The sequence below is a fragment of the Aphanizomenon sp. CS-733/32 genome (assembly GCF_028330045.1).
Taxonomy (GTDB): domain Bacteria; phylum Cyanobacteriota; class Cyanobacteriia; order Cyanobacteriales; family Nostocaceae; genus Dolichospermum; species Dolichospermum gracile.
This window is the reverse complement of sequence record NZ_JAQMSE010000075.1, coordinates 1-57,671: the sequence shown is the minus strand read 5'-3', so window position 1 is coordinate 57,671 and position 57,671 is coordinate 1. Positions and strand designations below refer to the sequence as shown.

Genomic DNA, 57,671 nt, shown 5'->3' with positions numbered 1-57,671 from the left:
ATTAGGGGACATTTGAGTCCGGGAGGTGGTTTTGCGGCTGGAGTCGCTGGGGGAACAGCAATCGGACTAATAGCAATTACCTCATCATACCAATGGATGCAGGATATTTACCAACGTTGGCACGCGGCTATTTGGGAAAAGGTTTCCGTATTAGTTTTCATTGTTTTAGCAGTGATAACTTTGTCGGGAATAGAATTACCATACGGAGAGTTGGGAACATTATTTAGTGGTGGAATTCTCCCGATATTAAATATCCTAGTTGCTGTTAAAGTTGCATTAGGTTCTTGGGCTGTAATTTTGATTTTTATTCGTTATCGAGGTTTATTATGAAAAATGGGAGTTTGAGGAATTAGCGATCGCACTTAAGTAGGTGAACACAATAAAAAAAACCAAACTGTGTAAAAAAATGTAAAATCGCCTAAACCCTCTTCACTCTTGCCTTTTGCCTTGCCATAACGACAATTTTCAACGCCAACCTACTTAGGGACTTCCAAGAAATAAATTATCCTGATTAACGAACCACAGAGGCGCAGAGGACACAGAGGAATAAGGGTTTGAGAGATTTTTGCGTTAGGTGGTTGAGTATTTTTTTATTTGGAAGTCCCTTAGCTTGTGTTAACCTATCGCTTAACCTCACCTAGAAATCAATGCTAAAGTGCAATAATAGCTGGTACTTCTTCTTCAATTTCATAACCATTTGCTAATCTTTCTATCGCACCATCAATCAAATCTAAACCTTGTTGGACAGTTTCCATTAAACTTAATTTACCCCGTAAATCAGCCGCACCCATAAAGCCTTTAGCATACCAAGTCATGTGTTTACGAGCTTGACGGACCCCCCTATCTCCTTTGTATTCCCATAAAGCAAAAAGATGTTCTCTGGCACATTCTAAACGTTGAATTGGGTTAGGTGGTGGTAATAATTCTCCAGTTTTTAAGAAATGATCAACCTCACCAACTAAAAACGGATAACCTAAAGTTCCACGAGAACACATTACCCCATCTGCACCAGTTTGTTCTAAACATTTTACCGCAGCTTCCACAGAAAAAATATCCCCATTCCCAATTACAGGAATTGAGAGAATCTCTTTAACTTTTGCTATCCATTCCCACCGCGCATTACCATTATAACCTTGAGCGCGAGTGCGTCCATGCACAGTAATCATTTTTGCTCCCGCGTCTTCCATTCTTTTCGCAAAATCAAGAATAGTAATTTCCTGATCATTCCAACCAATGCGAGTTTTTACAGTTACAGGCACATCTACTGCTTTAACAACTTCCCGTACAATTGCTTCCGCAATTTCTGGTTGACGTAATAAGGAAGAACCACCACCATTTTTAGTAATTTTATTCACAGGACATCCCATATTAATATCAACAGTATCTGCACCTTCAGCAACTGCTTTTATGGCTGCTTCTGCTAAAAAATCGGGACGACAATCAAATAATTGAATGCTAATAGGTCTTTCTTGAGGATCTACCTCCATGATTTTTGGTAATTGGTTAACATAGTGTAAACCCGTTGCATTTACCATTTCCGTATACATCATGGAGTCTGGTGCATAACGACGCACCAAACGCCGAAACACCAAATCAGTTACCCCTGATAAGGGAGACTGTAAAACACGGCTTTTAACCTCAAATGAGCCGATTTTTAGAGGTGTGGAAAGTCTAGCTTGCAGTTCAGGAGAAAGGGAAATCATGGTGATCAATAAATATAATGGTTAATTGGGGAATCGAAGACTAACCAAGGGTAGTTAATTGCAGTGTGGGTTTTTAAACCAGTAAATCCTAATGGACATAAATAAGATGACTATAAAAAATACTGAACATAAAGACCGTCTTCTTGTCTCTTACCTCTTGTGTGGGGCTGGTTTTTTGGGAATAGGTGGTTTACATCGCTTATATAATGGTAAAACGGCTACTGGTTTATTATGGTTCTTTACCTGTGGGTTCTTTTACTTGGGACAAATCTATGATTTATTAATCATACCTAATATGGTGGACGAATATGAGCAGAAATTGCTACTAAAAGCAGGTTTATCACCTTTAGGCGTATCCATGAATGAACGGATATTTATTTCCCAAGTTCACAAACCGGCGGAGAAACCAATGATTGTTAAACTCATAGAAGCTGCAGAAGCTAAGGGTGGTGGTTTAACTGTAACTCAAGGTGTTAAGGCTACAGGAGTGAGTTTTGCAGAAGTCGAAGCTACACTCCAAGAAATGCTGAAATCAAATCATGTCAGAATTGGTAATGACCCCATTTCTGGAGTCGTAACTTATTATTTTGATGAATTGTAATCATCAAAAATAGCATCGTTAAGTAGTCGGACAAAATTAAATTCACTCGTTGAGAGAGGGAACAGGGAACAGGGAACAGGGAACAGGGAACAGGGAACAGGGAACAGTTGTAGGGTGCGTCAGATATCAATAATCTGTTTATTGGCAGGATTTATACAGTAGTAAAGCACTCTACCAATGTGCCAGTTGCGTAAGTCCTGTAGGATTGCAATGACTCATTTAAGTAGCCATCATGAACTGCGTACACCAGGAGGGATGAAAAACTTCTTATTCCCCTCCTCGCTTGCGGGGAGGGGTTAGGGGTGGGGTCTTATTTTCAAGTCAGGTAAGCGTTAAAACTTATCCTTATGGCAAGGCAAGAGGCAAGAGACTTTCAGAGGTTTTACTTTTTGTAACATCCCTCGGTTTTTTCAAGCCAACTTATTTAGATTATGAATGAGTTACTTTGTTTTTTGTGAATTTGCGGCAGATAAATTCATATCACACAAGTCAACCAACTTACAAATATCACAACTAGGAGAACGGGCTTTACAGACAGCCCGACCATGATAAATTAATCTAATTGACCAATTTTCCCAATCTGGTTGGGGTAATAACTTCATTAAATCCTTTTCAATTCCTACAGGTTCGGTATTTTTTGTCAATCCCAAGCGCTGACTTAAACGCTTTACGTGAGTGTCTACAGTTACTCCAGCATTAATACCATAAGCATGGGCTAAAACCACATTTGCAGTTTTTCGGGCTACTCCTGGAAGTTTTAATAAGTCTTCCATTTTGTTGGGAACAACAGAGTTAAAATCCTCAACAATCATTCGACAAGCACTTTGAATATTCTTGGCTTTATTACGATAAAAACCTGTCGAATGTACCAATTCTTCTAACTCTGTTAAATCTGCATGTGCTAAACTTTCCGCGTCAGGAAATTTGCCAAATAATCCTGGCGTGACTTTATTTACCCTTTCATCTGTACATTGAGCGGAAAGAATAGTTGCTACTAATAATTGTACAGGAGTGGCATAATCTAGGGAGCAAGTTGCATCTGGATAAAGATGCTGGATACGGGAAAGAATTTCTAAAGCCCGTTGTTTTTTGGTTAGTGATTTGCGAGTCAATCAATTTTCTCTTGTTAGTTGTCAGTTGTTAGTTGTCAGTTGTCAGTTGTCAGTTGTCAGTTGTCAGTTGTCAATAGTTTTTTGAATTTACTCATCTATTGGTTAACTGGCAACTAACGCTAGTGAATACAGCAGGGTGCGTAGTTAGGAGATACAAAATCTAAATTGAAACCTATACACAAAGCTAGTTTTACTTCTGATTCCTGACTCCTGACTCCTGCTTTGTATTTACTGAAACAATTTTTGTACCCATTCTAGCTGAGATGTTAATTGGGTTGTTTCTTTGACAATTAGGAAAATACCTAATCCTAAAAGTAACACTAAGCCAGTTTGCATCACACCTTCTTGAATTTTGTTAGGTAAAGGCTTACCAAATAATCCTTCAATGAGTAGAAAGGCTAATTGTCCACCATCTAAAGCGGGAAGAGGCAAAATATTAATAATTGCCAGGTTAATACTAATAATTGCCGCAAAAGAAAATAAATTGGTGCTATCACTAGCTGCTAATTGTGCGCCAATTTGGACGATTTTCACGGGTCCAGAAACTTGTGCTACTGTTTGCCCAAAATTAGTAATTAACTGCCCAAAACCTTGAAATGTTCCCACGACTAACTGTTGGAAGCGATTAGCAGCAACTTTGATAATCTCGACAACATCTTGAGGACGACGATAAATTGCTTTACCATTTGGACCTAATTCAATTCCTAGCACACCTTTACCATCAGCACCTTGTTTCGGTGTTAGTTTCAGGTTGGTTTGTTGGGTTTCATGTTGAATTTTCAGGTCAATTTCTTGATTAGGGTGGGTTTGGATTTCCTTGGTTAATAATGTGGTTGCATCTTTACCTAGTGGAATTTCTTGACCATTCACAGCGAGAATAATGTCTCCTTCCCGAATCCCTGCTTGATAAGCGACGGATTGTTCGTTTACAGGTTTGACAAGTACACCTGGTTGATACTGAAATTCTTGGGGTATACCAACGATGCCCAGTTGCAAAGCCAACATTAAATACGCAAAGATTAAATTGGCGATGACACCGGCACTAATGACTATAGCACGGTCTAAAACTGGGCGGTTACGCAGCAAATTCGGGTCATTGGGGGGAATTTCGCTATCTGGATCATCGTCGGGAAAGCCGACAAAGCCACCCAAGGGGAAGGCACGGATAGTGTATTCTGTTTCTGATCCTTGGTACTTCAAAAGAATCGGACCAAAACCCAAGGAGAAGCGGTTAGCATAAATGCCTTGAGAACGGGCGGCTATGAAATGTCCCAACTCATGTACTAAGATCAAAATAGCCAAGACTGCGATCGCTGCTAAAACTGACATAGAGCAAATTAATCAAAATATTCGGATATATATTCTTATTGTAGTTTGGGAATGGGCAGACAGACCCCATTTCCTGTATTAGTTTTGTCTGAGTTGGGCTATTTTGCCCAGAAATGCAGTTGTGTTACTTTTTTGATATAATCATTGGCCGCAAATATGATATAGTGTGATCCACTTGAATGGAGTATAAAAATTAGGTCAGAAGCCATATATCACGGTACTCTTATAGTTAAACATAGCTAACTCACTCTACAATTTTATAGGCGGGTAAATTATGATTCAGGCTTTACCTCAAACTAAATTAGTCAGCTTTGAAGAGTTTACAGAGTGGTATCCAAATACAGGAGTCCGCTATGAATTGCATGATGGAGTAATTGTAGAAATGACACCACCCGTAGGAGATCATGAAGAAATTGTGGGATTTTTAGCTACACAAATTACATTAGAGTTTAGTCGGCTAAAACTTCCTTATTTCATCCCCAAAACAGCTTTAATCAAATCAGTAAACAGCAAATCAGCATACTTACCAGACATAATACTGTTAAATCGGTCTAGTCTCGTCAATGAACCTTTGTGGAAAAAACAGTCTACTATTAGTGAATCTGCGTCTGTTCCTCTTGTGGTGGAAGTTGTCAGTACAAATTGGCGTGATGATTACCACAAAAAACTGGCTGACTATGAACAAATGGGGATTGTTGAATATTGGATTGTTGATTATGCTGCTTTAGGTGGTAGAGCATTTATTGGCAATCCCAAACAACCAACTATTTCTATTTATCACCTCATAGATGAAGAATATCAAGTTAGTCAGTTTAGAGATCATGACCTGATCATATCGCCAAGTTGGCCAGAGTTAAATTTAACTGCTAATCAAATTTTTAAAGCCGGTGTTTAAATGACAATTACAAAAAAGCAATTACCGAATTTCTGGAAATTTCCGAAAAATCCTAGCCTTTCCCAGGGATTAATGCAGATTGGGTTGGGTATGACTCTATTTTTCATCTTTTTAGCCTTTTTTGCTCCTGTTTTCCAAAGTTGGGGGTGGTTGCAAAACCCGAAGGAATTTCTGGCTAACCCTATTCATGAAGCGCCTTCGGTTAAACATTGGTTTGGTACAAGTCGTTTAGGCTATGATGTCTTTTCTCGCAGTGTGTTTGGTGTGCAAGCGGCGTTGCAAGTTGTGACTTTAGCAACATCTTTGAGTATGATTATTGGTGTGCCATTGGGAATGGTTAGCGGTTATTTGGGAGGAAAATTAGATAAAGCTCTGTTGTTTCTCATGGATAGTATTTATACACTGCCAGGATTGCTACTGTCAGTAACATTGGCTTTTGTCGTGGGGAGAGGTATCTTAAATGCTGCGATCGCTATTAGCATAGCCTACATTCCCCAATATTATCGCGTAGTTCGTAACCACACCGTTAGCGTCAAAACTGAAGTGTACATCGAAGCTGCACAAGCAATGGGTGCTTCTACCTGGGTTATCTTATCTCGGTATCTATTTTTCAATGTTATTCAAAGCGTCCCCGTCCTCTTTACTCTCAACGCCGCAGATGCCATCTTAGTCTTAGGTGGTTTAGGATTTTTAGGTTTAGGATTACCCGAAGAAGTACCGGAATGGGGATATGATTTAAAACAAGCTCTAGAAGCACTACCTACAGGCATTTGGTGGACTACCTTATTTCCTGGTTTAGCAATGACAACTTTAGTTGTAGGGTTATCACTACTTGGTGAAGGCTTAAATGAATTTGTCAATCCTCGTCTGAGAAGAGAAAATAGGCAATAGTCATTGGTCATTGGTCATTGGCAAAAAATAACTAATGACAACTAACAACTAACAACTGATAACTAACAACTGATAACTAACAACCTGAGAGAGTTTTGTGAACGATAATATTACTTTAATTGCGGCTGCTACAGGTGGATTCATGATTTCTGTAGCTTTATCTGGTATTTTAAAAGGCGCACCCATCACAGATTGGCAACAAGCACACAAAACTTCATACCCAATTGCAAATGTGCAAGTTATGAAAAAGGGTAATGGGTAATTGGGAAAAATAACAACTGATAACTGACAACTGACTAATGACAAAACAAGTAATTGGAATTGATTTAGGGGGGACTGCGATTAAGTTGGGACGATTTACAGCAGATGGTAATTGTTTACAATCTTTATCTGTGGATACTCCCCAACCGGCAACACCAGAGGCGGTATTATCTGCTATTGTAGATGCGATCGCCCAAATTGACCCTAATAATGAAAGTATCGCCATTGGTTTGGGTACTCCGGGTCCTGCTGATGCTACGGGACGCATTGCCAAAGTTGCCATTAATCTCATAGGATGGCATGATGTCCCCCTAGCAGATTGGTTAGAAGCCAAAACGGGTAAACCCACAATTTTGGCTAATGATGCTAACTGTGCCGGTTTAGGAGAAGCTTGGTTAGGCGCTGGCCGCAATTTCCCCAATTTGATTTTACTAACTTTGGGAACTGGCGTTGGTGGGGCAATTATTCTTGATGGTAAATTGTTTGTCGGACATCAAGGCGCAGCAGCAGAATTAGGTTTAATTACCTTAAACCCTGATGGATCAATGTGTAATAGTGGTAATCAAGGTTCATTGGAACAACACACTTCCATATCTGCTATCCGTCGCCGTACAGGCAAAGAACCAGCAGAACTAGGCGCACTTGCTCAAGCTGGAGATCCAGAAGCCTTGACTTTTTGGCAAGAATATGGTAGGGATTTGGGAATCGGTTTAACCAGTTTGTTATATGTGTTGACACCCCAAGCCATTATTATTGGTGGTGGTGTGAGTGCAAGTTTTGAGTTTTTCTTACCGTCATTAACAGCAGAAATCGAAAACCGAGTTTTACCAACATCTCGCGCAGGTTTGCAAATTCTCCCCACAGAATTAGGAAATGCAGCAGGAATGGTGGGCGCTGCTAAATTAGCATTGGGAATTGGGAATTGGGAATTGGGAAAACCTTTTCCTCTTGGCATTTCCTCTGGTACTAAATTTTAACCCAGTACGCCACAAAATTCCCTCGGAACCCACATTCCACACCCTCAACTGTCACAGACAAAAAAGCCACCAAAGTAGTACACAAAGTCAATAGATGCGAAGTTAAATCTTGATAGACCATTTGACCGATGGGTTTTCGGCAATAAACAAACCGGAGCCTATCTGTTGAAATTTTCCTGGTTCAAGATTGAAAGGCACATTCTTGTTAGGGGCAAATCATCACCTGATGACCCCAAATTAAGAGACTACTGGATTAAACGGCAGGCAGCTAAAACTAAATCCGAATTAATCAAAATTAGGCAGAAGATAGCCCAAAGGCAACAATATGTCTGTCCTGTATGCGGGGAATCTCTATTAAATCATGATCAATTAATAAGAAATAGAATAGAAGGAAAATTTGGGGAAGGAAAAAGAAAATATGGATTAAATTTAATCAAGCTTATAAGATTGGGATAACCACTCTGGTTTTTCTAACTTGAAGTTTTCTTGAAGCATTAACTCTGTAGTTTTTAAAGCCCCTTCTACCCAAGTTTGTTCACTAGCAGCATAGGCCTCACCACAAAGATAAACATTCTCATTTTGTTTTGGTCGTCGAAGTCTTTTAGCAACCTCCCAAGGTTTAATATGAGTTTTCCAAAAATGAAACCCTCCACCAAAAGGTTTAGCTGACCAATCTTTAAACACAGCAATATAAGGTTGAGGAATATGTTCTATTTGATGTAACTCTTTTAGCTGATCTTGAACGGCTAATACCATATTTTTTGTTGCCCATAGTCCATCCAAACCAGTTGAGTTGGAGAACGGATTTTTTGTCCCTAGATAGGGTTTCCCTTCAATCAATGGTTGCCAAAAACTCATCGCTTGATTAAACCCTCGATGATAACTAGCTAAAATAAATGAATTAAGATTATTTTGATGTTCAATTTTAGGGGAATTAGCTTTTACGGTTGCATAAAAAACTTCTCTAATGGGTAAATCTGTATCTGAACGACCATATTCTAATCCCAAGTCTTTCCACCAAGGTCTTTCGTAACCTAAAAATAGTTTGTAGGCAGGTTGTGCTATCACAGAATCAATATCTTGCTTGAGATCTTCTTCAAAAAAATCAGTTTTTTCACTTAAAACTTTCAAGGGATATTGCGGAATAGCTAGAATTAAGTGTTTCGTGTAAATGACATTTGTAGTGCCATTTATTTGATCAGTAAAAATTAATTTTATTAGTTTATTATTATCTTCGTTATAGTCTAGACAATTAAAAGTCTCTAATTGCTGATTTTTTTGGACTACTCCTCCTCGATCAATAAATTGTTCTGCTAATCGGAGGGTAAGAGATTGAAACCCCTCTAGTATTGTGCGGTATTCAGTTTTTTCACCATAAGTTATCATAAACCATTGGAGAGCTTCGGCAGCATTCCAATTAGTAAGACTTGCACAATAGCCGCCAGCATCTACTAAAAGGTTGTAAGCTTCAACACTCAAGCTTCTAAAAAGTAAATTCCAAATGCCTATATCATGAATAGATTCGCCATCTATTAGTAAAGATTTTTTTAGCTGATTCCACTGTTCTGAGGACATTTTTTTCGCATCAGGAACAAATTTTTCAATCGCTGTGGCTAACAATTCTGCTGGATTTTTTCCGAGTTCATCTTGATGGAGATTGTAAGGAATTTCTGAGGAAGAATAAAAGTCTTGATGTTTAAAGTGCTTTCCTCTTAAATACAGAAGATTTTTCCCAGAACTTGATTCAAATTTAACAGAAGTTAAATTCATCTTCTTGATTAAATTATTAATGATTAATTGATTGCTGCGATAACGCATTGCACCTAATTCGCTTATGCGATCAGGAATACCAGGTATAGCTACGGAGTATAAACGACCTCCTAGTCGCTCACTACTCTCAAATAAGCTGATCTTTAAATCATTCTTTTCATTCGCTAAACGCCAGGCTGAGTATATTCCTGAAATTCCACCACCAATAATTGCTACGTCTATTGTATTCGATTGAACTATCATAAATAAAACGGTTTTTGATAAAGGTTAAAGTCTGTTTTTGATATTTTTGATTACGCTAACATTACAGTATAAACTCTGACAAGAAACTTTTTTTATAACTTACTTTCTGGAAGTCATAAACAGTTAGTTATACCGCCATCGACAGGTAGATTAATACCATTTATATAAGCAGCAAGAGGAGATGCTACAAAGGCTATTGCCCAACCAATTTCTTCGGGTTGAGCAAATCTAACCACTGGAATAGGAGATGTTAAATATTGCATTACTTCTTCTTTAGTTTTGCCTGTCTTCTCAATTTCCTCTTGAATTCGATAAGATAATCGCCTTGTTTCTACAACTCCAGGTAGTATATTGTTAACGGTGATGCCATACCTGCCAAGTTCGTTAGCCATTGTTTTTGCCCAGTTGGAAATAGCCCCTCGCATTGTAGCAGAAATTCCTCTAGCTCCAACCGGTTCTTTTGCTTCATAAGAGGTAATATTAATAATTCTACCATAGGCAACTTTTTTCATTCCTGATACCACTGCTTGTGTCAACAAATGATTGCAAATTAAATGTTGGGCAAAAGCTGCTTGAAGATCTGATACTTTGGCTGTATTTGCTTCTCCTTTGGCAGGTCCACCCGTATTATTTATGAGGATGTGAATAGTTTTTTTGTCTGCTAAATAGCGATCAACTTGTGTTTTTAATTGTTCTGGTTGCAAAAAATCTGCTACGATGTAATCGTGTTTTTGTCCTAATTTATTATCTAGTTCGTTAGTCATTATTGCTAACTTTTCTTCATTGCGGGCAATGAGGGTAATATTAGCACCCAAATTAGCAAGAACTATTGCCGTTGCTTGACCTATTCCTGATGTGCTGCCACAAACAATTGCGTTTTTATGGGTAAGATCCAAAAATGGAGAAAGATCGCTCATGGTTGACTTATTTTCTATATTCAATCTCTATGGTATCATAGTAAATAGTCTGATCGCAAACCTAATTTAATTGTTATCGATCTATTTGGATTTAATCGAGGTATGTCCAAGGAATTTACATTTAATCGAATTACTATTATTGGTATAGCGGAACTTCCCGAACCAATTCTTGATCGCTTTCAAGAGCTATCCCAAGCAGAAATTATTATTTTTGAGAAGATTGAAGACACAAATGAAACGATTATTCATCAAACTGATTGTTTGCTCGTTAGCATTCGCATCAACATCAATTCTTCTTTTTTAACTGAGTCCAAGAAACTCAAATATGTCGGAGTTTATGGTTCAAGTTTGAATAATATTGATTTAGATATGGCGACTCAATTGGGAATTTTTGTGTCTAAAGTTGTTGGTTATTGTGATCGGGAAACGGCTGAATTTGTTATCTTAGTAGTTGGTGCTTTAGTTCGCGGTTTGTTAAGAAATGATTGGCCAGAGTTTCCCTATTCACTTCACGGTAAAACTCTCGGTATTGTGGGAATGGGAAATGTGGGAATTTCTCTTTCTCGGTTAGCAATTAGTATGGGAATACAGGTTTTATACTACAGCAAAAATCGCAAACCTACTCTGGAAAATCATCAGTTAAAGTACACAGACTTGCCACAACTTTTATCTCAAAGTGATATTATTTCTTTACACGTTCCTCCTCATGTTCGAGCCTTAACTACAGAGGATTTTTCTTATCTACGTCGTCAAGCTATTCTGGTTAATACCTGTATTGGTAGAGTTTTTGATGAGCAAGATTTAATCAAATGGCTATCCTGTTCTGATAATACTGTAATTTTTGATGCAATTGCGGCTCAAACCTACCCAGATGTTTTTTCTCAGAGTAACGCCATTCGCTGCCAGCAATCTGCTTATGCTACATTAGAATCAATTTCTACGAGGCAAGAAAAATTCATCCAAAATTTGTATGATTTTATTGAAAATGTTGTTTCTTCGCCGCAGTAAAATTTCAACATTCTCTATATTTTCAATACTTGCCTCATAAAAAAAGACTGATCACTTCTAAAGTAATCGATTATAGCCAAAACGATCTTGCCCTCGTAAAAGAACAGCTTTCCAGTTATCTAGCTTAAATTTTTTAATGCGATAAATGCTGATTTCCAGATTCTCTTCTAGCATTTCTTTAGTGAAAACTTTTGTATTTGTTTTCGCAATTCTACCGTTAACAGCCCATCTCCAATCATCTGAGACATTATCCACTGAACCGTGAATAACTCGCTCGGTGAAGATAAAAAATTGTCCGGCTTTCATTTCAATTAAATTGACTTTTTGTTCGTCAATGGGATAACAAAGTGTTCCTTGATAAGCCCCGTATCCCGTTGTTGTTTGGGCCGTACTCAGTTGGACGGGATATATTTCCCAATGACTCCCTGGAACTACTGTCATACATCCGTTGTACTTAGTCGCATCAGTTAGAGCAATCCAACAGGTTACTTGAAACAATTCTTCAGAATCTTCGGGATGGAGAATCGATCTTTTCTGGTCAAAAGATAACCAAGTTGATGCTTGATGCAATTCTGTTTTATTACTATGAGGAGGTTTTTGGAAGAATTGAGAGTACCATAAAATTAGATCGGGTCCCAAAAGTTGAGCGCATCGCTCAGTAATTTCTGGTCTTTTAAACAAATTCAAGAGGGTAGGATATTCCAGATGGCGATCATGTCCCTGTCGTTTGACCGACTCTAATTGTATTACTTTTGCTAAATCTGGATCAGTAGGATCATCAAATTCATAATCTCCTCTGCTATAAGAATAAATTTTAGATTCCTTATTATAAAGATTAACTAAATGTTCTTGTAATGCTTTAGCTTCATCTGGATCGATTAAATCGAAGGGACCGAGGTACCCATTATCGTAAAAGAATTTAAGATCCTTTTCGGTTAATTGCAACTCAGAATCAACTTTTATTTTGGGTTCATAAGAAACAGGTTTTTTCAGTTCGCTGTAGTAATCAAAATAAATTTTCTGACCTCCAGACTGGAAAGCTGTCCAAAACATTCGATTATTCCAATCAATTGGCAATTCATTTTTCAATTCTTTGGGTAACAGAACATGAAGAAACTTCAGTTTTGCAAGAACATAAAGAACAGTCAGCTTGCAACAAAACAAAATTTTAGATTGATTTCTCATTTTAGATTTCCTTCAGTTGAGATAAATAATAGTGATTTGATTGAGTATATTGCTGTCAAAAGAACAGAATATTATCAATTTATCATGATTTAATGGGCATTTTTTGGGCATTTTAGAGCAATTCATCACCGGAAATTCCTCCTCGTAATCCCCAGTTTTCAGCAGGTATTTCGTTAATAATAATTCTCGTATCCGTAGGGGAAAATCCAAATGTTTCTAAACCTTGACAGAGCTTTTGGTAAAGAAGTTTTTTAGATTCAAGAGATCGCCCTGGAAACATAGAAATTGTAATAAGAGCATACTTATCCGACGCATTAATGGGAGGATAAAAATTATTGCTATCGTACTCTATGACTCTAACTAAGCGATCGCTTTCTGGAATTTTGAGAACTTCAACCATGGTTGTATGTACAAATGTAACCATCTGTTGTTTGTCTTCGAGATTGATAGATTGACTTAATTCAATAAGGGTAACTGGCATAATAATTAATAACTTCTAATGGTTATTTTACCAAAGTTTGGGTCGATTAACAAAAGTTAAAACTTCTTCTATAGCAATCCTACCCCAATCTTGAGAAAATACGTAGATAAAAATCCTTGTTTTATAAGCACTTGAGCCTTATTGAACTCTCACGTATCATTTAGGATTGCTATATGAATTTGCGGGTTTTGAATTCACAACCATGCATAGATTCCTCCACTTAGGCATTCGCACTCCCATAACTTCAGACTTCCTCCATATCCCACTTTTTTAGTATTCCCAAAACCGAAGGATTGACCTTGATTTTTATCAATACTAGAATGGCAAGCCAACTATTCCAAATAATAAGTGTTAACGCGGTGGAGATAGCCGCCCCTAACCCTCCGTACTGGGGGATTAAAATTGCGTTTAATCCTAAGTTAGTAAGAGCACAAACGCCTGAAACAATGACTGAACTATTCTGATGACCAGTCATTGTCATTAAAGTTCCAACTGGACCAAGTAGGACGCTGATAACCTCTCCCACAACAAGAACCTTAAGAGTCCAATGGGCTGTTAAGAAATCTGGTCCAAAAGTGCTTAAAATGGGCTTGGCAAAAATTACTGTGGTCATGGCAATAATAACAGATGGGACACAAATCCAAATCATTACTTCGGAGATAACTTTTTGCAAATCTTCCCGATAGCCTTTTTTATAAAGAATGGCAAATGCAGGAGCCACAGCTAAGTTAAGAGTCTGTAAAACAGCACTTGTCCAAAATGCTATTTTACTCGCTACACTATAGTTACTAACAGCATCTGCTCCTATAAAAGATCCCACCATAATAATATCTGTTTGTGTTAATAGGATTAAGAAAGTTCGATCTAACAATAATGGGATCGCCGTTAGTAACCATTGACGGTGCTTATAAATGGGTTCTATTACACCAAGTTGATCGGTAAATTTTGACCATAAACACGACACTTGAAAGACCGCTACTAGTAGTAATGTAAAAATGGATGCTTGTATTACAGAAATGCTGCTCAATGCCTGGTTTTGGTTAAAAAGGACAAATCCTCCTCCTAGCAGTAGGATAGGCCACAGAACCTTTGAGGGAGTATAAGCCAGGGGAATATCATCTGCCCCGCGAGCCATATCTTCTTGAAGTTGTATTAATGCTTGTAGTGGTACTAGCCAGACCCCTACTATTAAGACAGAAGCGTACGTAAAGCTATGATGTTGATTAATCAAAAAAATTGCTCCTGTGGCTCCTAAACCAAACAGCAGACCTATCGCTACGGTAAATTGCCAACTACTCAAGAGCAAGCCCCATAATTCTCCCCATTCCTGATGAACACGGTATTCTGACAGCAGGCGCAACACGGCACGAGGTAATCCAAAACTAACAGGTATTGCTAAAACTAAGGACCAAGAAATGACATATTCATAGATTCCATATTCTTCTGTCCCCATCCACCTTACTAAGAAGAATTGTACAAGATATCCTAAAATAATCTCTACAATTTTCAATGTTATAATTACAATTGAATTCTTAGCTAAAGCATTGATTTTAACGTTGCTCTCTGTCTCACTGAGATGTATTTGAGTCACTCTTTGTCCCTCTTGAATTGGACGAAAAAATTAAACACTTATTCTACATATTTTCCCAATAGCGAATCGCAAAGTCTAAATCCTCAGAGATTCTATTTTTCATCTGTAAATCCAAGGGATTTGGTTTATTTTGAGACTTGAACCGAAGATACTGCTCTTTCTCCTCACTAATATGTTCTCGAAAGGTGGGCGATGCTTCTTCAAAACCTGCTATGTCAAACTGTCTATAAATTGTTTCCATATATTCCATCTCATTTCCTAGAAAATTCTCATACTTAATCTCAATTAAGTTCTCAGGAGGAATAGTATTTTTATCTTCCAAGAACTTACCCATTATCTTTTGATAAGACCACAAAATGTCCTCCGAAATTTCTGCTTCTGATATAGTTTGAAAACCATACAGAGGAAAATATTTTTTTCTCATATTTAGGTTAGAGGCATATACCTTAAAAGGATCTCGCATCAGATGAATAAACTTACTGTCAGGGAAAAGTTCCAACAAGGTTTTAATCCTGCCAGTATTGGGAGGATTCTTGAGAATCAATCTTTTTCTTTGTACACCTAAAGTTATCTTTTTGATTAACCTTTGATAGCTTTCTTTCCATTGATTCTTTATTCTGTTATCTGTATCTTCTAAGAACAGGGCTTGAGAGACAGCCTTCCTAAAGTTTCTCGGAAAATAGAATCCTACAGCATAAGTATAAGGAAATGAATTAGCCAAAGCCCATTCTTCTTCACCAGGATCATCAGCTTGTAAAATTACGGAATCAATTTCTTTCGCCAAGGGAAAAGTCGCACTAGCTCTCTGCTGAACAACTTTGTCACTAGCTAAATATATTTCTGAGCTTCCGGTATTAACCTGCGCCCTTGTGATATATCCTAAGTTTTTATCTTTCGCCATGAGCCGATTGAAGTAAGTCGTGCCACTTCGGAAGTATCCTAATATAAATATAGGAGGATTTTTAACCTCGCAATTATTTATTTTTTCTTCATACTTTAAGCTTTCTAGAACTCTGAGAGGAAGCGTTTTATAGCTTTCACTTGAGACATAAAAGGCTTTTTCAAAAAACTTCCTGTCTACTCCTTGATTTTCAATTAGCAATCGTACCCAGTTACTTAAAGAGATTCCCGCAATAGGCAAATCTTTATATTCTTTTTTTACGTTTGATCTCATTTTTATTCCACCTTTGAAGCACCCGCCATCGCGCATTCATGATCCTCCTCAGAACTTGCACCACTACACCCTACAGCACCAATAACATGGCCATTAACCCTTAAAGGGACTCCTCCTTTAGACGGTAAAAGGGGTTCTGATGCGATCGAGGGAACAGTACCCCAGAAAGCAGGAAATTTCTCCCGACTAATAGCCAGTTCATCGGTACCTTTTCGGAATGCTACGGCTGCGACAGCCTTAGCTTGGGCAAATTCTGGCGTGAGAAAAGAAAGGTTATTTCCACGCATACAGAGAACCAGTCTTCCTGATTCATCAACAATCGACACAGTAATAGATACACCTAATTCTTGCGCTTTAGCCAGTGCTGCGCTTGCCACAGTATTTGCGAGTTCTAGAGTTAAATCAATCATGATACAAATTTAATTTTCAATGGGTATACGTTGCGCTGAATATTTTGCAAAATATAACGCAGTTGCTGTTTTAAACAGTATATCTTGGGGTGTTTCCTCTTGGTATTTTGAGATTTGTTTTTCTCTCCATTGCGAATCATCGGCATCTGACAAGATTTCTGTGTGCAAACCATTTATGGTTAAATCTAGAATAATTGCCTTGATGCGATCGCTTAAACTCAAGAATAATGGATATTCTGGTTGAGAACTTCGTTTGACTAAAAAGAAATAGTCATAAAGGTTGCGTTGCTCTTTGGTAATTTCAGAAGCTGATAGAGCATCCTTGAATTCTTTTGATAAAGATCCACTGGAAGGGATTAGCCTTTTAGCAATGCCGTAATGATTTTTTTGACTCTCAATAAAAGCCTGTTTGAATGCCTTCTGAGATGTTTTTAACTCTTCAGGATAGTGGGATTTGATAATGTGATCAACGATACAGGGAATTAATTGATAATCTGATGACCATTTTCCACTAAAGCCTTTGTGAAAAAGAGCCATCCAAGGTCTAGTGTTGCTGCTATAAAAATCCACAGAGCAAGAACCCGCATATTCAAATAAAACATAACACCCTTGGAATAATTTACGACAGAGATTGAGTTTTTGCTCTATAATTCCTACCTCGTTGGTATTAACAATATCCATCAATTCAGAGGACAGAAAAAACCAAAATATGAACATTGCTTGATGACCCGTAATCCATCTAAACCAAAACCTCTCATTCGGTTCCGGGTTTTCCCAGTTCTCATAATTATTGTCTATGCTATAGAGAAAATCTTGAGAGAAATGACTATGAAAATGGTGATTAAAAACTTCTTTAGGGGATGATTTACAATCAGGTAAATTCAGGATCTTATTATTGTACGGATAATCGCTAAATTGCCAATTTTTACTGTTCATTTGAATTCCTTATTTGCTATTTATTGAGGGCTTATAAGTTATTTCAAATTCTAGCCCGTTAATGTCGTAACAGTAAAATGATGTCATACCGTCATCATCAATCACTAAATCCGTTGCAGGCTCATTTTTCCTAAACTCATAACGCCCTGATTGATAAATTTCACAGTAGCGTGAGCGTAAATCTTCTAATTCATTTAAGGTTAAAACTTCGATACAAAAATGTTGGTATTGTAGAACATTATTCGGAACAATACCATCATCATCTTTAATATCAAAGATATGTAATCTAAAATTACCAACCTGAAGTTCAACTAATTGAGTAATGGAAGGAAGTCTTTTTATTGTCAAGGGGGAGAACTTATTCAAAGCCCAGTTTTCCTGACAGTTAAAAAACTCCTTATACCATTTAACCGTATTTTCAATATCGTGAGTCTGAATGGCGACATGATCGAATTTAAGCATTATCTTTTAATAATCCTTATGATTACAAAATGACAGAAAATTGTTTACTATTTTTTCAATATTCTATAAACTTTTGGTTTTACCACCATCTACCGGAAAATTAATTCCATTAATATAAGAAGCCGCAGGAGAGGCAATAAATGCAACAGCCCAAGCAATTTCCTCTGGTTTTCCAAAGCGACCTAGAGGAATAATTTTTTCCATATCGTCCATGACTTTTTCTTCACTTTGTCCTGTCATTTCAATTCTGTCTTTTGCGATGGAAAACAATCGCTCTGTAGCAGTAGAACCAGGGAGTACATTATTAACTGTAATTCCATAACTGCCTAGCTCATTTGCCATGGTTTTTGCCCAACTAGAAACCGCTCCCCTAATGGTGTTGGAAACAATCATATCTGTTAAAGGTTGTTTTGCTGTGTAGGAAGTAATATTAATAATTCTTCCATAGCCAACTTCCTTCATTTTTGGGATGACGGTTTGACTCAAAAGATGGAAACAAATTAGGTGTTGATTAAAAGCAATTCTAAGGTCTTCTGCTGTTGCCTCTAAAGCCGGTTTAAGTGGCGGACCACCCGTATTATTAATAAGAATATCAACATTTTTCCTGTTAAGAAGATAGGCATCTACTTTTTCTTTTAAGCTGTCTGGATGAGAAAAATCTGCTACTATGTAGCCGTGATTTTGTTGAGCGCTTGTCTTTAATTCCTTGAGAGTGGCTAATAACTTTTGTTCATTCCGCGCAATTAGTGTAATACTGGCTCCCTGCTCGGCTAGAACAATTGCACAAGCTCTGCCAATTCCGGCTGTACTTCCACCGATCAGGGCGTGTCTTCCCTCACATCTTATATCCATTCGAAGAATCTCCTATTGTTTCAATCATTCACCATGGCATAATATAGCATAATGGGGATAAAATTAAAATTTTTGCATTTTTATGCAATATTAGTTAATGCATCCTTTGCTTGACATATTGAATTACTTTGGCAGCACTTTCATCAACTGACTCGCAATCAGTATAGCAAGTGATTTCTGGATTCAAAGGTGGCTCGTAAGGATCGGTGATGCCGGTGAAATTCTTAATTTCCCCAGTTCGCGCTTTGCGGTATAAACCTTTGACATCACGTTTTTCACAGGTTTCTAAAGACGCATTTACGTAGACTTCGACAAACTGACCAATGTTTTGTCGCATTTCTGCTCTAATATCTCGGTAAGGCGAAATTGCAGAGATTAAGACAATCACCCCATTTCTGGTAAGCAGATGTGCTACAAAGCCAATTCGTCTTACGTTCTCGTCACGTTCAGCTTTACTAAAGCCTAAATCCTTGCACAAAAACTGACGAACAATATCGCCATCTAATCTTTCAACTCGGTATCCTTCGCTTCTTAAGACCTGTTCAACTACTTGAGAAATGGTAGTTTTTCCTGCACCACTTAAGCCTGTAAACCAAACCGTTGTTCCAGACAAATTATTAACTTGATCCATATTTGTCGTCTTTACATCAAGAGGTTGTGACTGAATTTCCCTATTGATTCGGCTCATGATGTCTGTTCAATTGTCGATTCCCAGTTTTTCCAAAACTTAATATTCATTTTTTCACTCTTGATAAATCTTGTTGGTAAATTGAACGCTGGCATAGGCATGGTATGTACTATAAGCAATGATAATCAATAATACTAAAGCTAAAAAACGAGTTTCACTTACTTAAGTATAGATAAACAACTGACAACTGACAACTAAGAAACTTTTACAGGCTTAGGTGTAGCAGTTGCAGAATGGGATTGAGATATAGCAGCAGTCACAAATCCTTTAAATAAGGGATGAGGTGCATTAGGGCGAGATTGAAATTCTGGGTGGAATTGACAAGCGATAAAGAAAGGATGTTTGGAATATTCCACAATTTCCACTAGTCTACCATCTGGAGATGTCCCACTCACCAGATAACCAGAATCTACCAACTGATTTCGGTAGACATTGTTAAACTCGTAACGGTGACGGTGGCGTTCATAAATGACTTCTTCTTGATAAAGTTGGAAAGCAAGAGTATTCGGAAGTATCCGACAAGGATAAAGCCCCAAGCGCATTGTTCCGCCTAAATCTACTACATCTTGTTGTTCAGGTAGGAGGTTAATAACCGGATGCTCAGTGTATGGGTCAAATTCGGCACTATTGGCTTCAGATAAGCCTTCGACATTTCTGGCCCATTCAATCACAGAACACTGCATTCCTAAGCATAAACCTAAAAAGGGAATTTGGCGATCGCGTGCGTATTTAATCGCCGCAATTTTCCCGTCTATCCCCCGACTACCAAAACCGCCAGGAACGATAATACCATCAACACCTGATAGATAGTTTTCCGGTGGTTCATTTTCCAAAGCTTCTGAGTTTACCCACCGCAGACGCAAATCACCATGAGTTGCAATAGCCGCATGACGTAAAGACTCAACCACAGAAAGGTAGGCATCACCTAACCGCACATATTTACCAACAATGGCGATTTCGACGGTGTGTTGAGGATTATACATCCTGTCCACCATCGTTTCCCATTGTGTCATATTGGGTTGACGTTGTTCCATTTGCAGTAAGTTGAGAACTTGTTCGGCTAATCCTTCCCGTTCTAAAATTACTGGGACTTCATAGATACTACGGGCATCTGGACTGGTAATAACACATTCTACAGCGACATCACAAAATTCTGATAACTTTTGTTTCAATCCCACAGGAATGGGGCGATCGCTCCGACATACTAGAATATCCGGTTGAATACCAATGGATCTCAATTCTTTCACAGAATGTTGAGTAGGCTTGGTTTTCATCTCTCCCGCAGCAGCAATCCAAGGCAACAAAGTAACGTGCATATATAACACATTACGTTTTCCTACTTCCTTTCGCAGTTGGCGAATTGCTTCTAAAAATGGTAGGGATTCAATATCACCTACAGTCCCACCAATTTCCGTAATTACTGCGGAAGGATTAGTTTCTTTAGCAACTCTGAGGATTCTGTCTTTAATCTCATTGGTAATGTGCGGAATTACCTGAACAGTGCCGCCATTGTAGTCGCCTCGGCGTTCCTTGTTAATAACTGACTGATAAATCAAGCCAGTAGTAACACTGTTTAACCGAGACATAGAAGTATCAGTAAAGCGCTCGTAATGTCCCAAATCCAAATCTGTTTCTGCACCGTCTTGGGTGACAAAAACTTCCCCATGTTGAAAAGGACTCATCGTGCCTGGATCAACGTTAATATAGGGGTCGAGTTTAAGAATCGAAACCGAATAATCCCGGGATTTGAGCAAACGTCCTAGACTTGCTGCTACAATGCCCTTACCAATACTGGAAACAACGCCTCCAGTTACAAAGATAAACTTAGTCATAGTATTTTCAATTTCTAGCAACTCTTAATAGATTTTGTTCCCGCAGGAGAATTTGTGTAAACAATGTTGGAGGCTTGTATGCAGGATGAATTTTACCCGATTGAATTCTCTTATTTGAGACCAATGTATTGCCACTTTTGCATTCATATTTGATTCTATCTTCGCTATTGTGCCACAGTCTCTATCCTCAAATCTTCTGTGTTTGTCCATGAAAAAACTCTTAGGGTTAGTATTATTTAATTTCTTATTCACCTCCTCAGTTGCATTAGCACAAGAACCACTTTTAGTAGTTTTTCCCCCTACAAACTACCAAACCAGCACAGAAAAAATATTTTTTATCGGTACAGCACCCTCCCAGGGTCAGGTTTTAATTAATGGTAAGCTGATTAACCGTAGCAAAGCTGGGCATTTTTCCCCTAGTTTTCCCTTACAGTTAGGAGAAAATATATTTAAAGTCCGTTACCAAAATCAAGAACGAGAGATTAAGATCATCAGGGTGTCCACTCAACCTGAGTTACCCCAGGGTTTAGGCTTTGCTCAGGATTCCTTGACTCCTGCTGCTAATATTGCCAGATTACCAGGAGAATTAATTTGTTTTAGTGCAGTTGCACCACCTCAAGCTACTGTCTGGGTGAATCTGGTAAATCAAAATATTGCCCTTTTACCCCAACCTTCCGAGGCGCAATTACCTCCAAATTCAAGTGTTTTGACGGGGTTAAGTCAGCCTAATCTTTCTAGTCTTACCAAATACCAAGGTTGTACAACAGTCGCAAATGCTGCTGATTTAGGAAAACCTCAATTTAATTTACAACTGAATGATCAAAGAATAACTCAAACTGGTTTAGGCAAAATCGAAATTCTGTCCCCGACACAGTTACCAGTTGCAGAAATTGCATCAGAATCAGGCGTTACTCGCACCGGTCCAAGTACAGATTATTCTCGACTGACACCTTTAGCTCAAGGAACAAGAGCAACAGTTACAGGTACAGAAGGCGATTGGCTACGCTTAGACTATGGGGCTTGGATTAATAGTAAAGAAACCAAAATTCTCCCCGGTGCAGTTCCCCCACAAACAGTAATTCGGAGTGTGGGTTATCGGCAGTTAGCTGAAGCTACGGAGATTCGTTTCCCATTAGAAACTGCTGTGCCGGTGAGTGTGGAACAGGGCAATAATTCCTTTATTCTCACCCTTTATAATACCATTGCCCAAACGGACACAATTCGCCTAGATGATGACCCCCTAATTTATCGCCTAGATTGGCAACAGGTAAGCCCTACACAGGTAAAATATACTTTTAACCTCAAAAAGCTCCAACAGTGGGGCTATAAGCTGAGGTATGACAATACGACTTTGGTTTTAACTTTACGTCATCCACCCGATCTGAAAAATAGCAAACGTTTACCTTTGTCTGGCATCAAGATTGTACTTGATCCGGGACATGGTGGTAAAGAATCTGGTGCTAGTGGTCCAACGGGGTATTTAGAAAAAGATGTGAATTTGATAATTTCTCAATTGCTGCGAGATGAGTTGGTGAAGCGCGGTGCTAAGGTGGTGATGACGAGGGAGGATGATCGAGATGTGTCCCTGGGGGAACGTCAGGTAATTATTAATACAGAAGAACCTGCGATCGCTCTTTCTATTCATCATAACTCTTTACCAGATAATGGTGATGCGGAAAAAACCAAAGGCTTCGGTACTTTTTGGTATCATCCTCAATCACACAGCCTTGCAATATTTTTACAAAATTATGTAGTTAAAAAACTTGGTAAACCTGCCTATGGTGTGTTTTGGAATAATTTAGCCCTGACTCGTCCCCATACTGCACCGGCGGTATTATTAGAGTTGGGTTTTATGAGTAATCCTGATGAGTTTGAAGAGATAGTTAATCCCCAACAACAAAAGAAAATGGCTAATACTTTGGCTGACGGGGTGACAGAATGGTTTAAAGTAGTGAAAGAATAAGACCCCACTCCTAACCCCTCCCCGCAAGCGAGGAGGGGGACTGGATTAAAAGCTTTTTTTACTAACTGTCAAAATGTCGGCGAAAACGATTGTCAATGTTATTAGTTTTTTGCTGATTACAAGTTAAGCAGAGAGTTTGTAAATTACTAATATCGTTTTTTCCCCCACGAGATAAGGGGATAATATGATCAATACTGAGTTGAGTTTCTTGGGAGATTTTACCGCAGCTTTGACATTGATTTTTATCTCTTTGGAAAACGTAGGTTCTGACTTCTGGGGGTATAGGAATGCGTGGGGTTTTGTTCATAGATTGATATTTTGTCAGAATCAGGATGTCCAGGATTTGAGGATTTACAGGATGCGATTTGGTGTTTATATTTTGGGATTTTTTGATTTAATTATTTGAAAATAAAGGTTTTATGGCGTTGGTGAATGAAAGTATGAATTTATCTCACGCAGAGGCGCAAAGAGTAAGATCTTGAGAAATGGAATTTTTGATTTTCATATATTAATTCAGCAACGCCGATTTTATTTTTTACTATCTTCACTAATCATACTAATAAATATATCATCAATTATCAATCTTAAAATAAATTAACTTTTCAGAAAATCCTGATTCAGACAATTAATAATCCTGTAAATCCTTAAATCCTGGATATCCTGATTCAGACAATTAATTAAAATCGCATCTACACAAACAAAGTCCACCTGCGTGGACTAATTTATTTATGATGTAGCTTCATTTAGCTTACGTTCTATCTCCTGAAGGAGTGATTCTGGTTCTTTGATTTCTGGTTCGTCAGGACAAAATTCTAGAGAAACTTTCATTCTTAATTTTCCTTTTTGCCACTTTTTACCAGGTGTTAAAATCTGACAATCAACACCTTGATTTACCCAATTTTCAGGTTTTTTAACCGATGGTAAAACACGACTATTTATAGATTTTAGTTCATGATTTAAATGGTTTAAATTACCATTATCTAAGATTACTTTTGATAAAGCTACATCTAATTGACTAGCTTTTAAAATATAACCATCAAAATCAATAATAACATCACCTTGTTCAGAATCTAAAATTTGAAACTTATCTTCTATCTCTCCTCCTCTCTGCGCCTCTGCGTGAAAAAAATCTTAATTAGGTGAACACAGAAAAACCCTGCATTCACCCAACACATTATACCTCTTCCTCCCCAATTATCGGCAACAAATGTTCATACAACTGCATCGCTTGTAAACAGCTATTAATTCCCGCAACTGCTGTATTATACTCCTCAATTTTCCCCGCAACCTGACTCAACAAACGTTGATTATTAGCAATCTTTTCCTCAGCTTCTTGTTGCAAAGTCTTCTCTAAATAAGCCTTCGCATAAGGATATTGTTGTAATATCTCATTTGCTTGTTTTTCCCCCATTGGTAACAACTGAGTTTTGATAGTTTGGTTGATAGTTTGACGAAAAGATTGACGAATAGTATGGGAAACTTTCGGTTCAAAGTCTAACTTCAATAATTGTCTAATTGCAGGTTCAGCGTCAACAATACTTTCTGCATCATACCCTTGAGAAGTTTGTTCTAACACTTGTCGAAATTGATAGATAGAAAAAGTTCCTTCATTATAAAATCTGGGACTTTCTCTGACAAATCTATCGCATTCTACACTAGCAGCACTTACCAAAGCTTGAGTAATCAATTTTTCTATCTCTTTTACCTGTAATTCAATTCCCCCATCATTACCCAACAAACGATATAATTGACGGTAATATTCTGATTTTCTAATCTTTGTCATTAACTGTTGAAATAGATTAGCAATCACTTGTTGACAAGACTCTATTAAAATGTCTTCCAACTGATTAGATAAGTAATAAAAAGCCTCCACCAAAATAGCTAATAAAGGTGCGGTTGCATTGCGAGGATGACTCAAAGTTGCACGACGATAAGCTTCCGCAACGGAAAAGGTATCTAGTAATTCATCAAGACGACGAATCATCCGTGATTGTAATTGGCGAAAATCTGTTTCAAATTCTTCGCAGTTATTATTAATTAATCTGTTAACTTCATCATGAATATGCTGATGAAAATCTCTCCCAACTTGCTGGAGTTGCTGATTTAATTTTTGCAACTCATATTCTTTCATACTCTCGATTTCTCGCGGTTGACTATCTAAATCAATTTGCACACTTTGATAGTGGTTCTTGAGTTTGATACAAATATCTTCTAAATCATCTGCGAGGTTTTTGAATAATTGGGGACGTTTTTCTTCTGTGAGATAGCGAGTAATTGATGTCCGAAATTCTTCAATTCCACTATCTTGAATAAGTTGGTTAATTAATGGTGTTCCCTGTTCGCTTAAAATTCTCACATAGTTATCATTGGAAGTTTCGTAACCATGAAGAGAAATTCTAAATTGACTGGGAGAAAGTTTACCTGAAGCAACGCAGTAATTATTAAAAGCATAAACAAATTGCGGTGTTTCTTCTTTCCCGTCTAAACCTTTAACACTTTCTGCAAAAATCGAATCCAAACCAAATCTATCTAATCGTGTTGTTTGTTTAAGTTGACTTCCGTAAAATCCTAACAAACCACTAGTTTTATAAACCCTATTAGTATCTCGAAATTGACTGTTAATTAAATCTTCTAACCGTTGTCTGAGTTGGTTATTGTACCAAGTTTCATCAATGCGGTTAAAGATATAAAAAACTCTGTCTCTTATCCCTGCATTTTCCCGCATTTGTTCTAACAGTTCAGTTTCTTCCTTTGTCATATCCCCTGCTGACGCAGGTTTGAGAACACAAACTACTGCTGACGTATCTGAATGTTGAATTTTTTGATATGTTAATTGTGCATCTTGTTCGACTGGTGCATCAATTCCTGGTGTGTCTATAATCACGTTACCATCTTCCAAAAGCGGATGATAACAATAATATTCAATTCGTTTCAGAACTGCGCTATTACTACCTCTGCGTGCATATCCCGCAGCTTCTTTGAGGTTCGTAAAATTAAACTGTTCCATTGAGTATGTAGCATTATTAACCGTATTTATGCGATCGCGGTTTGCTACATATCCTTCTAACAATAAAATCAACGCTTTTGCTTGTTTTGCACGTTCTGATTTACTTTCTCCACCTTCTTTTTCAATAATTACTGTACAACCTTGATGTAATAAATCAATTACATCTTGTTTATGGATATTTTTTACAGTATTAAATCCTAATTGTTGACACAAAAACACCGCTTGTTCTTGAATTTCTGCTTCACTCAAAAAGGTTAAAACAACTCTTTATGAATCTACAGGTGCATATTCAATTTTACATTCTGTACCAGTCGCGTGTCCTTCTGCACTATACAACAATTCCCTCTCTAATAGGGCATTAATCAACATGGATTTACCCGCACTAAAAGCACCAGCAAACACAATTTCAAACTTAGGAGAAACTGCTTTATCCAAAGAAATTTGCACAGATGTAATATCTTGCGATCGCAAAGCTGATTCTTGCTGTAGAAGTTGGAGAATCGTCTCAACTTGTGCTTGCAATTGCTGACACTGAGGCATTAAATTGGACATAGAAAGTGGTTAAACAAGGTGCATAAGTATTGTAATACCAATTACCGCCATTTAGCTACATTATTCCCAATGCACCACGAGTCACACCTAATTGGTTTTGTAGCTTCAATTCTCTCCACAGTTGCGAACCGATGATTTCTCCTTCGAGTAATTTCTGGTAACTATGTATTGTTTTTTGCACTTGTTCCGGTGTCTCGCTGACAAATTCAATCCGTAAGTGCTGTAAACCCAATGAAATCAGCCGTTGTACGTATTCTGCTCCAGTTTGTGCTGTGGCGTTATATACTGTATTTCTACATCCTGCGTCAGCTTTGAGAATATGTTCACTACCTACCCTATCTCTGATTGTAACTGCTTGTGTTTCACAAGGTCTACCACAATTTGTATAATCTGTTCCTTCAGATAAAAAAGCGCAAAATACACAATGTTCCATGTGAAACATTGGTATATGTTGATGTATTGTCACTTCAAAATTTTCTGCTGGGTAACTGGTAATTAAAGCTTCAAGTTGGTTAACATTTAAGTCGTAAGATGCTGTTAATCGTTCTAAATTAAAGCGGGTTTTAAAATAATCTGCGGTTAAAGGATTAGCGATATTTAAAGAGAAGTCACCAACACATCTTTCTGTGGAAAAATATTCTAATTGGTCATAATTTCTAATTAAATAACCATCAGCTTGGGAATCTCGAACTTGTTTTAAAATCCAAGTTTCTCCAGGTTTGGTTATCCGGGGTGGTGCGACAAAAATACTAATTTCTTCCTGTTTTGATTCTCGTACTATTTTTACTGCTTCTTTATAGTTGCGAGGATCTTCAAATTCACAATATATAGTTTTGATATCTGCTGTTAATACTGCTTGTAATTGTGCGATGTTTCTGACTAAAACAATTAAAGAAGGGGACGCGGGAATTTCTGTAGATTTAGAACTAATTAAATCTTGCCATTTTCCCTGATGATTTAATTCCCAAAGTTTTGGTCTACTTCTTAATTCCTCTAATTTGCTAACTATTTCCCGACGCATTCTGTTTAACTCACTCACAGGTAACATAATATTCCCGTTGAGATTATTTATAAAAGTATCTAAATGGAAAGGTGTATTCCCTAACCTGCCAAATTGTTCTTTTAATCTTTCTATAGAGAGGGGTTTTGTATGTGCTTCAGCTATCAATATTTCTGATTCTACTTGTACTATATTCCAAAACTGATCACGGGATATAGCTATTAACTTTCCGCCAATTTCTCCATGTACTTCGATATTAATCGGTCTGGTAAATTGGGGATATTCTCCCGTATAACTTTGACGGATTTGTTTATCTAATTCTGGATCACTTGTCTTCCAAACTTTATCACCTATATGGATATTATGGAAATTTAAATCATTTCTGCCAAAAGTTAAGATGACATCTTGACCATTAGGAATAACTGCATATATTCTTCCCCCTTCTTCCTTCCTTTCTGGGTGTCCGCAATCAAAAACAATTCCATCTCCCGGTTTAACAGGTGCTGCTAACTTTATTGTTATTTCGGCATTTCTAATTCGGGTAACTTCTCCCAAATAAACACCCCGTTTTTTACCAAATCTGGCATGGACTAATTCTTGATTATTAATTCCCTCAAACCAACCTGTATATAGTCCGCGAGAAAATGCCATTTCTAACTTATATTGGTCTTTCTCTCGATTAGAAAACGTCTCTATATTTGTTTCTAATAGTTGATTTAAAGCTTGACGATAAACGCGAGTCACATTAGCAACATATTCCGGTGCTTTCAACCGTCCTTCAATTTTCAAAGAAGTTACTCCAGATTTTACTAACTCTGGTAAAACGTCCAAACTTGCTAAATCTTGAGGACTTAATAAATATTTTTTATCACCTAAATTTACAACTTCCCCATTAGCAATTAAATCATAAGGCATTCTACAAGCTTGAGCGCATTCTCCCCGATTTGCAGAACGTCCTCCTAGTGATTCACTGGTTAAACATTGTCCAGAATATGCGACGCACAAAGCACCGTGAACAAAAACTTCTAAAGGTAAGGAAGTATTTTTTTGAGATATTTGTTGTTGAATTTTATTAATTTCCGAAATCGAACATTCTCGCGCCAAAACTACCAATTGACAACCCAAAGACTTAGCAAATTCTACCCCCACTGCACTGGTAATAGTCATTTGGGTAGAAGCATGAATCGGAAAGTCAGGGGAAAGATGACGAATCAGCCGACAAATACCCACATCTTGCATGATCACAGCATCAACACCAGCGGAAATGATAGTTTTGAGGTATTGCTGTGCTTCCGTTAGTTCCTGGGGGAAAATCAAGGTATTCAGAGTGATATAACCTTTGACTCCCCGGAGGTGCAAAAATTCCATTAATTCAGGTAAATCTGCTTCTGTGAAATTCTCAGCCCGCATTCTCGCGTTAAACTTTTCTAAACCAAAGTAAATCGCATCCGCACCATTTTCTACTGCGGCTTGGGCGCATTCCCAGTTACCCGCAGGTGCTAGGAGTTCGGGGATTTTGAGAGTAGGGGTGGAGATGCTTGTCATTTTGGTTAAGTCAAGGTTATGTCAGCTTATAGATTGTACCTAAATTGAGGGGAAGTTGCCTATAAGCTAGAAGTTAAACCCACGCGGAAAGTAAAACCAGGACTATATATCCGATTCACTCGTTCATATTGTTCACCCAGAAGATTTTCTAAGTAAAAAGTTAATCCCAAATTTTTATTTACAGGAATCCGTCCACTCAAATCTAAATTAAAGAAAGACGGGACAAAATCTGTACTTTTTTCTCCTGCTGCTGCATTATTAAAAACAGAACGACGAGAACCACTATTATAAGTAGCATATAAATTACCTTGCCATCCATCCTTTTGATAACCAATTCCAGTTTGTAGCCAAGAATAGGGAATCAAACCTAATTGTAATCCCTTTTCTGTGCCTGTTTTGATTTGAGCATCTGTATAAGTATAGTTGATAAAAGTTGACCATGCACTGGCAATTTTTAATTGCAATGCTGCTTCTAAACCATTGGTATCTACTAACCCAATATTTTCCCATCTGCCATTAATTACCCCCAAACGATTATCTAAACTATTCCCAAAATAAGTAAATTGTCCTAACAAATTTGCCGACAATCTCACATCTATTCCCGCTGTCCAAGTAGAACCTGTTTCTGGTTTTAAATCAGGGTTAGAATTCCAATTATGAACTGTATCAAAAACATATAATTGATCTAACCCTGGATTGCGTTGCGCCCCTGCCCAACTTCCCCGCACTGCAATAGCTGGATTGACTGCATAACGTAACCCCACACTAGGATTAAAATAACTCCCAAATTGACTATCAAAGTTTTGTCTTACCCCTAAATCTGCTTGTACAGCATCGCTAAGTTGCCAAGTATTAACAGCAAATAAAGCCGTATTAAAGACACTTCTATCTTCCCTTTCATTTTTAGCAATTAGGGCAGGATTCGTACTCAAAACATCGCCAATTAAATCAGTATTTTTTAAATCTAAACCCCAGCGTAATTGATTATTAGGGGTAATTTTCCATTCATGATCTATCCTAGCTTTGAATTGTTGTGTATCTAAAATTCCGGTTCGGTAAAATCTCGCTCCCGTTGGTCCATAAGTGCTAAAATAGTCTCGGTTGTAACCCAAGGTAGTTGTTAAATTGGAATTTTCTCCCTTACCAAGTCGAGTTTTCCAAGATAAGCCAATATTCAAACCATCATGATCTAATCGGTCTCTTTGTAAAGGAAAACCGAAATAAATCAACCCCCGACGACTACTCAGGGTAGTTACATCTAAATTCAAGGAGTTTTTAGGATCTAAATCTACACCTATGCTACCAAAATAAGTGCTGGTAGCTGTATCTGCATTAAATAAATATCCTTGAGCATCACGATTTGCAGCACCAACAGGAACGTGGTAACGATTATCTATAAAGAACCTTTCAAAGCTAAAGTTGTATTTGACTTTATTCGTTGACCCACTATAAGTTACCTGTTGATTATTTAAGTTTAATGAGCCAAATTCAGCACTAGCATTTAGTTTTGGTTTGCCATAACCTTCTTTGGTAATGATATTGACAACTCCTCCAAAGGCTGAAGAACCATATAGAGAAGAAGCTGTACCGCTATATAATTCAACTCTTTCAATAGACTCTACTGGAATACTATTTAAATCAGTTGCACCATGATAGGTACTGATATTACTATTAATCGGTCTACCATTAATCAAAAATACAGATTGATTAATTGAAGCTCCTCGATAGTATGTACCTGTGTGAATATCTGCGCCATGTCCAACATCATTGATAGCAAAACCGGGCATTCTTTTTAAAACATCAGCAACACTAGTTGCACCTTGTTTTTGAATTTCTTCTTTTTCAATTACATAAGTAGGAGTAGATTCGGGGAGAACGTCTTTTTCCCCAATGGTTTCAATAGAAATATCTGCATCGTCTGTAGGCGTTAAATCTGCTTCTGGGGTAGGTTCTGGCTTAACTTCGGTTACTGTTGGTTGTTGGGTTAATAATTGAGCATTTGTGGTGGGTAATTCAATGTCTCTTAAATTAGAAATATTTGAATTGACTGCATTTTGATTATTTTCATTATCAGCAGCCACAGCAGGAAATGCCACCAATAAACTTAGTAAATAAACTGGTAGAAAAAAATTCTTATTCATATTTTTGGACTCACACCCGGTAATAACAATCACTAATTTCTATTTTCCCTATGAATAGAAATCGTGTCAACAGACAAGCTGTCATACTTGTATTTGGGGTGTATTGTCGTCTCAATTTTCTGACATCTCTTGTTATTAGGCTTGTTTTCTTAATTTTCCATTTCAAATGTTGTTTGAAAAGTCTAGCAGGAGGGCGGGGAAACCCCGCCCCTACACAATTTGCTAAATTTCAGCTACGGCTCGTTCAATTAAACGTCGTACTAAAGTCTGAGTTCCTGTGTGTTCGTAGTAATTTGTAGCCACATCTAGAAATGCTGCTAGATAGTCTAGTTTATCATCAGCAATTTGCGTGAAAGATTGCAAATTACCAATTACTTTTTGTGGGGTTAAATTATGGCTGTTCACAAGTCCACTCATCCAACCGCTAACTGATTGAAAACTGTTACCGATAAAGTCTAGTTTACCAGCATCGCCACTGCCAGGAATAGTGTTTTTGATGCTTTGGAAAGTCTGGTTTTGGTTTAAATCCTGGGGATTCATTTGACTAATTCCAGATAAGGCTTTGTTAATAAAATCAGGTCCAAGGGGTATTAAACCATCAACACAAACTAATGCCACCATGCGGATAAGTGACTCACTACCATACTCACCTAAAGAGCCAACAAAATCACCGATACTATCTCCAGGAATACCGTTAATTTGACAAAAAGCGACTACTTCAGCTACTAATTTCAGGGTTAAGTCAATGGTTTGAGCTTTGTCTGGTTTGGGGGTCAGAGAGTTTAAAAAACCGAGCAGGGGAATGTTTTCCCCAATTTTATTAGCTAAAGCTGCTGCACCCAAAGCCTTATCTGCACCATCAACGGTTTGATAAAGCCAGAGGGCGGTTTGATATCCTTGGGATTTATCGTTAAATAGATAAATTGCTCTTTCACCAATTTGTTGAATTAAGTCTTCGTCAGTTTCTCCGGTAACGGTTTTAATAGTATTCACAAAACCAACTGTATTTTGCCATTCCCCAGGAGCAACAAAATCTAAAGCGTTCAACATGGAAACAGTCAAGTTACTGGTTGGTAATTCGTCAACTAACTGCTGAATTGGTTTACTCACAAAATTCTCCTTATGTATGTTTTGTATTAACGTCGGTTGTTAGTTAGGGAAGGGATTAAACTATTTCAACGTTGCTAAACCATCAAGATTAAATTTTTCTATCCAAGCTGCGCGATCGCTCGCAGTAAATGATGGACTTTTAGAAATCACCTTCACTTGGTACTTATTCACCAACACAGAAGTTTGAGTATTACCAGCTTTTACTGCGGGATAACCACCTATTTTCTCGGTGCTATTGGCAAATTTAGCCGCTGCTCCCGGTATACTGCTAGTATCAGAAATAGCGAGTTGGGCAACTACTTTACCATCCTTTTTCAAGTTTGCCTCAGAAAAGCCCTTTTTCTCCTGGGTATAGACACGATCATAGCCATCTCCACCACTGGGGAAGAATTTATTTAATTTACTACCCTGAGTTGCATTTTTAACTACTGCCTGTCCACTTCTTTGCTTCGTACTTTCCTGTTGTACCTGATCAAAACGACTAGGTGCTTTTGTCGTGCAAGCTGTAGTCAGTAGTAGAATTGATAGCAGTACAGCAGCTAAAACTCTCCGCCCACGATTTATCACCATTTTTGGCTTCTCCTTGATACTTGAGCTTGTGAGGCAATTATCAACTATTTTGTCACTTACAAACTAGAAAATTTACTTTTAAATAATGATTGGAGGTAGTGATGATCACAAAGTATTTGCATATCTTTGTAGTACAAAACTACGCGAGACGTTGAGCTATCACCGCATAAAAAGGATCTCCACCTCCTACTCCCAACCACTGCAAGAAACTTGGTGCTATTGAGGTCGAACAAATCACTTCCGGGGTCGTGAATCCAGGAACAGAGGTGAAATAGCCCTTGACTAATTCTACTCTAAAAGCTTCCGAACCATCTCGCCAAGCTTGAATTGCCTTTTGAAAAAACATCCGGTTAGAAAAACTAATAATTGCTATCCCACCGGGTTTCAGAATCCGATGTATTTCCGAAAATATCGCCTCTGGGTATTGGATATATTGCACAGAAACACAGTTAATAACAGCATCAAAGTCTTGATCTGGAAATGGTAACTGGAGATTTGTATTGAGATTTTGGACAAAATAACGATTTAATCGCGTATTTCGGGCTAGTTCTTCAGCATTTAGTCCGTGTCCTTCTACATGAGCAAAATCTATCTCTGTAGGTAGATGGGACACCCAAGTACTCATTAAATCAAGAATACGCATATTTGCTTGAAGTCGCTGACGATATAAATCAGTTAATTGTTGAATAAAACCATCATCTACATGAGTGACAAAGCGAGGGTAATCATAGAATAACTGATCATCCGATTCATCTAACTTAATCCGTTGATTTGGTTGCAGTAGCATAAATGTCTTTTTTACCTGATCTAAAAATTTTGGCTAGTATTTTAATTGGTAAGTTATTTTTGATAACTTCACTTATTTTACATGAGAAAATACTATATTTTACAATTCATAAATGTTTTTTAAATCACCAGCAATCATCAATATTATCCAATTAATCCGGCTATTTTGGCAATTACCATATTGCAAGTTATTAATTTGGCTACTCCCTTTATTGTTATTTACTTCTGGGGAAACCAGTCTCATGGCCCATGATGAAACACTTTATGCTTTGAGAGCCAGACAAATGGTAGAAACAGGTGATTGGGTATCACCTTGGGGTCATCCTCATCATAAAACTCCTGGTTTTTATTGGTTAATTGCTATTTTTTATCAGATATTTGGTGTTAGTGATACAACCGCAAGAATACCGACAATGATTGCGGGAATTTTGAGCATATTTGTGATTTATCAAGTAGGAGAAATTCTCTTATCTCAAAAATTAGCATTTTGGGGAATTATTATTCTCAGTGTAGAATTTTTGTGGGTACAATATTGTCGGTTATCCACACCAGATTTACCAACCATATTCTTAGTGTTTATAGGAATTTTCTTTTTATTAAAATCTGACATAGATCCTCAAAAACGCTATTTATATGGTTTTGTCACCGGGGTGAGTTTTGGCTTAGGTTTTTTGATGAGAAGTTTGATGATTTTTCTGCCAATGATGGCACTATTACCTTATTTAATCATAGATCATCGTCGTCATCGTCATTTAAATAACCCCATGTTGTATTTAGGGTTCTTGGTCGGTTTAATTCCTACCTTAATTTGGCTTTATTTTAGCTGGTTACGTTATGGTAGTGATAGTATTGGAGCTTTATTGGGATTTGTCATAGAACTAGGTACTCATGAACAACATAGAAATGGCATTTTATTTTATGTATGGAATCTAGCTTTAAAATCTTTTCCTTGGTTCTTTTTTGGTTTATTAGGAATAACATTAGTAATTCGGCATTCAATTTCTAAATATCCATTAATATTAATCGGTTTTCCCGTTATCTTATTTACTGAATTAAGTATATTTTCCACTCGCTTATCTCATTATAGTCTTGGCATTTATCCATTTATCGCTTTTCTATCTGCGGTGGCTTTAGATTGGTTAGGAAAAATTTACCAAAAAGGATTTGATAATCAATATTCATCTCATCGAATAGTTTATTTACCAAGAAATATTAGTTACGCTTGGGGAATATTAGGCATAATTTTAGTTTTAGCCGGAATAAGTATTTTAGTTTGGGGTGAGGTAAATATTTACAAATATGCAATTCTGTTGATATGTTCTGGTTCGGGTAACTTAATTGTGCCGTTAATCTGGATAGGTAAGTTCTATTATCACCGTAAGTTTCTAACTTCTCATTATTGGCTAGGTAGCTTATTAATTAGCTGCTGGTTATCTGTAGCTACAGCAGGTAATTTAGGTTTATTAGGTGATTTCAACCCAGATTTTAGAATATTTTACAAACAAGAAACAATTAATCAGGTTTTGCAGAATCATCCGATTGACTTTGTTAAAAATAAAGGATTTAATGATAAAGAGTCTCTGTTAATTGACTTCTATACACCCAAATATGGTAAGAATGTAGATTCAGTTTCCCAGTTACCTATGTTGAGTTATGCTTGGATATATCAACCAGGTTTTGTCAAGTTACCAATACATTATCGGGTTATTGGTAGTTTTAAAGATTATCAATTAATTGAGGTTTTATCTAAAAAAATATAACTTGCCTTTTTATATCCATATATCCCTTTTAAGCAAAAGCTTAAATTGTGGCCTTGCGAAGTATATATGTGAAAATTCCCGATAAATATTAAAAGTATAATTTAGGTTTATGTTAAAATACAGAAATATTCTCAACTATTGCAATTTCACCATGAAAAAATCAATTTCCCCAATTGCTTTAATTTTTAGCTGTGTATCTTTGATAGCTTGTACTACCGCACTAAAGGATACACTGAAAGAAGAGGCATCTGCTGTTGTAACACAAAATCAAATGAAAACTGCTCTGGTAGTAGCAAGTGAACAACAAAATAAACAAGCATCTTATCTACAATCAGAAACACAAGAGAAGAAAGAACCTGTTGGTAAAAACCTAGACAACAATAAAAATACTAAAAAAGGTGCAAATCAACAACCAACGGAGGGAAAGGTTAAAAAAATAGTCAATGGTGACTTAATGTGTTATGTCACCTTAGTAGATAATAAAGGAATAGAACACAATGTTGGCGCGAGTTTTGAAATTTGTGACGAGAAGAAGTTTTTGAATAAAAAAGTCCGGGTTGTTTATCAAGTAAAATCAGTTAATGATTGTCAGAGTGCAGAACCCTGTGGTAAAACTCGCAAACAATCAATCATTACTAAAATGGAAGTTGTGAATGAAAGTTCAAAAAAGGTTACAAATCAACAACCAACGGAGGGAAAGGTTAAGAAAATAGTCAATGGTGACTTAATGTGTTATGTCACCTTAGTAGATAATAAAGGAATAGAACACAATATTGGCGCGAGTTTTGAAATTTGTGACGAGAAGAAGTTTTTGAATAAAAAAGTCCGGGTTGTTTATCAAGTAAAATCAGTTAATGATTGTCAGAGTATAGAACCCTGTGGTAAAACTCGCAAACAATCAATCATTACTAAAATGGAAGTTGTGAATGAAAGTTCAAAAAAAAAGATTCCTACACCTTGAGTAATGGTAAATGGAAGATTACTATTAGTAATAGCAACTCTTGGAATGGGGTTAATGGTACAGGAAATGTGAGTTATCAAGGATGTAGTGCTGATGGTAAATGCGTGAGTTTAACAGGTGGTAAAATAGTTTGTCGTCATGGTCTATGTCGTACAGTTTGGAAAGGTGGAAATTACACTTACATTTTAGAACAACCCATTACTGAAAATGGTAATGCTGATTCTACTTTGACAGTCAGAAAAGATAGAACTGAGGTTTTGAAAGTCACAGGGTTGAAATAGATAATCAAAAAAACACCCCTGTTTATTTTCACTTAATTATTCAATGTTAATTGATTATTAGGCGTTGCATAATAGCGGTATGAACTGTATTTTCTGATGAAATTAGCAACGCCAATTATTACTCTTCTGGGGTAAAATTCTGATCTAGAAAATTCAGAGCATGATTGCGAAGTTCAAAGTATTCTGTTGAGTTCCGCATGGCCATTCTATCTCTAGGATGTGCAAAAGGAACTGTTAAAATTTCTCCTATTTTTGCCGATGGTCCATTAGTCATCAAAATAATTCTGTCAGACATATAGATTGCTTCGTCAACATCATGGGTAATCATCATGACTGCTTGACGATGATGTTCCCAAATATCTAATACTTGACGTTGTAATTTACCACGAGTTAAGGCATCCAAAGCCCCAAAAGGTTCATCCATTAATAACATTTTAGGACGAATTGCTAAAGCTCTAGCAATACCCACTCTTTGTTTCATTCCTCCAGAAATTTCATCAGGATATTTATCTGCGGCTGCGGTTAAGTTTACCATTGCTAAATGTTCATTAACAATGCTAATTTTTTCGGCACGATTAGCATTTTTCAAAACTTCATCTACCGCTAAACGGATATTTTCGCGGACAGTTAACCAAGGTAATAATGAATAATTTTGAAATACCATCATTCTATCGGCTCCTGGTTTACGAATCTCTTTGCCATCTAAGCGAACTGAACCAGATGTAGCTTTTTCAAAACCGCCAATTATTTTTAATAATGTGGATTTACCACAACCAGAATGACCAATTACAGAAATATATTCATCTTCATTAATGGTCAAATTAACATGATCTAAAACTGTGAATTTTCCTTTGTCCTGGGTTGGATAGGATTTAACTAAATTTTCGATTTCTAAAAATCCGTTACGGGGCAAAGTTTCTGTAGTAGTATTATGTGGTAAAGTTGTATATTCCATAATTAATTACCTATTTTTTAAGAGAGAAAAAGCTGAGAGGGAGAATTAGCACGAATATCAAAACTATGAAGATATCCTACAGGATCACTAGGATCAAATCCTTTTTTATCTATAAATGCTTCAGGAGGTTCAACTTTATAATCATCTTTAGGACATTCAATTCCCATTTCTGCGGCTATCTCTCGATATAAATCGGTTCTCCAACCTTTTGCGGCTACTTCTTCAGCATTCTTAGGAATTTCTTTGATTTGTCCCCATCGTGCTGCTTGAGTCATTAACCAAATACTGCGAGAACGCCATAAAAATGTGGAATGTTCTGCAATTTTGTGGGGAATATTGTTAGGAAGGTCATAAAAAATTGTGGTATCATCTGCTGTAATCGTGCGGTCTTTGCCATCAAAACCACCGTAATTATAATTGCCAATAATTCCCGGTCCAGTAAACTTAGTAATAGGAACACCGGGCTTTTTAGGTTTCGCACCAGTAAATGATCTTTCTGTCAGTAATTCGGCTATTTCTTGGCGATTTTCAGGTTTGCTGCAATATTGACAAGCTTCAATCATTGCCTTTACCAAAGAACGGTAAGTTTTAGGATAATTAACAATAAAAGATTCCATTACACCCAGGAGTCTATCTGGATGTCCGTGCCAAATTTCCTTACCTTGGGCGAAGGTAAAACCGATACCTTCATTACCTGTAATTGCTCTAGTATTCCAAGGTTCGGCGACCATGTAAGCTTGCATTGCCCCAATTCTCATGTTTGTTACCATTTGCGGTGGGGGAACAATGATGACCCGAAATTCTTTAAGAGGATCAACACCCGCAGCAGCGGAAAGATAGCGAGCAAAGTATTCATAAATGGCAGAACTGAGGACTACAGCCCAGATTTTCTTTTCTGGGGGTTGTTTGTCAAAATAGCCGCGAAAGTCCTTGCCAAAGGCTTCTAAAGCCCCATCACCGTATTTTTGTTGATATTCGTACCAAGGACGGATGCCATAGTCCCACATATCCCTATTCATGGTCATGGCGTTACCATGTCGGTGGATTGTCATTGCTGCACATAAGGGGGCATGACGCGCACCTTCTGCACCTATTCTAGCGTTGGTAACAGCACCGGAGACGACGGGGGAAGCGTCGAGACGACCGAAAATTAAGCCGTCACGGGAGGTAGCCCAACTGGCTTCGCGGTTGAGTATAACATTTAAGCCATATTTGCGGAAAAATCCTTTTTTCCAAGCGATCGCAAATGGCGCACAATCATTAACAGGAACATAACCCACAGTAATGTCCGGTTTCTCTAAATCTTGGGATTTAACTACGGGTGTCACCGCTAAAGCTTCTTCTGTGAGTCCCTTAGCAAACCTATCTCCCGAAACAGCACAGGATGATAATATTATTCCCGCAGTTGTCGCCCCTATTCCTGCAATAAAATCTCTGCGATTTAAATGATTTTCACTCATAGTAATTGATAATTATATTTGAAAAATTTTTTTCATCCTCTCTGCGCCTCTGCGCCTGAAGCGTGTTAGCGAAGCGGGGCGAAGCCCGATAAAATCATCAACTTCCAGGACGGTGAGTAACTAACTCTTGAATTTTGCCCACACCGTAATCTAAAACCAACCCAGTTATACCAATTATAAACACAGCCAAAAAGACAGAACTGAGATTTAAACGACTCCATTCATCCCAAACAAAAAATCCTATTCCTATACCCCCAGTGAGCATTTCCACAGCGACAATGACCAACCAAGCAATGCCTAAACTAATTCTCAAACCTGTAAAAATATAAGGCAAACTAGCAGGTAAAATAATTTTAGTAATCTGTCGCCAACGAGGCATTTCTAAAACTTGTGCTACATCTAAGTAATCTTTGGGTACACTAGAAACCCCCAATGCTGTATTAATAATAGTTGGCCACAGCGAGGTAATAAAAATCACGAAAATAGCAGAAGGATCTGCTAAATTGAACAAAGATAAAGAAATCGGCAACCAAGCCAATGGTGATACAGGTTTAAAAATCTGAATAATGGGATTAAAAGCCAGCATTGCCGGTCTAGACATTCCGATCAAAAATCCCAAGGGAATGGCGACTAATGCCCCTAAACCGAATCCTAATATGACCCGCCGTAAACTTGCTAATAATAGCCAACCAATGCCTAAATCACCTGGACCTCTTTCATAAAATGGATGTAAGATATAGTCCCAATTAGCAATTAAAGCTTCTGGTGGTGTGGGCATTAATTCATGATTAGCTAGTGCTACCACCCACCACAACAAAATAATTCCTAAACAACCTAATGCGGGAAATAAGAAAGTATCTTGAAAAATTATAGGTTTGGCTTTTCTCCAAACAGTTTGTCCAGCAATTGCAAAAATGGCAGCTAAATTTAGTTGCAATATCATTTATTTCACCTCAGCAGAGTTAAGCTTGGGTACGCAAATATTAACTAGTACCAACCTTGGACACTGATGAGATCAGAACATAATTAAAATTCTGTCTCTTCAGTCTCCTCTCAATGCCTACGAAGTTAGCTGACGGGCTAGGGTTGAGAGATACCCTTTTTTGCTAAATTTTCGATTTTTTTGAGTTATTAATCTCAAATAATTCAATTCATCAAGACAAAAACACGCCCCACAATTTGGTTCCTCCGTTCCAGCAATGTTGATTGTTACTTGCTGGACTAGGCTGACTTACTCGCAATTAATGATAGCACAATAACATTGATATCTAGTAATAACATCAGTATTGATAAGAAAAATGGTTACTCAACTACTGATATTGTATTCACTTTAATTATCAATCTAATAAACCTCTTTTTTTCAATTTCGCTAAGGCATCTTCAGCCGCAGCTTTTTCGGCTTCTTTTTTACTCTTTCCTTTAGCTTCACCGTATTCTTTGCCGTCTACTAATACTTTAGCTCTAAATTCTGGCGCGTGAGAGGGTCCCCCTATTTGTTCTGTTAGATATTTGGGAGGATTTGTGTTACCTTGAGCCTGTACCCATTCTTGAAACCGATTTTTGGAATCTACATTAGAACGGATTTCAACAATGTGTTCTGAGGCAGAATCAAATAATGGTTGAACAATGGCGCGAAGTGGTTCAACATTACGATTATTATCTAAATAATAAGCTCCAATTACAGCCTCAAAGGTACTACTGAGTAAGTTAGGATTTTGAAAACCCCCATCTCTAATTGTCCCTTTTCCTAATCTCATTCTAAAGTCTAAACCTACTTCTATGGCAAATTTTGCTAGTTGTTTTTCTTCTACTAGTGCGGAACGCAGACGAGTTAATTCATCTTCTCCTTTTTGACTATGTTTCTTGTACAGATATTCGCCACTGAGGAAATTTAAAATGGCATCACCCAGAAATTCTAAGCGCTCGTTATGTTCCCCTTCTCCGGGGTTTTCGTTAACATAGGAACGATGGGTAAGTGCTTGACGCAAAAGTTTTTCGTTAGAAAATATCAGAAGTTTGTGTACATCAGATAGTTTTTCTTTAATACGAGCTTCTTCCGCTTTTTCTGGAGACAACATTTTCAAAATATCTTGCTTTTGCTGTTCAATAATATCTAGTTCAGATGCGGAAATTGCTTTCATAATTCTCGTCATACTATCAAGAGCGCGATAAGTATCATCTGTGGAAAACCTTGATTGATGCGCCCATTTATTTCTCACGTCAATTAACTCACTGACTAAAGCACGTTCAGCATTACTGAGTTTTTTCTTGAAAACATTATCCCACTGCTTGATAATTAATTTTAGTAGAGCTGAAACATCTTCTTGTAAAGTGTCTTCTAAATTTCGTCTAAGTGTTTGATCCTCAGATATACAAGATTTTGCAACTTCTAACCAACGATCACCATGCACTATTCGCATTTCTTTTTCTACATAGGAATATAATCCTTGAGATAGAGTAGCTAAAGCTCTATTAATTCGCTCGTGATTACTAATGGCCATTGAACTTTGAAATAAAATTATACAAATATATATAATTTTACTATTGTTAATAATATATTGTCTATATCAAAATTCGTAAAATCACCTAAGATTAATTAGCAGATTGTTTAAGTAAGTACAATATATCTTATTTTGTCTTGATTAAGTATATAGTAGTGAGTAAAGTACACATACAATAATATTAAGATGTGTGTTTTATTTATCTACAAAATACTAAGAAATAAATTTCAACTTAGATATAGTAAAATACAATAATATATAAAAAGACTAAATTTTAAACCAATGCCAGCTAAAGATATTTTTCATGATGCTGTGAGGAAAGGATTAGAAAAAGAGGGTTGGGTAATCACGGATGATCCTTTGAGGATTGAAGTTGGTGATGTGGAAATGTATATTGATCTTGGGGCTGAGGAAATTCTAGCTGCTGAAAGAACTGGAGAAAAAATAGCAGTGGAAATTAAGAGTTTCACTGGTACATCTAGTATTTCTCAATTTCATACAGCAGTTGGACAGTTTTTTAATTATCGTTTTGCATTAGAACAAAAAGAATCAGAAAGAGTTTTATATTTGGCTGTTCCTTTGGGTGTTTATCACGCTTTCTTTCAATTGCAATTTATCAAAACAGTTGTCGAACATTATCAACTTAAAATCATTGTTTATGATCCGATTCAGGAGGCAATTGTAGAATGGAAAAACTAAAGCAATATCAAAATTATGTTCAACAAGTTATCAGAGAGTATGCTCAAATAGGTTCAAAGAAAGATGAGATTGAGCAACAACTGATTTTTGATCCTGTTGGTAATCATTATCAGTTAATGTATGTTGGTTGGAAAAACAGACGCAGACAGCATGGCTGTGTTTTACATCTTGATATTAAAAACGACAAGATTTGGATACAACATGATGGAACGGAAATTGGTATAGCAGATGAATTGGTTAAATTAGGTGTACCAAAAGAAGATATTGTTTTAGCTTTTCATGAGCCTTTGATGAGACAATACACAGGTTTTGCAGTGGGTTAATTGCAATTTCAGATCCCCGACTTCTTAAAGAAGTCGGGGATCTAACTATCTAACTACTTAGTCCAAGCAGGATGAGACAATAAGGAAGACATGACTCGCACTCCACGTAGTTGATTAGAGAGGGGTAAATGACCTCTAGGAGCGCTTAAATTCCAGGTGAATCCGTTGGGGTATCTTGTCCAGTTGTTACCATCCTTCCAGCCAATTTTTGGCCACAGGTTGACCCAATTTTTACTTAAACCTAACCAAATTTCGCGCTGTACGGAAAAGCCAAATTTGCCTTCTGAGTGAACTACCCAGAGTTGATTGATGGTGCGTAAGTCTTGAATGGGGAAATTTTCTACTTCTGTAAAGTACAGCCATTTTCTCTGTACTGCTTGGGGACCTGCGGCTTCACACATCTTTTGAATTGTCAAAAGATCCGCTGCTTGGAAGTCTTGATTGGCAAGTAACTTTTGCAAAGAATTGTAACTGATCCCACAGTCCGATTTTAGAGGTACAATTCCTTCAGGAAAGTTAGTTTGTAGAAATTCTTGATCTGCCGGTGCATTAGTATTATAGATGACTTGGTAGACTTTACCATCAATCCAAGTTGCTGGGGTATCACGACGTTTCAGCAAAAATTCCTTCAACACATCTAACCCATCATTACCCAAGTCAGCTAACTGCGGGATGATTTGTTGTTGGACTTTTTCGGACCCAGCGATTAACTTTTGGCGGAGGGAGTCGAGATCATTTGTAGTGCCTGATACAATCATTGGGTCTGTCATGCTGTTACTCGTGTTAGCGTGAGCGTGAATAAACTATCTATTGCTATCGGTCATTCTACAAAATGAAGGACGAATAGCGAAAAGTAGTTTACAGAGATCTTGGGTGAATCTGGAAAGCCTTTGAGTGCTTATCTAAAAAAGTCACTCTCGGTGGCTGATGCGAAATCCTAACTAACAATACTTTATCAGCTAAGGGGTCAGAGAATCCAGGGGTTACGGTAATTATGACTTCTAACTCCTGCGGGCGGGGAAACCCCATTGGGCGGGGAAACCCCATTGGGCGGGGAAACCCCATTGGGCGGGGAAACCCCGCCCCTACTCGGTGAATTTCTTCTATTTGGAATGTGTGAATTATGTACGAAAAGATTACTCCTCCCACCACTGGTGCGAAAATTACCTTCAAAAATGGTGAACCGGTTGTTCCTGAAAACCCGATTATTCCTTTTATTCGCGGTGATGGTACGGGGATAGATATTTGGCCGGCGACGGAAAAGGTGCTGGATGCAGCGATCGCTAAGGCATACAAAGGTAAAAGAAAAATTAGCTGGTTTCGGGTTTATGCTGGTGATGAAGCCTGTGATCTATACGGAACATACCAGTATTTGCCCCAGGATACATTGACGGCGATTAAAGAATATGGCATAGCCATTAAGGGTCCTTTGACTACTCCTGTTGGTGGGGGGATTCGGTCTTTAAATGTGGCATTACGCCAAATTTTTGATCTTTATACGTGTGTGCGTCCTTGCCGATATTACGCTGGAACACCTTCTCCCCACAAAACTCCTGAAAAATTGGATGTGATTGTTTATCGGGAAAATACGGAAGATATTTATTTGGGGATTGAGTGGAAGCAAGGTAGTTCCATTGGCGATCGCCTGATAAAATTCTTGAATGAGGAATTGATACCCGCCACCCCAGAACATGGTAAAAAGCAAATTCCTCTAGATGCTGGTATCGGTATTAAACCTATCAGCAAAACCGGTTCTCAGCGTTTGGTGAGACGTGCAATTAAACACGCTTTGTTATTGCCCAAAAATAAGCAACAAGTCACCTTGGTGCATAAAGGCAATATCATGAAATACACAGAAGGCGCTTTCCGGGATTGGGGTTATGAATTAGCAACCAGCGAATTTCGTCAAGAGTGCGTGACAGAACGGGAATCTTGGATTTTGGGTAATAAGGAAAAAAATCCCCATATTTCTTCAGAAGAAAATGCCCATGAAATTGATCCTGGTTTTGATTCTTTGACTCCAGAGAAAAAAGCGCAAATTGTCAAGGAAGTGGAAATGGTTCTGAATACAATTTGGGACAGTCACGGAAATGGTAAATGGAAAGAGAAAATCATGGTCAATGATCGCATTGCTGATAGTATCTTCCAACAAATTCAAACTCGACCAGATGAGTATTCTATTCTGGCGACAATGAACCTGAACGGTGATTATTTATCCGATGCTGCTGCTGCTATTGTTGGCGGTTTAGGTATGGGTCCAGGGGCAAATATTGGCGATTCCTGTGCGATTTTTGAAGCTACTCATGGGACAGCACCAAAACACGCGGGCTTAGACAGAATTAACCCCGGTTCGGTGATTCTTTCCGGTGTGATGATGCTGGAATATATGGGTTGGCAAGAAGCCGCAGATTTAATTAAAAAAGGCTTAGGTGATGCGATCGCTAATGGTCAAGTTACTTATGACTTAGCGCGGTTAATGGAACCACCTGTACAACCATTAAAGTGTTCTGAATTTGCTGAGGCGATTATCAAACATTTCGGTTAATTTCCGGTATTTAGATCCCCGATTTCTTAAATAAGTCGGGGATATTGTAATTTGATTGGGATATAAGTTATTTGTATGGTATTTTTGGAAGAAAGAACTTTCTCAATTATTAGGGTCTATTCTCATTATTATTGAGAATTTTATCAATAATTTAACGATTTTTGGTGATTTCAGCCAGGGGGCTTGACAGTGTTCCGAGTTTTGGGTACGATGATGTTATGTCTAGAAATCTGTCTGCGCATATATAGCGGGTTGAAAATTCTTTAAATCAGGATTAAAGGTCAATACCTTGTCCATTTTCTGCTTTGTTGGGTTGCGCTGTCGCTTAACCCAACGCATTTGTTGGATTTCATGCTATTGCTTCGCGAACGTTTACGTTCCACAACCCAACCTTGTATCTTAGAGGTATTGCTACAAATACCTGCTTTCCCATCTCGGGAATGCCCACATGATTTTCTCACCATTTCTTGTATTAGTGCGGTTTGTTACAAAATTATCACAGTGAGGAATACCTCACCTCTTTGATGGGCATACACACCAGAAAATAATTTGCAAGCTCTGTTAACAATCTGTTATGTTTATTCACATAAGGTTACAAAAGTAAAAAACGAGGTTCTCGAATGGCTATTTTAATTTCTCTATTGGTTGTTGGCTGGGTAGCAGTTTCCGTTATCGGTTCTCTCGCTTACTTCATGGGTGAACAAAGCAAACCCATTCACGAACGTAACTGGGCTTCTGACAAATTTGCAGCTTTGGCTAAATCTATTACTGGAGTAGATATAGACTATACCCAACGCACACCCGCCTATGCTATTGATGCCTACAACAGCCGTAATTTACCCCAATAGTATTTAGTAGCAATTTGACAAGATGTATATAAAAATAACCCCCAGTCACAATTATGGGGGTTTTGCTTTTTTTAGATCCGGTAAATGAAGTCCGAAATTTAAACCAAAAAAATGGCTACTGCTACGCTATCAAGTGTCACACTGGTTTTACTTCTTCGTTCTTCTTCCTTCTTTCTCACTCCTGACTCCTGACTCCTGACTCCTGCTGTAATTAAAATGCTGGACGATAAACGCGATAATTGATATTGGGGAAAATATTATCCATTGATTCGACTTTTTCCAGCCAACCACTATCAACTTTACCCACTTTCACATCTTCATATAGTTTATTAAACCGCATTAAATGTGACCTTGTTCTTCTCACTGCATAGGGAACCATTGTTCCTGTCCGCATAATAAACGCCCAGTCAGAAGATTGTGCTAGTAACAATTCTCGCGCGGCTTGGTTAAGTGCTTTTTCCTGTAACTCATCTTCCGCTTCAATTTGAGAAATTTCAATCATCCGTTCCGCAGCTTTGTGTAAGTGTGGGTAAACCCAAGCATTGGTATCATTCAACCAATATTCATGGAAACCCTTAAAGCCCCAACTCGACTGAGCCGGACGACATACCTGCTGATTCGGATTAGCTCGTAGATAATCGGCTAAATGGGTCATTTCATAAGTTTTTTGGTCATACCATGACTTCCGAAACAGGTAATCAATGAACCAAGGACCTTCATACCACCAATGACCAAACAACTCCGCATCATAGGGAGAAACAATAATTGGTGACCGACCCATCATATTGTGTAAATGCCCAGTTTGCTGCTCACGATTATACATGAAGTTGGCAGCATGTTCTGCCGCTTTTTCCCTTGCCCAGTAAGGATCATATAGAGCTTTATCCGCAAGACCTAAGCCACGTCCAGTAATTTTATGATATTTAATGCCAGTATTTTTACGCTGACCATTAGGCATGATATAGGGCTTAATATATTCATATTCAGCTTCCCAACCCAGGTCTTTATAAAATTCCCGATATTCGGCTGCACCAGGATAACCTACCTCAGAAGACCATACTTGCTGAGAAGATTCATGATCTCGACCAAAAGCCGCTACACCAGGTTCTGTAAAAATTGGGGCATAACTACCGAAACGAGGACGGGGACGAGCGTATAAAATACCATGACCATCAGTGAGGAAATAACGTAAACCAGCATCCGCCAGCATTCTTTCCACGCCTTCATAATAGGCACATTCTGGCAACCAAATCCCTCTAGGGGGTTGTCCAAAAGTTTCTTCGTAATGTTCACAAGCTACCTGAATTTGCGCCCACACAGCTTGGGGATACATTTTCATTAATGGTAAGTAGCCGTGAGTAGCACCGCAGGTAATAATTTCTAAGTTATTACTATCTTGGAACTGTTTAAATGCTGTAACTAAATCACCGTCATAATGTTCCCATAACTCCCGCGCTTCATTAAACTCAGTTGCATAATGTTCTGCTAAATATCGAATATGACCATTATGGACATTGCGTTCGGATTCTAGTTCTATAAGCTCTTCCAATTGAGCTAAGTGAGCATCATAGCGTTCCTGCAACAAAGGATCACGAAGCATAGAAATCAAAGGCGGAGTCATACTCATGGTGAGTTTAAAATCAACTCCGTCTCGTTTTAATCCCTCAAATACTTTTAATAAAGGAATGTAAGTTTCAGTAATTGCTTCATATAGCCATTCTTCTTCTAGCACATAGTCACTTCCGGGGTGACGAACGAAGGGCAGATGTGCATGAAGTACAAGCGCGACGTAGCCTATAGCCATAATATTTTTCTGTGTGGTATTTGCAGGTTACAGACAAAAAAGTCTGTGTGGGGAAATTAAGAATATTTTAAGACTATATGGATCATTTTATTAGAAGTCAGGAGTTCAGGAGTTCCGAGTTTCTCCTTCAGAGACGCTACGCGAACGGAGTTCGGAGAAAGAAGGAGTCAGGAGGAAGAAAGAAGATAGAAATTTCTCCTGTAACCTGTCACCTGTAACCTGTCACCTGTCACCTGTCACCTGTCACCTTCTTCCTCACTATCTTGATACAAATTCTGCAAGTCCTGTAATTGAGTTTTACGGGAAATTCGGCGGTATTTTTTACTTTCCAGCTTGGGTTCGTACTGACTTTGACCTTTACCTTTAGATATTAATTTCAGACTTGATTCGGGGTCGGCTTGTTGGTTAAGATGGGTTTGATGAGCGATCGCATCATCCAAAAATTCTAAATAATGCTGATATCGTTCCCAGTCGCCACTCACAGCACAGTCTGGTTCATCTTTATGGATACAATCACTAAAGCGACAATGAGCCGCAGCTAGGCGAACTCTTGCTTCTGGGAAATAGTGAATTAATTCTTCGGGACTACAATCTAAATCTGGTTGATTAAAACCGGGAGTATCTGCTAATAATCCACCTTTAGGCAGTTCAAATAATTCTACATGACGGGTAGTATGGCGACCGCGGGCTAATTTACCGGAAACTTCCCCCACTCGCAGGTTGATATCAGGAATCAAACTATTAATCAAGCTGGATTTCCCCACACCAGAAGGTCCAGCAATCACAGTAATTTTATCCTGCAAATATTCAGCTATTTGGTCAATATTAATGCTATTTTGAACGCTAATAAATAAAGGTTGATAACCCCAAGCAAATAAGCGATCGCTTATTTGCTGTTTTTCTGCTGGAGAAACTAAATCAGATTTATTCAAACATAACAGCACATCAACCCCTGTAGACTCAGCCTTAATTAAAAATCTACTCAATTGAATAGGTTCTAACGGCGGGTCAGCCACTGCAAAAACCAGGAGAATTTGATTGACATTAGCGATCGCTGGGCGATTTAATTGACTATGACGCGGTAAAACCTCACCCACAGCCCCCCGTCCCCCAGCCCAATCGGGTTCTTCAACAACTACGCGATCGCCCACCATCACCTGCTGACCAATCTTTTTTAAGCGCGTCCTTCTTGTGCAGAGGAGAATAGTGGAAGAAGGTGACAGGTAACAGGGAACAGGTGACAGCGAAGAAGGTGACAGGTAACAGGGAACAGGTGACAGCGAAGAAGGGGAAGAAGAACGTTCTACTATTATTTCTGAACTCCTGACTTCTTCTACTTCATCCATCTGTACTCGATAAAAATTCGCCTGTACAGCTAACACCGTACCCAATAACTGTTTAGTAGAAATATTTTCCCCTGTCATGCCACAGCAACCGGACGACGGATAACCAGGGAAAAATAGCCAGTACAATCTGTAATTTGTTCCACTTGATAACCAGCCATTGTTAGACTATCAGGAACTTGTTCTATCGGTTCACCCGGATCTAACCAGACTTCCAACAAATCGCCAGGAGGCATCTTTTCCAGAAATAGTTTTGTCCGCACAAAATTAATCGGGCAAGGAGTACCACGTAAATCGAGTTGAGCGTCAGGGGTGAATACAGAAGACCCACTCATGATTTAAATAAGCCTCCTAAGAATCCTTCTAAACCACCCTTACCAGTTCTGTCTCCCTTAATTTTAGCCAGTTTCTCCAGTAGTTCTCGCTCCTCTGGGATGATTTTCGTAGGAATATCAATTAACACCGTCAACAGATGATCACCGCGACTCACAGGATTACCCAGACGGGGAACACCACGATTTTCTAATTTCATGATTGTATTCGGTTGAGTTCCAGCGGGAATAATTAATTCCACCAGTCCATCTACCGTATTTACCTCTAACCGACAACCTAAAATCGCTTGCAAGTAGCTAATTTTAATTTCCGAGTTAATATTAATGCCCTCACGATGAAATTCTTCATCTTCATTGACAAACAAATAAACGTATAAATCACCTGGAGGACCGTTCCGTTGACCCGCATCTCCCTCCTGGGAAATCCGTAGTCTTGTGCCATTGTCCACACCAGCAGGAACATTAATTTTCAGTTTCTTTGTTACCTGATTTGCGCCCTTACCATCACAAGCATCACATTTATCTTCCACCACCGTTCCTGTGCCATCACAGGTGGGACAAGTTGATACTTGGGTAAAGCTACCAAAAGGAGTTCTCGTTACCCGTCTAACTTGACCGGAACCGCTACAGGTGCTACAAGTCCGGGGACGAGTTCCTGATTTAGCCCCAGAACCACTACAAACTTCACAGGTTTCTAAATGGGAAATCCGAATTTCCTTTTCTCCACCAAATACCGCTTCCCGAAAATCTAATTTCAGGTCTAAGCGCAGATCATCGCCTCGGACTGGTCCACTGCGCCGTCTCTGTTGGGGTTGTCCACCTGGACCGCCGGCAAAGCCGCTGAAAATGCTTTCAAAGATATCGGCAAAACCACCCATGTCACCCATATCTTGGAAACCAGCCCCAGCCCCAGCAGCACCAGAAACACCTGCTTCACCAAAGCGGTCGTAACGAGCGCGAACTTCTGGCTCGGATAGCACTTCGTAAGCGCGGTTAATTTCCTTAAATCGTTCCTCAGCCCCAGATTCTTTATTTACATCTGGGTGATACTTTCGGGCTAGGCGGCGATAAGCCTGTTTAATCTCTTCTTTGTCGGCGTCACGAGAGACACCCAGGGTTTCATAATAGTCTCGGGCCATATAGCAAGGTTAAAATTTAGAAGGGAGCAGAAGTACAGAAGATACTAGCCAATAGGTTCAAGGTAACACTTTAACAAGAATACAGACATTTAGGAGTGCAAATAGCGTGGATTAGCGTTAGTCATGCTCTTTTTTAATTTTTGTGAATAATTATTATTTTTTGGCGTTATTGTCCACAACAATGATTTTAGCCTATACCTGCGGTGTTTGCTTAAGCGTCTGGAAAAAAAAGAGTAAATCTATCCATATTAATCCTAGACCTGGTTTTTGTCTGGGACTTTTCTGCTGTTCATAAGCACAACTTGTATCAAGTCATAGCATTTATTGCTGATGATACTTTTGATTAACTTTTTATTATTGTGCTATTGAAGTGTGGAAAAACCCACCCATTGATTATAGGTACTAACCGTCCTCTTAAATGTGGAAAACCCAACCTATACTTTTGGTTATGTATATGGTATTACTCTATGGCTCTGTTGAGCAGATATTTAGCAGGTTGACAAATTTCTTGACAAAAGACATGAAATCTGCTAATAATTGTAATTTGTGGAAACTTTACCCTTTAATATAATCTCTTGGCTAACGTCATTGTCATAGGTGCCCAGTGGGGCGATGAAGGAAAAGGTAAAATAACTGACTTACTCAGCCGCTCCGCAGACGTGGTGGTACGTTATCAAGGGGGAGTTAACGCTGGGCATACAATCGTAGTCCAAGGTCAGACGTTTAAGCTGCACTTAATCCCCTCTGGTATTTTGTATCCAAAAACTGAATGTATCATTGGCTGTGGCACAGTCATAGATCCACAGGTTTTGATCAAAGAACTCGAACAACTAGAACAATTAAATATTTCTACGGCTAATCTGCTGATATCTCAGACGGCTCATGTCACCATGCCCTATCATCGCATGATTGACAAGGCATCCGAGGAAGTTCGGGGAAATCATAAAATCGGCACAACAGGTAGAGGCATTGGTCCGACCTACGCGGATAAATCAGAACGTACAGGCATCAGGATGTTAGACCTGATGGACACCGATGGCCTGCGTGAGCAGTTGGAACGGACGATAAACTATAAAAATACCATTTTAGAAAAGCTGTACAATCTACCGCCCTTGAATCCACAAGCAGTGATTGAGGAGTATTTAGGTTATGCAGAACGCTTGCGTCCTTTTGTCGTTGATACATCGTTGAAAATCTACGATGCAGTTTTACGGCGACGAAATATTTTGTTTGAAGGCGCACAAGGGACATTACTTGACCTGGATCATGGAACTTATCCCTACGTCACATCCTCCAACCCAGTCGCTGGGGGGGCTTGCGTTGGTAGTGGATTAGGTCCGACAATGATAGATCGGGTAATTGGTGTATCCAAAGCGTATACTACAAGAGTGGGAGAAGGTCCATTCCCCACAGAACTAAATGGCGAAATTGGGAACTTGCTAGGCGATCGCGGTGCAGAATTTGGCACAACTACAGGGCGTAAACGTCGCTGTGGTTGGTTTGATGCGGTTATCGGGCGTTATGCAGTCCGTATTAATGGGATGGATTGTATGGCGCTTACCAAACTAGATGTTCTCGATGAACTAGAGGAAATCAATGTTTGTGTGGCTTATGAAATTGATGGTGAACGCTGCGAAGACTTCCCCACCAGCGCTCGTCAGTTCGCTCGTTGTCGTCCCATCTACAAAACTGTACCGGGGTGGCAAGTTTCAACAAGTCACTGTCGTACCCTGGAAGAGTTACCACAAAAAGCACTGGACTATCTGAAATTCTTAGCAGAATTAATGAAAGTGCCGATCGCAATTGTTTCCTTGGGAGCAAGTCGTGATCAAACTATTATTGTTGAAGACCCTATTCACGGTCCCAAACGCGCACTGTTACAACCCAACGGTACACCTGTTTAGTCATTGGTCATTGGTCATTGGTCATTGGTCATTGGTCATTGGTCATTGGTCATTGGTTAGTAGCAAAATAACTGACAACAGACAACAGACAACGAATAACTAACAATCAACAAATTAACAAATTATATGGCGATCGCACTCGAATCTAAACCCCGTCCCGAAGGTAGCAAACCCAGAGCTTTGCGCCGTTCAGGCTTAATTCCCGCCAACTTGTATGGTCACAAAGGAATTGAATCAATTGCTCTAGTTCTTGACGCTAAAGTTGTAGAACGCTTGCTCAAGCAAGTTACCCCCAACAAAACCGAAATAGAACTCAGCATTCCTGAATTAGAGTGGACTGGTACAACCGTAATCCGCGAACTTCAGATCCACCCAGCCAAAGGCACACCTTATCACCTAAGTTTTTTTGCTGGCGCTAAAGGCTAAAATTCAGGTAATACAGCAGGAGTCAGATTGTGTACCTCCTAGGGACGCAACCTGCTGTAACAAAGAAGGGAACCAGGGTTAGCCCTGGTTTTTTTGTGGAAAAATTATTTATAGTAGGGAACGGGGAACAGGGAACAACCTGAGTTTACCAATTACCAATTACCAATAAAAATGACAGAAACCAATCTCCCGAATTTAATCTTACAAATGTTACAACCAGGATTTTATCCTCATCCCGTAACAGAACCAATTCAACTAATTCAAACTCATATTTCCTATGTCCTCCTCACCGGGGATTATGCTTACAAACTCAAAAAACCAGCCAACTTTGGTTTTTTAGACTTTTCCACTTTAGAAAAACGACACCATTTTTGTCAAAAAGAACTGCGACTAAATCAAAGAGGTGCAGCTGAATTATATTTAGAAGTTCTCCCCGTAACCTTAGTAGGTGAACAATACCATTTAGGTGGCACAGGAGAAGCCGTAGAATATGCAGTAAAGATGCGTCAATTTCCCCAAGAAACCCTATTTAGTGAACTTTTTGCCAGTGGAAACTTGCCAGAAAGTCACTTAGAAGAATTGGGACGAGTTGTAGCTGAATATCATGCAAACACCGAAACAAACGATTATATTCGCAGTTTTGGAGAAGTCTCCCAAGTCCGATTAGCAATTGATGAGAATTATCAACAAGCCAAAAAATATATTAGTGGTCCTCAAACCAAAGAACAATTTGAAGAAACAAAACAATATACAGACAACTTCTTTCTCCAACATCCAGAACTATTTAAAAGCAGAATTGACAATAACTATATTCGTGAATGTCACGGCGATTTGCACCTCAGAAATATTGCTCTTTGGCATGACAAAATTATGCTATTTGATTGTATAGAATTCAATGAGCCTTTCCGCTTTGTGGATGTCATGTATGACGTAGCATTTACAGTCATGGATATTGAAGCCAGAGGACGGAAAGACTTAGGAAATGCCTTTTTAAATACCTACGTAGAGCAAACTGGAGACTGGGAAGGTTTACAGGTATTACCTTTATACTTAAGCCGTCAAGCCTATGTGCGAGCTAAGGTAAGTTCTTTCTTATTAGATGATCCTAACATCCCGGCTGGGGTCAAAGAAGAATCTGTAAAAACCGCATCTGCATATTATCGTCAAGCCTGGGAATATACTAAACCCCAACAGGGAAAACTGATTTTAATGTCGGGTTTATCTGGTGCTGGTAAAAGTACCACAGCTAAATATTTGGCGCGGAAACTCAACGCAGTTCATCTCCGTTCTGATGCTGTGCGTAAGCATTTAGCGGGAATTCCCCTCTTAGAAAAAGGTGGGGATGAAATCTACACACCAGAAATGACCCAAAAAACCTATAGCCGATTATTAGCATTAGGAATTATCCTGGCTAATCAAGGTTGGTCTGTGATTTTAGATGCCAAATATGATCGCCAGGATTTACGGGAAGCAGCTATTTCTCAAGCTACACAGCATCAATTACCTGTACATATTATCAACTGTACCGCACCGTTAGAAGTTGTCACAGAACGACTCCTGAACCGTACTGGTGATATTGCTGATGCAACCGCTGATTTATTAGCATCCCAAATCAAGCAATCTCAACCATTTACAAATCTCGAACAACCTTATATAACAGTTGTGGATACAACTCAACCGCTAGACACGCAATTATCAAAACTGATTTAATTTTTGTCTAGTTAACTTAGGGTTTAGCATTGCGCTTTACCCTAACAAAATTACAGTTTTCTCGTTTTCTCCTGACTCCTGGGCGGGGAAACCCCGCCCCTACTCCTGATTCCTAATATTATGGCACCAAAAAATAATCTACTAGGCAATATTTTCTCTTCCTCACCTAACTTTCTTTCTCAACTGTTATTTGGATTATTTTTATTTATTATCTCCAGAATTGCTAATGCTTCAGTTCCTCTCAGTCTATTCATAGCCATTATGGGTGGTGTCACCTTGGGGTGGTTCACATCTGTTAATGATAGTAATTCTGAACCTGCTACTGTCGCCTCTAATGATGGCATTGATGCTGGATTAAAATATTGGTTGTTTTTTATGATGGGCTGCCTTTTCCTCGGTTATTCAGCCCCTATGAGTATTATATTCGGTGCGATCGCTGGAGTTGGTGGAGGTTGGATTATTGGTTGGTGGAGAAGTGAGGAGGCCTTACAAACACAATTATCAGAGGAGATTGTGGAAGAAATAAATCCAGAACAGCCGAGTGAAAGAAGTGCAAAAAGACGCAAAAGAAAACCTACTCGGCGCTTCCGTCGGGACTCTGCAACTTTCAATTTTCGCTTTTGGGAAAAGTAATTAACAATTGATAATTAGGATTATAAAATTAAATTGTCTGATAGCGAAGCGTGGCGTTAGCCATTTCAGACAAAAAAATATTATACAATAATTTCACCGTCTTGCGATTTGTCCAGTAATCTGTGGTGTAGATTGACAAAAATAAATCTTCAATGACAACGCGACACAAAAAATGATAAGGTTAAGACCTTTAAAATACCTTATCGTTTATCAGTATGTCAGTCTCTATCACTATCTCTCAACTAGTTGAAGTTCTTATAGCTGAACCTGTGAATGTATCTGTATCTAGTTTAGCTCAGTTGGCTATTGGGATACAAACAGATACCCGCATTTTGCAACCAGGGGAAGTGTTTTTGGCTTTGCGAGGAGAAAAGTTTGACGGACATGATTTTGTACCCACAGCGATCGCTCAAGGAGCTATAGTTGCAATAGTTGATCGTCATTACGAAAATGCCGGTTTTCCGGTTTTGCGGGTTAAAGATACTTTAAAGGCATATCAACAAATTGCTAAATGGTGGCGCGAAAGCTTTGCTATTCCTGTCATTGGCATCACAGGTTCAGTCGGGAAAACCACAACTAAAGAATTAATTGCCGCAGTTTTAGCCACAAAAGGCAAAGTTCATAAAACCTACGGGAATTTTAATAATGAAATAGGTGTTCCCAGAACCCTGTTAGAAATGGGTAGAGAAAATGACTTTGCTGTGATCGAAATGGCGATGCGAGGCAGGGGACAAATTGCCGAATTGACAGAAATTGCTAAACCGACAATTGGGGTAATTACTAATGTAGGCACGGCGCATATTGAGTTACTTGGTTCAGAACAAGCCATTGCAGAAGCTAAATGTGAATTATTAGCAACCATGCCCAATGATAGTATTGCTATTCTTAATTATGATAATCCATTATTAATGGAAACGGCAGCGAGGTTCTGGCAGGGTAAAGTTATCAGTTATGGTTTTTCCGGTGGCGATATTCAAGGAATATTAACTGATAATCAAACTGTAGAAGTTGCCGGAAAGAATCTACCTTTACCTTTACCCGGTCGTCATAATGCTACTAATTTTTTAGCAGCTTTAGCAGTAGCCAAGGTATTAAAAATTGATTGGCAATTATTACAATCTGGTATTAAGGTAAATATGCCGACAGGTAGAAGTCAACGCTTCACTTTAGCTAATGATGTGGTGATTTTAGATGAAACCTATAATGCCGCCCCAGAAGCCATGTTAGCAGCTTTGCAGTTGTTAGCAGACACACCCGGAAAGCGAAAAATTGCGGTTTTAGGGGCAATGAAAGAACTAGGAGAAAGATCCCCAGAACTTCATCGAAAAGTTGGAGAAATGGTCAAAAATTTGCATCTGGATAGTTTATTGGTATTAGTTGATGGTCAAGATGCGGAAATTATTGCTAATAGTGCTGATAATATATCTTGCGAATGTTTCACAAATCATGCTGATTTGGTAACAAGATTAAAAACATTTATGCAAACAGGCGATCGCCTATTATTCAAAGCCGCCCATTCGGTGGGATTAGATCGAGTTGTTAACCAATTACGGGCAGAAATCACCAATTAAAAAGAGTTGAAAATTGTATTTTCAATATGTTGTCTATTTGCTATAGTTTAGACAAAACGAACTTAATTAAGTCGGCATTTTCTCGGAAATATAATCCATAGAAAACCACACTCTTTTGTAGAGATGTTGCATGGGACATCTCTAAGTAGGTTGGCGTTGAAAATTGTCGTTATAGCAAGGCAAGAGGTAACAGTAAAGAAGTTTCCAGCGATTTTACGGTAACTGTTCACAGTTTGATTTTATTGTGTTCACCTACTTACTATAGGACTCCTATTTGATTTTTGATAGCTTGCGTGGCGTAGCCATACAAGACTCAGTAGGTATCGGTTCTGTCTTTCTTCCAGTTAAGAGGATGTTTGAAAAGTTTCCGGCGATTAGAAATCGCTACTACACAAACAAAGTCCACCTGCGTGGACTAACGAAAAATCAAGGCTTTTGAACCCACGAAGGTGGGTTTCGTCTGTGTAGCTGCGACTTCTAGTCG

The 57,671-nt window shown here is 38.4% G+C and carries 51 protein-coding genes, 2 pseudogenes and 1 riboswitch (1 of these 54 running past the window's edge); of the genes and pseudogenes, 20 read left to right on the top strand and 33 right to left on the bottom strand.

Translation table 11 applies throughout. The features are described 5' to 3' along the window. Nucleotides 1-330, top strand: the end of a protein-coding gene (locus PN471_RS06135; protein WP_271776085.1) for a Na(+)/H(+) antiporter subunit B. The gene continues 333 nt to the left of window position 1, outside the view; only the last 330 of its 663 coding nucleotides appear in the window; its start codon lies beyond the left edge, outside the window; the stop codon is at nucleotides 328-330. Nucleotides 331-650: 320 nt separating this feature from the next. On the opposite strand, the gene dusB is transcribed toward PN471_RS06135, so the two are convergent. Beyond that, nucleotides 651-1,703, bottom strand: a complete 1,053-nt coding sequence (dusB, locus tag PN471_RS06130; RefSeq protein WP_027401549.1) for a tRNA dihydrouridine synthase DusB — start codon at nucleotides 1,701-1,703, stop codon at nucleotides 651-653. A gap of 106 nt (nucleotides 1,704-1,809) precedes the next feature. Here dusB and PN471_RS06125 point away from each other — a divergent pair, with 106 nt between their 5' ends. Then, on the top strand, nucleotides 1,810-2,304 hold the full coding sequence (locus PN471_RS06125; protein ID WP_271776084.1) for a TM2 domain-containing protein: 495 nt from the start codon (nucleotides 1,810-1,812) through the stop codon (nucleotides 2,302-2,304). 440 nt (nucleotides 2,305-2,744) lie between these two features. On the opposite strand, the gene nth is transcribed toward PN471_RS06125, so the two are convergent. Then, a complete protein-coding gene (gene nth / locus PN471_RS06120; RefSeq protein WP_271776083.1) occupies nucleotides 2,745-3,416 on the bottom strand; it encodes an endonuclease III in 672 nt (223 codons plus the stop codon). A 228-nt stretch (nucleotides 3,417-3,644) separates the two neighbouring features. Further along, entirely contained in the window at nucleotides 3,645-4,745 is a 1,101-nt protein-coding gene (gene rseP / locus PN471_RS06115) for an RIP metalloprotease RseP (protein ID WP_271776082.1), read from the bottom strand. A 274-nt stretch (nucleotides 4,746-5,019) separates the two neighbouring features. Here rseP and PN471_RS06110 point away from each other — a divergent pair, with 274 nt between their 5' ends. The 4 genes from PN471_RS06110 (at nucleotide 5,020) to PN471_RS06095 (ending at nucleotide 7,769) form a co-directional block, all read left to right on the top strand. Continuing rightward, a complete protein-coding gene (locus tag PN471_RS06110; RefSeq protein WP_271776081.1) occupies nucleotides 5,020-5,640 on the top strand; it encodes a Uma2 family endonuclease in 621 nt (206 codons plus the stop codon). After that, nucleotides 5,641-6,531 carry an ABC transporter permease gene (locus tag PN471_RS06105; protein WP_193895515.1) on the top strand — a complete coding sequence of 297 codons (891 nt, stop codon included), beginning with the start codon at nucleotides 5,641-5,643 and terminating at the stop codon, nucleotides 6,529-6,531. Between the two features lie 97 nt (nucleotides 6,532-6,628). Then, complete coding sequence (locus tag PN471_RS06100) at nucleotides 6,629-6,793, top strand: hypothetical protein (RefSeq protein WP_168465168.1); 165 nt, start codon at nucleotides 6,629-6,631, stop codon at nucleotides 6,791-6,793. A 37-nt stretch (nucleotides 6,794-6,830) separates the two neighbouring features. Then, a complete protein-coding gene (locus PN471_RS06095; protein WP_271776080.1) occupies nucleotides 6,831-7,769 on the top strand; it encodes an ROK family protein in 939 nt (312 codons plus the stop codon). Nucleotides 7,770-8,198: 429 nt separating this feature from the next. Here the strand turns inward: PN471_RS06095 and PN471_RS06090 are convergent, their stop codons facing one another. Next, a complete protein-coding gene (locus PN471_RS06090) occupies nucleotides 8,199-9,782 on the bottom strand; it encodes a flavin monoamine oxidase family protein (protein ID WP_271776079.1) in 1,584 nt (527 codons plus the stop codon). Between the two features lie 113 nt (nucleotides 9,783-9,895). Further along, on the bottom strand, nucleotides 9,896-10,699 hold the full coding sequence (locus PN471_RS06085; RefSeq protein ID WP_271776078.1) for an SDR family oxidoreductase: 804 nt from the start codon (nucleotides 10,697-10,699) through the stop codon (nucleotides 9,896-9,898). A gap of 102 nt (nucleotides 10,700-10,801) precedes the next feature. On the opposite strand from PN471_RS06085, the gene PN471_RS06080 reads away from it, so the two are divergent. Then, entirely contained in the window at nucleotides 10,802-11,707 is a 906-nt protein-coding gene (locus PN471_RS06080) for a 2-hydroxyacid dehydrogenase (RefSeq protein ID WP_271776077.1), read from the top strand. A 57-nt stretch (nucleotides 11,708-11,764) separates the two neighbouring features. On the opposite strand, the gene PN471_RS06075 is transcribed toward PN471_RS06080, so the two are convergent. From PN471_RS06075 to PN471_RS06030, 10 genes are all read right to left on the bottom strand, one after another. Next, complete coding sequence (locus PN471_RS06075) at nucleotides 11,765-12,892, bottom strand: phytanoyl-CoA dioxygenase family protein (RefSeq protein ID WP_271776076.1); 1,128 nt, start codon at nucleotides 12,890-12,892, stop codon at nucleotides 11,765-11,767. Nucleotides 12,893-13,004: 112 nt separating this feature from the next. Then, nucleotides 13,005-13,373: a tautomerase family protein gene (locus PN471_RS06070; RefSeq protein WP_271776075.1), complete on the bottom strand. Its 369-nt coding sequence runs from the start codon at nucleotides 13,371-13,373 to the stop codon at nucleotides 13,005-13,007. 244 nt (nucleotides 13,374-13,617) lie between these two features. Then, a complete protein-coding gene (locus tag PN471_RS06065; protein ID WP_271776074.1) occupies nucleotides 13,618-14,964 on the bottom strand; it encodes a flippase in 1,347 nt (448 codons plus the stop codon). A gap of 43 nt (nucleotides 14,965-15,007) precedes the next feature. Beyond that, nucleotides 15,008-16,138, bottom strand: a complete 1,131-nt coding sequence (locus tag PN471_RS06060; RefSeq protein WP_271776073.1) for a sulfotransferase family protein — start codon at nucleotides 16,136-16,138, stop codon at nucleotides 15,008-15,010. Nucleotides 16,139-16,140: 2 nt separating this feature from the next. After that, entirely contained in the window at nucleotides 16,141-16,548 is a 408-nt protein-coding gene (locus tag PN471_RS06055) for a GlcG/HbpS family heme-binding protein (RefSeq protein WP_271776072.1), read from the bottom strand. A 9-nt stretch (nucleotides 16,549-16,557) separates the two neighbouring features. Then, a complete protein-coding gene (locus PN471_RS06050) occupies nucleotides 16,558-17,484 on the bottom strand; it encodes a hypothetical protein (protein ID WP_271776071.1) in 927 nt (308 codons plus the stop codon). Nucleotides 17,485-17,493: 9 nt separating this feature from the next. After that, nucleotides 17,494-17,946, bottom strand: a complete 453-nt coding sequence (locus tag PN471_RS06045; RefSeq protein WP_271776070.1) for a VOC family protein — start codon at nucleotides 17,944-17,946, stop codon at nucleotides 17,494-17,496. A gap of 63 nt (nucleotides 17,947-18,009) precedes the next feature. After that, a complete protein-coding gene (locus PN471_RS06040; protein WP_271776069.1) occupies nucleotides 18,010-18,798 on the bottom strand; it encodes an SDR family oxidoreductase in 789 nt (262 codons plus the stop codon). Nucleotides 18,799-18,892: 94 nt separating this feature from the next. Continuing rightward, nucleotides 18,893-19,486 carry an adenylyl-sulfate kinase gene (gene cysC / locus PN471_RS06035; protein WP_271776068.1) on the bottom strand — a complete coding sequence of 198 codons (594 nt, stop codon included), beginning with the start codon at nucleotides 19,484-19,486 and terminating at the stop codon, nucleotides 18,893-18,895. Nucleotides 19,487-19,680: 194 nt separating this feature from the next. After that, nucleotides 19,681-21,318: a CTP synthase gene (locus PN471_RS06030; protein ID WP_271776067.1), complete on the bottom strand. Its 1,638-nt coding sequence runs from the start codon at nucleotides 21,316-21,318 to the stop codon at nucleotides 19,681-19,683. A 208-nt stretch (nucleotides 21,319-21,526) separates the two neighbouring features. On the opposite strand from PN471_RS06030, the gene PN471_RS06025 reads away from it, so the two are divergent. Further along, nucleotides 21,527-23,281 carry an N-acetylmuramoyl-L-alanine amidase gene (locus tag PN471_RS06025; RefSeq protein ID WP_271776066.1) on the top strand — a complete coding sequence of 585 codons (1,755 nt, stop codon included), beginning with the start codon at nucleotides 21,527-21,529 and terminating at the stop codon, nucleotides 23,279-23,281. A 61-nt stretch (nucleotides 23,282-23,342) separates the two neighbouring features. On the opposite strand, the gene PN471_RS06020 is transcribed toward PN471_RS06025, so the two are convergent. From PN471_RS06020 to PN471_RS05985, 8 genes and pseudogenes are all read right to left on the bottom strand, one after another. Further along, entirely contained in the window at nucleotides 23,343-23,588 is a 246-nt protein-coding gene (locus tag PN471_RS06020) for an HNH endonuclease (protein WP_271776065.1), read from the bottom strand. A 419-nt stretch (nucleotides 23,589-24,007) separates the two neighbouring features. Then, nucleotides 24,008-24,358 carry a KGK domain-containing protein gene (locus PN471_RS06015; protein ID WP_271776101.1) on the bottom strand — a complete coding sequence of 117 codons (351 nt, stop codon included), beginning with the start codon at nucleotides 24,356-24,358 and terminating at the stop codon, nucleotides 24,008-24,010. Between the two features lie 97 nt (nucleotides 24,359-24,455). Further along, nucleotides 24,456-26,840, bottom strand: a pseudogene (locus tag PN471_RS06010) (dynamin family protein). 55 nt (nucleotides 26,841-26,895) lie between these two features. Next, nucleotides 26,896-29,385, bottom strand: coding sequence for a U32 family peptidase (locus PN471_RS06005; protein WP_271776064.1), 2,490 nt, complete (start codon nucleotides 29,383-29,385; stop codon nucleotides 26,896-26,898). Nucleotides 29,386-29,444: 59 nt separating this feature from the next. Then, a complete protein-coding gene (locus PN471_RS06000) occupies nucleotides 29,445-31,526 on the bottom strand; it encodes a TonB-dependent receptor plug domain-containing protein (protein WP_271776063.1) in 2,082 nt (693 codons plus the stop codon). 222 nt (nucleotides 31,527-31,748) lie between these two features. After that, entirely contained in the window at nucleotides 31,749-32,636 is an 888-nt protein-coding gene (locus PN471_RS05995; protein ID WP_271776062.1) for a hypothetical protein, read from the bottom strand. A 60-nt stretch (nucleotides 32,637-32,696) separates the two neighbouring features. Further along, nucleotides 32,697-33,206 (bottom strand): hypothetical protein, encoded by a 510-nt coding sequence (locus tag PN471_RS05990; RefSeq protein WP_271776061.1) that lies wholly within the window; start codon nucleotides 33,204-33,206, stop codon nucleotides 32,697-32,699. Nucleotides 33,207-33,345: 139 nt separating this feature from the next. Next, nucleotides 33,346-33,993, bottom strand: coding sequence for a class I SAM-dependent methyltransferase (locus PN471_RS05985; protein ID WP_271776060.1), 648 nt, complete (start codon nucleotides 33,991-33,993; stop codon nucleotides 33,346-33,348). Between the two features lie 112 nt (nucleotides 33,994-34,105). Here PN471_RS05985 and PN471_RS05980 point away from each other — a divergent pair, with 112 nt between their 5' ends. The 3 genes from PN471_RS05980 (at nucleotide 34,106) to PN471_RS05970 (ending at nucleotide 36,994) form a co-directional block, all read left to right on the top strand. Beyond that, the gene (locus PN471_RS05980; protein ID WP_271776059.1) at nucleotides 34,106-35,752 is read left to right on the top strand and encodes an ArnT family glycosyltransferase; all 1,647 of its coding nucleotides are present in this window, start codon (nucleotides 34,106-34,108) and stop codon (nucleotides 35,750-35,752) included. Between the two features lie 151 nt (nucleotides 35,753-35,903). Further along, nucleotides 35,904-36,713: a hypothetical protein gene (locus PN471_RS05975; RefSeq protein WP_271776058.1), complete on the top strand. Its 810-nt coding sequence runs from the start codon at nucleotides 35,904-35,906 to the stop codon at nucleotides 36,711-36,713. Beyond that, on the top strand, nucleotides 36,710-36,994 hold the full coding sequence (locus PN471_RS05970) for a hypothetical protein (protein WP_271776057.1): 285 nt from the start codon (nucleotides 36,710-36,712) through the stop codon (nucleotides 36,992-36,994). Before PN471_RS05975 ends, PN471_RS05970 begins: the two co-directional genes overlap by 4 nt. A 118-nt stretch (nucleotides 36,995-37,112) precedes the next feature. Here the strand turns inward: PN471_RS05970 and PN471_RS05965 are convergent, their stop codons facing one another. The 5 genes and pseudogenes from PN471_RS05965 to PN471_RS23415 all read right to left on the bottom strand — a co-directional run. Further along, the gene (locus PN471_RS05965; RefSeq protein WP_271776056.1) at nucleotides 37,113-37,949 is read right to left on the bottom strand and encodes an ABC transporter ATP-binding protein; all 837 of its coding nucleotides are present in this window, start codon (nucleotides 37,947-37,949) and stop codon (nucleotides 37,113-37,115) included. A 17-nt stretch (nucleotides 37,950-37,966) separates the two neighbouring features. After that, nucleotides 37,967-39,409 carry an ABC transporter substrate-binding protein gene (locus tag PN471_RS05960; protein ID WP_271776055.1) on the bottom strand — a complete coding sequence of 481 codons (1,443 nt, stop codon included), beginning with the start codon at nucleotides 39,407-39,409 and terminating at the stop codon, nucleotides 37,967-37,969. Nucleotides 39,410-39,506: 97 nt separating this feature from the next. Continuing rightward, nucleotides 39,507-40,352, bottom strand: a complete 846-nt coding sequence (gene ntrB, locus PN471_RS05955; RefSeq protein WP_193895483.1) for a nitrate ABC transporter permease — start codon at nucleotides 40,350-40,352, stop codon at nucleotides 39,507-39,509. A gap of 99 nt (nucleotides 40,353-40,451) precedes the next feature. After that, nucleotides 40,452-40,647, bottom strand: a riboswitch (cyclic di-AMP (ydaO/yuaA leader). Nucleotides 40,648-40,746: 99 nt separating this feature from the next. Then, nucleotides 40,747-41,487, bottom strand: a complete 741-nt coding sequence (rnc, locus tag PN471_RS05950) for a ribonuclease III (RefSeq protein WP_271776100.1) — start codon at nucleotides 41,485-41,487, stop codon at nucleotides 40,747-40,749. A gap of 108 nt (nucleotides 41,488-41,595) precedes the next feature. Beyond that, a pseudogene (locus tag PN471_RS23415) lies at nucleotides 41,596-41,829 on the bottom strand (Swt1 family HEPN domain-containing protein); the annotation flags it as partial. A gap of 363 nt (nucleotides 41,830-42,192) precedes the next feature. On the opposite strand from PN471_RS23415, the gene PN471_RS05940 reads away from it, so the two are divergent. Both PN471_RS05940 and PN471_RS05935 read left to right on the top strand, forming a co-directional pair. Next, nucleotides 42,193-42,609: a XisH family protein gene (locus PN471_RS05940; RefSeq protein WP_271776054.1), complete on the top strand. Its 417-nt coding sequence runs from the start codon at nucleotides 42,193-42,195 to the stop codon at nucleotides 42,607-42,609. Next, complete coding sequence (locus tag PN471_RS05935; protein ID WP_271776053.1) at nucleotides 42,597-42,932, top strand: XisI protein; 336 nt, start codon at nucleotides 42,597-42,599, stop codon at nucleotides 42,930-42,932. The genes PN471_RS05940 and PN471_RS05935 overlap by 13 nt, the downstream gene beginning before the upstream one ends. 53 nt (nucleotides 42,933-42,985) lie before the next feature. Here the strand turns inward: PN471_RS05935 and PN471_RS05930 are convergent, their stop codons facing one another. Further along, the gene (locus PN471_RS05930; protein WP_271776052.1) at nucleotides 42,986-43,702 is read right to left on the bottom strand and encodes a GUN4 domain-containing protein; all 717 of its coding nucleotides are present in this window, start codon (nucleotides 43,700-43,702) and stop codon (nucleotides 42,986-42,988) included. Nucleotides 43,703-44,055: 353 nt separating this feature from the next. Between PN471_RS05930 and PN471_RS05925 the strand changes: the two genes are divergently transcribed. Together PN471_RS05925 and PN471_RS05920 are read left to right on the top strand one after the other, a co-directional pair. Continuing rightward, complete coding sequence (locus tag PN471_RS05925) at nucleotides 44,056-45,477, top strand: NADP-dependent isocitrate dehydrogenase (RefSeq protein ID WP_271776051.1); 1,422 nt, start codon at nucleotides 44,056-44,058, stop codon at nucleotides 45,475-45,477. 620 nt (nucleotides 45,478-46,097) lie between these two features. After that, nucleotides 46,098-46,325, top strand: coding sequence for a photosystem II protein, Psb35-related (locus PN471_RS05920; protein WP_193895468.1), 228 nt, complete (start codon nucleotides 46,098-46,100; stop codon nucleotides 46,323-46,325). A gap of 211 nt (nucleotides 46,326-46,536) precedes the next feature. Here the strand turns inward: PN471_RS05920 and PN471_RS05915 are convergent, their stop codons facing one another. The 4 genes from PN471_RS05915 to dnaJ all read right to left on the bottom strand — a co-directional run bounded on the left by PN471_RS05915 (nucleotide 46,537) and on the right by dnaJ (nucleotide 50,943). Further along, a complete protein-coding gene (locus PN471_RS05915; protein WP_271776050.1) occupies nucleotides 46,537-48,129 on the bottom strand; it encodes a glycoside hydrolase family 57 protein in 1,593 nt (530 codons plus the stop codon). 236 nt (nucleotides 48,130-48,365) lie between these two features. Further along, nucleotides 48,366-49,553 (bottom strand): small ribosomal subunit biogenesis GTPase RsgA, encoded by a 1,188-nt coding sequence (gene rsgA / locus PN471_RS05910; RefSeq protein WP_271776049.1) that lies wholly within the window; start codon nucleotides 49,551-49,553, stop codon nucleotides 48,366-48,368. Further along, nucleotides 49,550-49,807, bottom strand: coding sequence for a sulfurtransferase TusA family protein (locus PN471_RS05905; protein WP_271776048.1), 258 nt, complete (start codon nucleotides 49,805-49,807; stop codon nucleotides 49,550-49,552). The genes rsgA and PN471_RS05905 overlap by 4 nt, the downstream gene beginning before the upstream one ends. After that, nucleotides 49,804-50,943 carry a molecular chaperone DnaJ gene (dnaJ, locus tag PN471_RS05900; RefSeq protein WP_193895460.1) on the bottom strand — a complete coding sequence of 380 codons (1,140 nt, stop codon included), beginning with the start codon at nucleotides 50,941-50,943 and terminating at the stop codon, nucleotides 49,804-49,806. The genes PN471_RS05905 and dnaJ overlap by 4 nt, the downstream gene beginning before the upstream one ends. A 575-nt stretch (nucleotides 50,944-51,518) precedes the next feature. Here dnaJ and PN471_RS05895 point away from each other — a divergent pair. From PN471_RS05895 to PN471_RS05875, 5 genes are all read left to right on the top strand, one after another. Beyond that, the gene (locus PN471_RS05895) at nucleotides 51,519-52,847 is read left to right on the top strand and encodes an adenylosuccinate synthase (protein WP_271776047.1); all 1,329 of its coding nucleotides are present in this window, start codon (nucleotides 51,519-51,521) and stop codon (nucleotides 52,845-52,847) included. A 126-nt stretch (nucleotides 52,848-52,973) separates the two neighbouring features. Next, nucleotides 52,974-53,273 carry a 50S ribosomal protein L25 gene (rplY, locus tag PN471_RS05890; RefSeq protein WP_039204609.1) on the top strand — a complete coding sequence of 100 codons (300 nt, stop codon included), beginning with the start codon at nucleotides 52,974-52,976 and terminating at the stop codon, nucleotides 53,271-53,273. Nucleotides 53,274-53,444: 171 nt separating this feature from the next. Next, nucleotides 53,445-54,983 carry a bifunctional aminoglycoside phosphotransferase/ATP-binding protein gene (locus PN471_RS05885; RefSeq protein ID WP_271776046.1) on the top strand — a complete coding sequence of 513 codons (1,539 nt, stop codon included), beginning with the start codon at nucleotides 53,445-53,447 and terminating at the stop codon, nucleotides 54,981-54,983. Nucleotides 54,984-55,103: 120 nt separating this feature from the next. Continuing rightward, on the top strand, nucleotides 55,104-55,616 hold the full coding sequence (locus PN471_RS05880; RefSeq protein WP_271776045.1) for a hypothetical protein: 513 nt from the start codon (nucleotides 55,104-55,106) through the stop codon (nucleotides 55,614-55,616). Between the two features lie 215 nt (nucleotides 55,617-55,831). After that, complete coding sequence (locus PN471_RS05875; RefSeq protein WP_271776044.1) at nucleotides 55,832-57,187, top strand: UDP-N-acetylmuramoyl-tripeptide--D-alanyl-D-alanine ligase; 1,356 nt, start codon at nucleotides 55,832-55,834, stop codon at nucleotides 57,185-57,187. Nucleotides 57,188-57,671: the final 484 nt, after the last annotated feature.

What these genes read in the sequence shown, in the direction of transcription:
- dusB (WP_027401549.1), bottom strand. Translation starts at nt 1,703, where the DNA reads ATGATTTCCCTTTCTCCTGAACTGCAAGCTAGACTTTCCACACCTCTA.
- PN471_RS06125 (WP_271776084.1), top strand. Translation starts at nt 1,810, where the DNA reads ATGACTATAAAAAATACTGAACATAAAGACCGTCTTCTTGTCTCTTAC.
- rseP (WP_271776082.1), bottom strand. Translation starts at nt 4,745, where the DNA reads ATGTCAGTTTTAGCAGCGATCGCAGTCTTGGCTATTTTGATCTTAGTA.
- PN471_RS06110 (WP_271776081.1), top strand. Translation starts at nt 5,020, where the DNA reads ATGATTCAGGCTTTACCTCAAACTAAATTAGTCAGCTTTGAAGAGTTT.
- PN471_RS06105 (WP_193895515.1), top strand. Translation starts at nt 5,641, where the DNA reads ATGACAATTACAAAAAAGCAATTACCGAATTTCTGGAAATTTCCGAAA.
- PN471_RS06095 (WP_271776080.1), top strand. Translation starts at nt 6,831, where the DNA reads ATGACAAAACAAGTAATTGGAATTGATTTAGGGGGGACTGCGATTAAG.
- PN471_RS06090 (WP_271776079.1), bottom strand. Translation starts at nt 9,782, where the DNA reads ATGATAGTTCAATCGAATACAATAGACGTAGCAATTATTGGTGGTGGA.
- PN471_RS06085 (WP_271776078.1), bottom strand. Translation starts at nt 10,699, where the DNA reads ATGAGCGATCTTTCTCCATTTTTGGATCTTACCCATAAAAACGCAATT.
- PN471_RS06080 (WP_271776077.1), top strand. Translation starts at nt 10,802, where the DNA reads ATGTCCAAGGAATTTACATTTAATCGAATTACTATTATTGGTATAGCG.
- PN471_RS06075 (WP_271776076.1), bottom strand. Translation starts at nt 12,892, where the DNA reads ATGAGAAATCAATCTAAAATTTTGTTTTGTTGCAAGCTGACTGTTCTT.
- PN471_RS06070 (WP_271776075.1), bottom strand. Translation starts at nt 13,373, where the DNA reads ATGCCAGTTACCCTTATTGAATTAAGTCAATCTATCAATCTCGAAGAC.
- PN471_RS06060 (WP_271776073.1), bottom strand. Translation starts at nt 16,138, where the DNA reads ATGAGATCAAACGTAAAAAAAGAATATAAAGATTTGCCTATTGCGGGA.
- PN471_RS06055 (WP_271776072.1), bottom strand. Translation starts at nt 16,548, where the DNA reads ATGATTGATTTAACTCTAGAACTCGCAAATACTGTGGCAAGCGCAGCA.
- PN471_RS06050 (WP_271776071.1), bottom strand. Translation starts at nt 17,484, where the DNA reads ATGAACAGTAAAAATTGGCAATTTAGCGATTATCCGTACAATAATAAG.
- PN471_RS06045 (WP_271776070.1), bottom strand. Translation starts at nt 17,946, where the DNA reads ATGCTTAAATTCGATCATGTCGCCATTCAGACTCACGATATTGAAAAT.
- PN471_RS06040 (WP_271776069.1), bottom strand. Translation starts at nt 18,798, where the DNA reads ATGGATATAAGATGTGAGGGAAGACACGCCCTGATCGGTGGAAGTACA.
- cysC (WP_271776068.1), bottom strand. Translation starts at nt 19,486, where the DNA reads ATGAGCCGAATCAATAGGGAAATTCAGTCACAACCTCTTGATGTAAAG.
- PN471_RS06030 (WP_271776067.1), bottom strand. Translation starts at nt 21,318, where the DNA reads ATGACTAAGTTTATCTTTGTAACTGGAGGCGTTGTTTCCAGTATTGGT.
- PN471_RS06025 (WP_271776066.1), top strand. Translation starts at nt 21,527, where the DNA reads ATGAAAAAACTCTTAGGGTTAGTATTATTTAATTTCTTATTCACCTCC.
- PN471_RS06020 (WP_271776065.1), bottom strand. Translation starts at nt 23,588, where the DNA reads ATGAACAAAACCCCACGCATTCCTATACCCCCAGAAGTCAGAACCTAC.
- PN471_RS06005 (WP_271776064.1), bottom strand. Translation starts at nt 29,385, where the DNA reads ATGACAAGCATCTCCACCCCTACTCTCAAAATCCCCGAACTCCTAGCA.
- PN471_RS06000 (WP_271776063.1), bottom strand. Translation starts at nt 31,526, where the DNA reads ATGAATAAGAATTTTTTTCTACCAGTTTATTTACTAAGTTTATTGGTG.
- PN471_RS05990 (WP_271776061.1), bottom strand. Translation starts at nt 33,206, where the DNA reads ATGGTGATAAATCGTGGGCGGAGAGTTTTAGCTGCTGTACTGCTATCA.
- PN471_RS05985 (WP_271776060.1), bottom strand. Translation starts at nt 33,993, where the DNA reads ATGCTACTGCAACCAAATCAACGGATTAAGTTAGATGAATCGGATGAT.
- PN471_RS05980 (WP_271776059.1), top strand. Translation starts at nt 34,106, where the DNA reads ATGTTTTTTAAATCACCAGCAATCATCAATATTATCCAATTAATCCGG.
- PN471_RS05975 (WP_271776058.1), top strand. Translation starts at nt 35,904, where the DNA reads ATGAAAAAATCAATTTCCCCAATTGCTTTAATTTTTAGCTGTGTATCT.
- PN471_RS05965 (WP_271776056.1), bottom strand. Translation starts at nt 37,949, where the DNA reads ATGGAATATACAACTTTACCACATAATACTACTACAGAAACTTTGCCC.
- PN471_RS05960 (WP_271776055.1), bottom strand. Translation starts at nt 39,409, where the DNA reads ATGAGTGAAAATCATTTAAATCGCAGAGATTTTATTGCAGGAATAGGG.
- ntrB (WP_193895483.1), bottom strand. Translation starts at nt 40,352, where the DNA reads ATGATATTGCAACTAAATTTAGCTGCCATTTTTGCAATTGCTGGACAA.
- rnc (WP_271776100.1), bottom strand. Translation starts at nt 41,487, where the DNA reads ATGTTGTCTCCAGAAAAAGCGGAAGAAGCTCGTATTAAAGAAAAACTA.
- PN471_RS05940 (WP_271776054.1), top strand. Translation starts at nt 42,193, where the DNA reads ATGCCAGCTAAAGATATTTTTCATGATGCTGTGAGGAAAGGATTAGAA.
- PN471_RS05935 (WP_271776053.1), top strand. Translation starts at nt 42,597, where the DNA reads ATGGAAAAACTAAAGCAATATCAAAATTATGTTCAACAAGTTATCAGA.
- PN471_RS05930 (WP_271776052.1), bottom strand. Translation starts at nt 43,702, where the DNA reads ATGACAGACCCAATGATTGTATCAGGCACTACAAATGATCTCGACTCC.
- PN471_RS05925 (WP_271776051.1), top strand. Translation starts at nt 44,056, where the DNA reads ATGTACGAAAAGATTACTCCTCCCACCACTGGTGCGAAAATTACCTTC.
- PN471_RS05920 (WP_193895468.1), top strand. Translation starts at nt 46,098, where the DNA reads ATGGCTATTTTAATTTCTCTATTGGTTGTTGGCTGGGTAGCAGTTTCC.
- PN471_RS05915 (WP_271776050.1), bottom strand. Translation starts at nt 48,129, where the DNA reads ATGGCTATAGGCTACGTCGCGCTTGTACTTCATGCACATCTGCCCTTC.
- rsgA (WP_271776049.1), bottom strand. Translation starts at nt 49,553, where the DNA reads ATGACAGGGGAAAATATTTCTACTAAACAGTTATTGGGTACGGTGTTA.
- PN471_RS05905 (WP_271776048.1), bottom strand. Translation starts at nt 49,807, where the DNA reads ATGAGTGGGTCTTCTGTATTCACCCCTGACGCTCAACTCGATTTACGT.
- dnaJ (WP_193895460.1), bottom strand. Translation starts at nt 50,943, where the DNA reads ATGGCCCGAGACTATTATGAAACCCTGGGTGTCTCTCGTGACGCCGAC.
- rplY (WP_039204609.1), top strand. Translation starts at nt 52,974, where the DNA reads ATGGCGATCGCACTCGAATCTAAACCCCGTCCCGAAGGTAGCAAACCC.
- PN471_RS05885 (WP_271776046.1), top strand. Translation starts at nt 53,445, where the DNA reads ATGACAGAAACCAATCTCCCGAATTTAATCTTACAAATGTTACAACCA.
- PN471_RS05880 (WP_271776045.1), top strand. Translation starts at nt 55,104, where the DNA reads ATGGCACCAAAAAATAATCTACTAGGCAATATTTTCTCTTCCTCACCT.
- PN471_RS05875 (WP_271776044.1), top strand. Translation starts at nt 55,832, where the DNA reads ATGTCAGTCTCTATCACTATCTCTCAACTAGTTGAAGTTCTTATAGCT.